Below are 56,537 nucleotides of genomic sequence, written 5' to 3'. Positions count from 1 at the left end.
CCACCCGCAGGCTGGGCGCGTTCTCCGGACGAATGCAGATCTCGATGCGATGCAGCCGCATCACCTGCCAGCAATAGTCACAGGCCAACGCCACCGCCGCCGGCATCAGTCCCTGACCGGCATGACCGCGATCGATCCAGTATCCGATGACTCCCGATCTGGCCGACCCGGTGAGAATATTCGAAACCGTGACCTGACCGATCACCTCGGTGTGCTCGGTGCGCTTCGGGCAACTGGGCCAATCTCGATCGATCGCCAACGCCCACGGCAGCATCCCACCGCTCTTCGCCTGCTTGTTCGTCTTCCGTAGCCACGCCTGATACGGCAGCGGATGGCCCGTTCCATCGGGAGGCAGCGTCGCATCCCACTCGTGCGTCCACGAATAATTGGACGACCGCAGCTGATCCCACGCGGCTTCATCGCGCTTGCCGAGCGGACGCAAGACCACTGCGCCCGCCCGGACGGCGACCGGCCACCGGTGACTCGCCGGCAGCACGACACCCGTCGGCCAGCCCGCGAGCGGCCGTTCAGGCGAATCGGCTTCAGTCATCAAGCAGCCAGCATCCCACCCGCTCACCGAGGGAGATCACCGGCCCCGTCTCATCGAGCACCACAAGCGCATCCGCACTGACCAGGTCGGTCAATCGCGGATAATCCGGGCTGCCGAGCGGTACCACGACCTTCTCGCCCTCCTGGGTGCGCACCGTGCCCAGCCTGACCGACACGGTTCCCTCGCGTCCACGCAGCTCGCCGCCCGCAATGCATCTGGTGACCGGCTGGTTCACCACGGGGGCTCCCATCAGTTTGCGGATCAGCGGGCGCACGAAGAACTGGTATTCGACATAGGACGCGACCGGATCGTCCGGTAGCAGAATCAACGGGATCTCGTCTTCGCCGACCAGCGCCAGGCCGATGCGTCCGCCCGGCTCGAGAGCCACATCGGCGACGTCCATCAAACCCATGGCCGCCACCACCCGGGTCAGCTGGCCGGCATCATCCAGATCGCCTGAGACCAGCACGATATCGGCGCGAATCAGTTGGTCACTGATCAGATCTTGCAGCTCACGATCGGTGCCACTGGCATTGCTGACCCGCCACACCTGCACGCCATCGGATTTCAGGGCGGACGCAAGCAGCGGCGACTCCACGTCGGTGTGGCCTTCTTCCTCGGCCACGCTCAGCACCACGACCCTCGGACGCGGACGCGCCAGCACCCGGTCGACGCCGGCGAGTGCGAGCAACGCGCTATTCCGGGCGTCCAGCCGTTCGCCCGAACGCATGATCGGCACCCCGGCGCGAGCCTCGGAGCCGCTCCACCGCACATGCTCCCCCAACTTCACCGGATGCGTGACGGTCAACGCCTGATCATCGAGCTCGGCGTCCCGGTCGGCGATCACGGCGTCCATGCCCTCGGGTAGCGGCTGGCCTTGGCGTACCCGCACTGCCGATCCGGGCTTGCGGGCCTTGTCGCCGGCGCGTACCTGCAGCCGGACCTCACCGGCGCCGGCACCCGCGAGATCGTCGGCGCGCACCGCATATCCGGCAACCGCCACGAGGTCATCGTCCGGCAGATTGTTGTCGGTGATGATGTCCTCACACACGGCGGTGCCCCACGCATCCAGCAGGTACATGCCGAAGGCGGGCAGCGGCGTCACCAACGAAAGCAGATACTCTTTCTCGTCGGCGACACTGCGGCGACCATCCGCATCAGCGGCAGGAGGTTCGGGCAAAGTCGGTTCTGGAGCAGTCTCCTCGGGTTCGGTGACGACCTCGACAGGTTCGCTGCGACGTTTGAACAAGCGCATGGCCCTACGATAGGTGAATGATTCAGCAACCACGCGCAGCCGTGCCCACGCGTGGACTGATCCGTGCCGAGATTCGTGCCCGCCGAACCTCACGATCGCTTGCCGAGCAGCATGCGGACGATCAGTTGCGCGACGCTCGGGTCTTGGCGTTGGTGTCCGAACTGTTGGATGGCCACGCCTCTTCGGGCGCGGCGACGTTGGCCTGTTACCTCTCCAGGCCCGGCGAGCCCGGGACGCTGGATCTGGTCGGCGAACTGGCCGAACACTACCGGCTCCTCGTCCCCAAATTGAGCGTCGACAAGAACGGACGTAGACGCCCCGCGCCCGACTGGGCACTCTTCGAGGGAACCGATCAATTGGTTCCCGGAGTCTTCGGGATTCCCGACCCGGCGGGACTTGGGCTGGGCGGTGCCGCACTCCGGCAGGCCGACGTGGTGATCGCAGCGGCGCTTTGTGCGGGTGTTGACGGCAGCCGACTGGGCACCGGAGGCGGATGGTTCGACCGTGCCTTGCTGCACCGGCGTGCCGACGCTCCGGTGATCGTGCTTCTCAACGAGGACGAGGTTCGCCAGGCTCCCCAGGAGCCACACGATCAACCGGTCCACTGGCTCGTCACTCCCCATCGGACGATCAAGACCACCTGCGCCGATCAGCCTGGGCAACTGACCGCAACGACCGGCTCCTGATAACGCGGCGGCCGGCAGAAGCGTTATGATTGGCAGTCGGAAGGCCCGAGTGCTACTCACCGGCAGCGGGTGCTTCCCCAAAGACAACGTCGAAAGCTGAGCCAGATGCCCACTTACCAGTACCGCTGCCAGGCCTGTCACAACGACCTCGAGGCCTTTCAGAAGTTCACTGACGACCCGCTGACCATCTGCCCCGAGTGCGGCGGATCACTGCGCAAGGTCTTCAATGCGGTCGGTATCGTGTTCAAGGGCTCCGGATTCTACGCAACCGATTCCCGCAAGGCCTCGAGCGCTGCTGCCCCGGCATCCGGTCACTCGGTCGTCACCGACACCAGCGATTCGAAGGGCACGGCCTCGTCGTCCGATTCCTCCGGCAGCGCTGCTTCGGCCGGCTCGTCGGACTCGAGCAGCTCGCCGGCCAAAGAATCCGCCGCCGCCTGACCGGGTTACAGCAAGAGCGCCGGGCGCCGACAACACAACAGCCCGCCGGCACATTCACTCTCGATTGCAAGACGAGGGCAGGCTGCCCGAGCGCACGTTCGCGCCCGCAATACCTGCAGACTCTGCCAGGTTGCGATCTACTGTGAGCGAGACCGTTCAGCAGGCGTGTCCTACCTGTCCAAGTCGTTCGCACCCTGAACGATTGAAGGCAGGAGCACCCCCCAAATCTCGACCCGTCATCTCGGGAACCGCGGGTTATCCACAACGCGCAGGAAATTTGAACGATTTGCTGCCCGTTTAACAATCATGGGTGCGTGAATCCAGCATCAGCCTTCAACCGACTGGCCCGGTTCTTGAGATGGCATCGGCGTGGTCTCGGCATCGCGGCGGCCATGGTCTGTCTCTTCGCGATCTTGTCGGTGCTCACACCGGCCAAACCCGAATCGACGCCGGTGCTGGTGGCCTCTCATGCCTTGACCGCCGGCAGCACCCTGACCGCCGCCGACATCACCACGATCGAGATGCCCATCGAGTTGATGCCTGCCGAAGCGCTGAGCGACCCGGACGAAGTGGTCGGACGCGTGCTTACCGCAACGCTCACGCAGGGAAGCGTGCTGACCGGTGCCGCCGTTCTCAGTAGCCGCGATATGACCGAGGCGGACGAGCGGTTGGTGCCGTTCCGGGTCCCGGACGCAGCCACGGTCGCACTGCTGCACGTCGGCGACCGTATCTCGGTTGTCGGTTCCAGTTCTGACGGTGGCGTCATCGATATTGCGACCGATGTGCGGATCGCGGCACTGCCTACCACCGAGAGCGGAAGCCTGGGCGGCGAGTCCGGCGCCTTGGTGGTCGTCGCCGCGGACGCCGAGACTGCGGCACAACTGGCTGCGGCGTCCAACCAGATGAGAATGGGGATCGTCATGCAATGACAGGGCAGTGTCAATGACAGGACACCATCTCGATCCGCTGTAGGCGAAGTGCAAACCGCTGAGATATCCGCTGGAGCCCAACGGCGTTTGCCTATAGTCAGTCGGGTCGGCGACCACTAGGGACGCCGTTGCCGGTGTTATCTGCCCCCGATCCGAGAGGTACCCATGCGAGGCTTCAAAGACTTCATCATGCGCGGCAATCTCATTGAACTCGCGGTCGCCTTCATCATGGGCGCGGCGTTCAACAGCGTTGTCGAAGCGTTCACCAATATCGTGTTGAGCCTCATCTCCATGGTGCTCGGCGGCCCGCCGAACTTCGACGACTGGATGCCGGGAGGCGTGCCGGTCGGGCCGTTCTTGACCCAGTTGGTCGGTTTCGTCCTGGTGGCGGCCGTCGTGTACTTCGCCCTGGTGCTGCCGGTCAACAAGCTGCGTGAGCGCATGGACGCCGACAAGGAACCCGAAGCCGACGCGGCCACGGAGACCGAATTGCTCGTGGAGATCCGCGACCTGCTGGCCGAAAAGAAGAACTGAGCTATCTCGAAAGAAGCGCTGCTCGACGCGCCAGTTCTTCAGCGCGACTAAATCGCGCATGGACTGTGGACTGCCGGTAACTGATCGTCTGCCACATCAACACGCTTGTTCGAGCAGTTTCGGCATGACGTCAGTGTGGACGCTGCACTTCGGCCCAAAATTGCCGCGCGCTCAGAGAGCGACCTGGTAATAGTCCTCGGGCCCGACGGCAAGAAGCACCAGGCCGGTCGTGAGCATTTCCTCGATCGCGTAGTACGAGACCGTTTGCGGGTCGTAGCCGCTCTCGTCCAACGCTTGTTGGATGGCTGCGGCGAGATCTGCCCCACGGATCTCGGTCGGGTCGAACGCCTCCTGGGTTTGGCCGTCGACGGTTTGCTGACCATGACCATCACATACGTAGTTACGGAGGCCGTCGCCTGCTGCGGGCTGCATCGCCCGGATATAACCGGGCAGGCATGAGGTGCCGTCCGCCAATACCCATGGATTGCCGTCGGCACGCAAGGTCTGCCCTCGCGGAGATGCGGGGCCGGGCAGGCTGAGCTGATAGACAATGCCGTTCGGCAGGATGGCCGCCACCTCGGCCAGCGCCCGGTCGAGGTCCTCGCCATCGGTCAGGTCGAGATCTACGGGTTGCGGTTCGGATCCGTTGATCGACGACGCAGCGATAGTGCCATCGCACACCGAATCGGCGATCACATCTCCGGTCACGGAGACGAATGCCTCGACCTGTGCGTTCGTGTTGCAGGTCGTCTGCAGCGAATTCAGCTGATCCGCCAGAGCCTCGAAATCGATCGCATCGGCACGGCTGGCTCCGGTGATCGACGGCTGATCGACCTGTTCACCGGCGCCGTCATGCGTCCACCAGACTTCGGTGCCATCCGTACGTAACCCGACCTTGACCGATTCCGCCTCAGGGGTGATGACCAGCCGGGTGAGCACCTGCTGCCCCGCCTGGTCGAGGATGTCCTCGACATCGGCCTGCAGCGAATCAGTTCCCTGAGCTCCACTCGTGCACCCGGCGAGCAACGTCAGCGCCGCTCCAACGCCCACCACCTTCATGACTGTGCAGCGATGCCTTTGCCACAACGAGTTGTCGCTTCGTAGCTGCAGGTATCTCACCTGGTCACCCCACATTTCCGTGGTGCGGAGGACGCTCATTGAGCAGTGCCCGATCATGCGGGCTGAGCGGCATGGACGCGTCTCGCAGCCGTACCTCAGCCCCCACCCCGAGGTGTTCGGCCACCAGCCTGCTCGCGGCCAGCAATTGTGCGGCCCCGATACCGCCTCGTTCGGCCGCAGAAACCATGAACGGCCACGGGCGGTCAGCTGCCAGCGCGTCTCGGCGCACAGCCGCGACCTTCTCGCGTCCCCATCCGGCGGCCATCAGAGCGACAGTAATCTCGGCCGGATCATCGAGTTCAGCCCCGGCCTCACCAAAGGCGAAGACATCGTGGTCGGTCAATGATCGAGCGACCATTCGCCCCAACTGTGCCCCGCTCATAGCTGCAATTTACCCTGGTCCTGCTCGCCTCCGGCTAGCGAGCAGCCCTCCTGGCCGCGTCAAGCAGCTGATCGAGCAGTGCCTTCAGGTCGATTTCACGCTGTGGACGCGGCGTCGGCGTCCCGTCGTCCGCGAACTCGGTGAAATTCGACAGCGAGACCTGTGCCCGCACGTCGACCATGGAGAAGTTCACGACGACCTGGCGCCACTGTTCGGCGGCACGGATGCCCTCCACCGAACCGTAAGAGACGAACCCTACGGGCTTGCCCGTCCACTCGGGACCGAGCGTGTCGACGGCGTTTTTGAATGCGCCCGGCAGCCCATGGTTGTACTCGGGCGTCACAAAGATATAGGCATCGCAGGCATCGATCGCCGCGCTCCAACGCCGCACGTTCTCCGAGCCGTACTGCTTGTTCGCGACCGACGGCAGCGTGCGCGAAGTCAGCAGCGGCACATCGAACTCCTTCAGATCGATGAGTTCGAATTCGGCTTCGCGGCGCTCGGATGCCCGCTCCAGCACCCACTTGCCAACCCCGAGACCTCTGCGCCCCTCGCGGATTGATCCAACGATGATTCCGACCTTCATAAACAACCTCCTGTTGCTGTCAACATCTCCATTCAACCGCGGGCCACCGACAACCCGCATAGATAATGGACAGTTGACCAGATCGGCACCCGCTTCGCGGCTTACGATGCCGCATCAGATAGCGACGGTCCGCACGACGGAGCAGTTACGCCTTTTGGCGCGAATAGATCACACGATGGCGGCCCCAGCAGGATTCGAACCTGCGACACATGGTTTAGGAAACCACTGCTCTATCCCCTGAGCTATGAGGCCAAGCTGAGCCAATCCCGCTCAGATCTGCCGCCCGATCCACGGGCCCACGACTATCGCGTGGTCCATCAATGGATCCTGGGTAAGCCTAGACCCACCCGCCGCACCGGACCAAGCTTCCGGCCTTCGTGCCCATCCTCAGATCAGGCATCTCGGCTTCGCTCGTAAGCACCGCATGGCTTGATCCGCAGCGCACCCGTGGCACCGAGAACAACAAGATCAACTAATCTCCGGCAACTTTTCCCCAGACCTTGCATTCGGGCCGCGATCGTCTATTGTTACTTTACGAAAGCGGTTGTCGCCGATGATTTGTCTCCTGGGGGTGGGTAGACGGCTTCGGCCTCTCGAGCGACAGCCGCTTTCCCTATGCCCTCATTCAACTCTTGCCGGCCGACTTGGCGTCCACCCACATGCCACCGGTGATGGAACGGTCGACTCGCACGCGGCCCTCGGTGCCGCGGATCTCCACTCCCGACCCAACTTCTACGGCAGATATCGTCACCCCGGGCACGACTCCCACGTCATTCAGGCCGGTGAGAGCGTCCTCGTCGGCCTGCACGAACTCGCTCAATCTGACCAGCTCGAAGCTCTGAACCTCACCGGTGACCACATCGGCCAGCGCGACCACTCCATTTCGGAAGGACTCAGGATGAAGCTCGCCGGTGAGCGACGGAATCGGGCATCCATAAGGTGACTCCTGCGGAGAGTTCAGCAGCTCCGTCAGACGCTCTTCGATGGCATCTCCGATGACGTGCTCCAGCTTGCAGGCTTCTTCGTGGACGATCGTGTAATCGAGGCCGATGATGTCCGACAGCATCCGCTCGGCGAGACGGTGCTTGCGCATCACCTTGCGGGCCCGCTCCCAGCCGACCTCGCTCAGTTCGAGACGGCGGTTGTCCTGTACGGTGAGTAATCCGTCGCGCTCCAGCCGGGCCACGGTCTGGCTCACGGTCGGACCCGACTGATGCAGCCGCTCGACAATCCGCGCACGTAGCGGCTCGATCCCCTCCTCGTGCAACTCAAGAATGGTGCGCAAATACATCTCGGGGGTATCGATCAGATCGTTCATTGGGCCCTCCTGGTTAGCTGAAAGCCTAACCGACTGACACGCTTAGCGTGACCTAACTTTGTCTATCCGCCGGGCCAGGCACGGGCGCGCTGAACACTCGACACGGAACGCTCAGGTCAACCATTTAGAGCAGAACTATATTCCTGCTTCCAGCCGATTCCGTCTACCCGCATCGGCACGCCAACGCCCAGAAAATGCCGGCGGTTCGGTGGCCGCCCCGGCGATCCAGCAAAACTGCCGGGCTCCGATGGCTGAAATAATCCGGCAAACGCAAACATCCCAATTGCGAGCGACCTACGGCGAACGTCGGCCCGCCGGCACCTCGGCAGCCGGCCTCAGTGCCGCTTGCGGTATTTCTTCGATTGGGTCTTGCTCGTCAGGTACGCGATGGCCCCCGCAGCAACCGAGACCAGCGCGGCAATGCCAACCGCCGTCATGGTACCCCGGCTTCTGGTCGGCTTGGGTAACTCGCTTTCCTCGCCGCTGGGTTCGGCGGATGCCTCGGTGGACTCGCTCTCAGCAGGTGACGAGGACTCCTCGGGGGCGCTGGTCGTCGGTTCTGCGGCCCCTGGCGGCGCCGAGGGAGCCTGGCCGACATCGCTCATCGTGCTGGGCACGGCAGCCTCGACCAGCTGGTCGGACCCGCGGCTGCCCAGCAGCACGCTGCTGGCGTTCAATGACATGGCGATGGACTCACCCTGCGGCTGCTCGGGAGCCGCCTCGGCGGCCGTCACTGCGTAGTTCAACATGTCAAAGCTGAGGACGCTGTTGTAGGTGCGCAAAACGGCGGTCTCGGCGTCCAGGAACACACCGTCGGTCACCCACTCCGGCGCCTCTGCCATGTATTCCATGGTGATCTCGCCGACGGCGCCCGGAGCCTCGGCATAGTAGAGACCGCCGGGCGAGCCTTTCGTGACGATCCAGATATTGCCCTTCGGCGAGACCATCATGGTCATCGCATCATGGGCACCATCCGGATAGTGCAGCGTCCAATGACTGAGCGGTGCTGCCGTACCGTAATCCAGCGCTTCCAGGCGATAGATCTCGACCGAGGACCGGCTACCACCGATATCCCCGACATAGAGCAGGCCGTCGAAATATGCGAGAGCCTGGACGCCGGCGGCATCAGCCGCGTAGGTCACCTCGCCGGCGGTCGAGCCGTCGACATTGATGGCCTGTACCGCTCCCGAACCGCTCGCCGTCCAGTAGACGCCGCGAGCCGGATCGGCCGCCAACGCGCCTGAATCGCTCAAGGCCTGGTCTGCGAGGGTGATGGCGTCGCCCGGAGCAGCCGCAGCGGGTGCTGCCATTCCGAAAATCAAAATGGACGCTGCCGCGCAGGCCAGCGGTCGCTGATACCTCGCCCGCTTATCCATCGGCGCTCCCGTCACTCGAATACCCGCGACAGTCTAGCCAACGCCCGCCGGTGCCGCCGAGCCGACCGCGCCGAGCGTCCTCGTGGGGACAGCCAGGATCGATGATGGGCCCAACCGTATTCACCACACCGCCGATGGTTGTGCGACTACTCTCATGTCATGGGACGGTTGTCAGAATATGCAATCGGCATTACCGAGCTCCGCGACATCTTCAGGGCCGAGCCCGGATTCGCGGCGCAGCTGCGCGAACTCGCGGCCCGGCGGTTTCCCGCACCGGCGAATGAGTCCACCAAACGCACCCGCCTACTCGGACGCATCGGGCCCGCGATGAAGAAATCGATCGAACGACCCGAGGTACCTGAGCGTCCGGCGCCACCGGATGTCGAAGCATTGCTGAAGGCTCGCGCCATCGCGCCGGAACGTCAGGTCTACGCGTGGCAGATCGTCTTGGCCTGGCTGGACGAGTTGAGTTGGGGCTGCATTGATGTCGAGGTCGATGGACGCGACATGTCGGACCTCGATTTCGCCCTGGCAGCAGCCGGCCTGCCCAGCCAGTTCGGCCTGGAGAAGCTCCTGCAGGACGAGCCGCAGATACCGCTGCGTCCGATGCCCGGCCAACGCTGGGGATACGCCAAGCACGCCCATCTGCTGGCCACTCGGCAGGCGCTCGACGAGATCGCTCCCAATTTGGACGACAAGACTGCTGCGTCCGTGAAACCGTTCCGCGATTTCTTGGCCGGCTTCGACGATTGGACGCAGCAGGCCGCCGAACAGGCGCGCCCGGCCCCAGACCTCGTGGTGAGCTGGATGCCGTGACGCCCTCGCGTTACACGATCAACCGTCAGGCGACGGCCCCCGAGATCAGCCCCTGCATGAAATAGATCAGGAACAGTGCGGCCACCACCCACATCAGCACGTGTACCTTGGCCGCCTTGCCGTTGAAGACCTTCAGCACGACGTACATGATGAAGCCCGCGCCGATGCCGACGGTGATCGAATACGAGAACGGCATGAACGCGATCGTGACGAACGCGGGGATAGCGATCTCCATGTCGTTCCACGGGATCTCGGTGACCTGCGTCATCATCAAGAAGCCGACCACGACGAGCACCGGAGCGACTGCTTCGGATGGCACCATGTTGACCACCGGCGTGATGAACAACGCCACCAGGAATCCCACTCCGGTAATGACCGACGCGAAACCGGTTCGTGCGCCCTCCGCGACGCCGGCGGTGGATTCGACGAAGCTGGTGTTGCTGGAGACCGAGGAGGCGCCACCGGCCAGCGCGGCGATGGAGTCGATGAGCAGGATCTCGCGCAGATGCGGAGGCTCGCCGTCCTTATTGAGGATGCCGCCTTCGGCGCCGACCGCAACGACCGTGCCCATCGTGTCGAAGAAGTCCGCGAGCAGCAGGCTGAAGACCAGCAGCGCAGCGGTCAACACGCTCGCCAGCGTGGCATTGCCGTCAGGGGCGAAGCCGCCGATGATGTCGACCTTGCCGATCAGCGACAGGTCGGGGCTGGCGAATGCCTGCCAGCCGGGGAAGGCCGGCACGTTCAGCGCCCAACCGGTGGCGTGCTCTTCGCCCACCGCTCCGATCTTCGCGATGGTTTCCAAGATCACCGCCAGCACTGTGCCGCCGAAGATGGCCCACAGCATGGCGCCGCGGACTCTGCGCATCTGCAAGATCGCGAGCAGCACGAAGGTGACGACGAAAACGAAGATCGGCCAGCCGACCAGCGAACCGCCCACGCCGAGTTCCACCAGCGGGCTGCCCGGGCGGATGATGCCGGCGTCCGCCAACCCGACCAGGGTGATGAACAAGCCGATGCCCACGCTGATGGCGGTGCGCAGGCTCGGCGGCACAGCGCGAAACACGGCCTCGCGGAATCCGGTCAGCACCAGCAGCGTGACCACGGCACCTTCGCAGACCACCAGGCCCATCGCCTGCGGCCAGGTCATTTGCGGGGCCACCACGTAGGCGAGCATCGCGTTCAGGCCGAGACCGGTGGCGATACCGATCGGGAAGCGTCCGACCACTCCCATCAAGATGGTCATCACGCCTGCGACCAAGGCGGTGGCCGCCGCCACCATGCCGATCGACTGGCCCACAGCGGCCGCATCAACCACGGTCTGGGCAGCGTCGGTGAATTTCGGCGCACCCGAGACGAGATTGCCGTTCTTATCGGTTGCGGTGCCGATGATGAGGGGGTTGAGAGCGAGAATGTAGGCCATCGCGAAAAACGTCACCAGGCCGCCACGGACTTCGCGCGGGAGCGACGAACCCCGCTTGGTGATCTCGAACCAACGATCCAATCCCGACTGTTGTTGATCGCCACCCGCGATCGCAGCACCCTGTGCCGAAGAGGAGGTCATGGTAGTAATGCTAGGCACCCGCTATGACTCTCTAATATTGAGTCCATGAGCGATAACCCGTCCGTAACAAGCCCGAAGTCTGCTATCCGCTCACCCGAGCGGCTGCTGAAGCAGGCTCCCGTGGAGCCGATCCACGATGACGGCGTGCGGGTCTTCTCGATCGGCACCTTGGTTTTTGTGCTCGGCCTGGTCGTCCTCTATGCCGGACGAAGCACCTGGGCGGTGCCGGACTGGTGGTTCGCGGTCGGCTTGTGTGGTGTCGGGATCGGGGTCGTCGCCGCCGGCTATTGCGCCTGGCGACGCAACAAACGAACCAAGGACGCCGCCCGCGGCATCGCCGCACCTACTGCTTGAGCCTCAGTCGAACAGGGAATCATCGACACTGATCGTGTCGTACACCGGCTCCGGCAACCGGGCAACCCGTTCGTCCGCGACGATATCGGAGTGACCGCCGCAGCCGTGGTCGACCGAAACCACCCGGGCGTCGTAGGGCGAGTACTCGTTGGCGCAGGCGCCGAAGATGCCGCCCAGCGCACCGCCCAACCGGACGAAGTACCCACAAGTCACGCATTCGCCGGGCGCCTGCTTGGCCGACGAGCTGTCCGGTCCGGAATCGGAGGCCAGCCACCGTTCGGCGGCCTCTTGGCGCCCCAATGGCGACAGCACGCGTTCGCGTCCGAGTCCCAGTTCGGTCACGACGGCGCGGGTCTGCGCCCACTCGGCGGGATCGGTGTCGGCAGCCAACTCACCGCCGCCGTATCCGGGCTCCAGCCGGGGATCGTTGTCGGGAGTGGGCAGCAAGGTGCCCGGCTTCACGTCACCGGGCATCAGCCGCTGCGACCACGGAACCCACGCAGGCGCCAGCAACGACTCGTCGCTCGGCAGCAGCACCACCTCATTGACCGTGGCATAGCGGGCGCGCGAGGCACGGGTCATCGTGACCGCCCAGTGCCATCCGTGGTAGGCCGGATGCGGGCAGTCGAACAGGTGGGTCGCCTGCCTGGCGCCATCCTCGACCTTGCTGCCGAGGTAGCCGCCCACCCCGAAGTCACCGGCCGTCTCGACGGCCGCCTGACGTGCGAGTTCGACGGAATCCGCAATTATCTGATCGACTTCGCTCATAACTCCAGCTCGTCCGCGACGGCCCGCAGCATACCTGCAACCTTGGCCGACTGTTGTGCATTGGGGTAGCGGCCACGGCGGTAACCGTTGCCGAGGGTATCGAGCACCTTGATCAGGTCTTCGAACATCACCGCGAGTTGCTCGGGCTTCTTGCGGGCAGCCTTCGACAGCGATGGCGGCAACTCGACGGGCTGCACCGACAGCGCCTGCTCACCCTTGCGTCCCTGAATGATGCCGAACTCGACTTTCTGCCCGGCTTTCAGTGCAGCAACTCCCTGGGGCAGGGCGTCGGCGCGCACGTACACATCGCCACCGCCGTCTTTGGCGATGAAGCCGAAACCCTTATCTGCGTCGTAAAAACGCACTTTGCCGCTGGGCACCGCAACCTCTCTCTTCGTTCGTATTTACCGGTACCAGTGAACACGAACGTCGTCTCGTAGTAAATGGAACGGGTGGGGATACCCGTACGCCTCAAAGGATACCCGGACGCACCTACTTCCGCCGACTCGGCCGCCGCCTACACTGGACGCCATGACACAGGCGAGCGCGAGTTACTTGGCGAGCACCGAGGATGCTCCGGCCACCCGGCCGTTCGGATTCGCCAGTCCTGTTGCTCCCCCGCTCTCGGGTTCCGAGCCTGTTCATGATGCGACGCCGGGCCCGGCCGCTCCCCCTCAAGACTTCGCTCCTCCGGACGGGCAGGCGCGTCCGCTCGATCAGATCGCGCCCGCCCCGTCCGAACGACGTGATCCCCATCAGCCCCTCCTCGAAGCCCCGCCCGACGAGTCGGTGAACACCTGGGACCCGACCCAGCCGGTGCCGGCCAGCACGACCTCCAGTGCGTTGGCCGAATCCTGGGACGAAGACAGCGGCGGCGAGTTGGACTCGCAAGAGTTGAGCGCGTTGCCGCCGCCGAACGGCGCTCCCGCGGGCGGAACCCAGTCGTGGCCTGCACCTGGTCAGCCGACGGGACAGCCCGGCTTCCCGCCTGCCCCGGGCATGCCTCAGCCCGGGCGAGCGATGCCCGCGGCACAGTATCCGACCGGTCCGTCACCTTATCCGGCCAATCCCTATGCGGCAGGCCCCTCGCCTTATCCGGCAAACCCCTATGCAACCGGTTCATATTCGTCCTATTACCAGGGCGGATACAACGGCCGGCAGCAATCGCGACCCAATTCCCAAGCGCTGAGTTGGGTCATCGGATTGCTCATCACAGGCATGCTGTGGGGCTGGCTCGCGCCGTTCGCGATCATCTGTTCCGGCGTCATCGCAGCGATCAAGAAAGTGCCCGGACGCATACTGGTCACCATCTGCGGTTCGCTGACCTTGGTCGTCAGCCTTTTCTGGTATCTCGGCTATTTCTATGAGGATCAGCTGCAGAACATTGCCCGATTGTTGTGCCTGATTTGCCTGGCAGGCATAGCGATCATGTCGCGCAACCAGAGATCTCGGCGCCCCCGGTACTGACGATGAGTTCGGACGCATCAGCAATGCCGTTTCGGGACGCCGATCCGCGGCTCGACCCGTTTCCCGGCGGGCTGGCTCCGGCAAGTGCCGAGCCGCTCAGCGATGCCGAGATCACCCGCGCCCTGGAGGCGATCGGCTCCGACGAGCTGACCGTGTTGGGCAGGTTGGTCTGGGGTCCGCCGATCGGATCGGTATCGGATGCCCGCCGCGATGTGACGCTGCGCGACGCATCGTCACCGATCGATCGGCTGCTTGCACTGGGACTCTTGCGTCCGGTCAACAACGACATCGTGATCCTGCCCCGCGAGGTCGCACTGGTATTGAGAGGCGATCGCTTCTTCGGATCCGGCAGCCGCCAGGACGCCGACTCGGGCTCCGGCTCCCCGGGTGCGGTCGGCATACAACCTGGAACCGCAGGCAACGATTGGCGTCCGGTCTTGGCCGAGGCAAGCCGGGACGACCTGTGGGTGCGGTTGGCGTTCGCCGAAGAAGACGGGACGCTGACCCGGGCGGTCGTCCGGGTGCTCTATGTGGCGCACGGATCGGCCTATCTGGTGCGGCGAGCCGGGGCCCGGCTGAATATCCCGACCCACCGGATCGTGGCAGCCGAGAAGCTGGCACCGGTCGTCATCAACGATCCTCCGTTGGAGGGCGAGCATTAGCGCTCAGCGATGCCCGAGACTCACGGGAACCGTCGACTCCTCGACATCGCCAAAGTCGATGAGCTCGTCACCGGGTTCGGCCCGCATGAGGCGGGCGATCTCGACCGGCCAGACGGTCTTGCCAGTCAACTCGTCGAGGGTGAACCAGCCGAATCCCGCTGCCATCGTCACCTTCTCGTCCTCGGTGAACCCGGCCGTATCGGGCTCGAAACGGGCCGGTAGGTCGAGGACGAAGAAGTCCTCTCGCTGCTGCAAGATGTGGTCCGAATAGCCGTGATGAACCACCCGGCGGGCGATCGGGCCGGTCAGATCGCCCGGGTCGACGACCAGGCCGGTCTCCTCGGCCAGCTCGCGGGCCGCGCCTTCGGCGAAGGTCTCTCCGGCGTCCAGACCACCGCCGGGCGTCACCCACCACTGAGTGCCGGGCATCCCCGGATCGGTATCGGAGCCGAGCAGCACGCGTCCCTCGGCACGCACCACCACCCTGGCGGCCTGGCGGGTGCGCACCCGTCGCTCACGCGGCGGGACGGCAACCATCGGCCTGCGATCTGGATCGTTCATGGTGCCAAGGTTAGATCGCTCAGCTGGCGCAGCCGCACATATCGAGTTCACTTTGGCCTCGTACAGGTGCCGAAGTGAACTCGATAACTGGCTGGCCTCTCGGATTTCGGTGGTCGACAGGTCTGCGCGTTACGTCTCCTGTTCAGTACGGTTGTGCGCCAGGAGATCAGCCCGCCCGGCGCATGCCTTCGGCATCCAACAGGATCCGCCAGCCGCGCACCAGCGAGGTGTCGACGTCGGCCGCGAACGATCCACCCGGACGCACCTGTGAGCCGACCTGGAAAGCCACGATTCCGGCCCTGGACAGCCAGGCGACGTGTTCGGGCACCAGTCCTCCGCCCGCCATGATCAGCTCGGCGATCTTTGGGTCGGATCTCGCTCGCGCGATCAGATCGTCCAGGCCCTGCTCCAGGCCGCGGCCGGAGCCCGCGGTCAGCACCTGATCGAGTCCGCGCATCGTCTCCAGCTGCGTCCACGCGTCGTCCATGTCGAGGCAGCGGTCGATGGCGTGATCGAAGGTCCACGGCCAGTAGCCGTCGTCGGTGAGCGTCCGGACGATTTCGATGTCGACCTGCGAATAGCCGTCCAAGAAGCCGAGGACGAAACCCTCCGCGCCATCGGTGAGATATGTCTCGATCAGGCCGCGCAGTCTGGTGATCTCACCACCGTCCGAGCGGTAGCCGTCGCGCAGCCGCAACAACGGGCGGATCGGAATCGTGCACGCTTCGCGCGCCCGTCTGAATGCTGCCGGCTCGGGAGAGCGTCCCTGCCCGGTGAGCTCGCCGACCATCATCAATCTGTCGGCGCCGCCTTCTTCGGCGCGCCGCGCATCCTCAGCAGTCACCACGACCACCTCAAGAAGCCCCGACATGACACCATGATGCTGGGTCAGCCCACATTTGGACGCGCGACACCCCAGACGCAAAAAGAATGGGACGGCTCGTTCGAGTCGTCCCATTCTTTATCAGGCAGTCGGGTGAGACCGCCCAGGCTGGTTACCGAACCGGGTGGATCAGTACATTCCGCCCATCTCGTCGCCTGCGCCGGCGGGCATCGCCGGAGCCTTCTCGGGCTTGTCGGCGATAACGGCCTCGGTGGTCAGGAAGAGACCGGCGATCGACGCGGCATTGGCCAGAGCCGAGCGGGTGACCTTGGTCGGATCCAGGATGCCGGCCTTGACCATGTGCACGTACTCGCCGTTCGCGGCGTCCAGGCCCTCGCCCGCCGGAAGGTTCCTGACCTTCTCAGCGATAACGCCACCCTCCAGGCCGGCGTTGACGGCGATCTGCTTCAGCGGCGCCTCCGCGGCGCTCACCACGATCTGCGCACCAATCTGCTCGTCGGCCGACAGACCCTCGAGCGCGGCGTTCTTGGCAGCCTGAATCAGGGCAACGCCACCACCGGGCAGCACGCCTTCTTCAACAGCAGCCTTCGCGTTGCGGACGGCGTCCTCGATGCGGTGCTTGCGCTCCTTCATCTCGACCTCGGTGGCAGCGCCGACCTTGATCACGGCAACGCCGCCGACCAGCTTGGCCAGCCGCTCCTGCAGCTTCTCGCGGTCGTAGTCGGAATCGGAGTTCTCGATCTCGGTGCGGATCTGCTTGATCCGGCCCTGAATCTGATCCTTGTCGCCGGCACCTTCGACGATCGTGGTGTCGTCCTTGGTGATGGTGACTAGGCGGGCGCGGCCGAGCATGTCGAGTTCGGCATGGTCGAGCGACAGGCCAACGGTCTCGGAAATGACCTGGCCACCGGTCAGCACCGCGATGTCGGCGAGGATGGCCTTGCGGCGATCGCCGAATCCGGGAGCCTTGACGGCGACCGACTTGAAGGTGCCGCGCAGCTTGTTGACGATCAGGCCGGCCAGGGCCTCGCCGTCGACGTCCTCAGCGATGACCAGCAGCGGACGACCGGACTGCTGCACCTTCTCCAGCACCGGCAGCAGATCCTTCAGCGAAGAGACCTTGCCGTCGACGATCAGGATGTAGGGATCCTCGAGGGATGCCTCCATGCGCTCGGTGTCGGTGACGAAGTAGCCCGAAATGTAGCCCTTGTCGAAGTTCATGCCCTCGGTGAGCTCAAGCTCCATGCCGAAGGTGTTGGACTCGTCGACGGTGATGACGCCTTCCTTGCCGACCTTGTCCATCGCCTCGGCGATGATCTCGCCGACGGTGGAGTCACCGGCCGAGATGGAGGCAGTCTGAGCGATCTGCTCCTTGGTCTCGACCTCGGTCGACATGGCGGCCAGCTGCTCGGTGACTGCGGCAACGGCCTTGTCGATGCCGCGCTTCAGCTCGATCGGGTTGGCGCCGGCGGTCACATTGCGCAGGCCTTCGTGCACCATCGCCTGGGCGAGCACGGTAGCGGTCGTGGTGCCGTCGCCGGCAACGTCGTCCGTCTTCTTGGCGACCTCTTTGACCAGCTCAGCGCCGATCTTCTCGAAGGGATCGGACAGTTCGATCTCCTTGGCGATGGATACGCCATCGTTGGTGATCGTCGGGGCGCCCCACGACTTCTCCAGGACGACGTTGCGTCCCTTCGGGCCCAGGGTCACCTTGACGGCATCGGCCAGGGTGTTCATACCCTTCTCGAGACCCTTGCGGGCCTCCGAGTCGAATTCAATGAGTTTTGCCATGGTTCTGTGGAAAATCCTTTGGCATCAGGGGCCATGCCCCGTTTGGTTGTCTTGTGGTCGCAACGATTCGTGGCTGCCGATGCCCGCGACGGACGACCTTGCCTTGGATCAAGGCTTCGGTCTCACCCGCACCACTACTCGAAGCAGTGGCACTCTCTTGGTTCGAGTGCCAGTTTCATTTTTAGCACTCGGCACCTGCGAGTGCAAACAGTTCAGGGGGCAATCTAATCTGGGCCCATGACGACCCTCACGCCTGCCCAGCGATTGCGGGCGGTTCTCAATTGGGTGAATCTGTCGACTCCGCTGGGTTTTGCCGTGGCGCACACCGGGGGCGCTCGTCCGCATCGCGGGCCGGGCGGGCTGTGGATAGCCGAGGGCTATCGGCTCGGGTTTCCCAAGGCCGGCGCGTTCACCATCGGAAATGTCATCACCATTCCGCGCGCTACCCTGCGGTCGTTGACAACGCGAAATCCTCGGATCCTTGAGCACGAGGCGGCCCATTCCACCCAGTGGACGCTATGCCTGGGACTCCCATTCCTGCCGCTTTACGGGCTCGCCGTCACTTGGTCGAAATGGCGGACCGGGACCACGTACGCGTCCAATATCTTCGAAGTGAGCGCCGGTCTGGCCAGGGGTGGGTACCGGCGGATTCAGGTTTAACGGCTATTCAACCGGGACGCCGAACGATTGCGCTGCCGCTGCTCACGAAGCCTGCGAAGCCGTTTGACCAACAGCGGGTCGTATTCGAGGGCGGCCGGACGATCGATCAGCGAATTGATGATCTGGTAGTAACGGGCGGCCGACAAATTGAACCGCTCCCGGATCTCGGTCTCCTTCGGAGCCTTCGCCTGCCACCAGCTTTTTTCGAAGTCGAGAATCGCGGCCTCACGCTCAGTCAACGGCTGAGCGTCCGATTGGAGGTTACGCAGTGCTTCAGCCATGGGGCGATTCTAGCCCGCGAATCACAGCTGTGTAATTCTCACAGCCGTCGTTGATACAAACGATACCGATCAGGTCGCGCCGACATAGCGGTGCGACGCCGGGCCCGCGGCACAGCAGGTAGTATTTCTGCTTGCTTGGTCAGGCACGCGCGATCGCCGGGATATTCCTCATCTCGCCGGCCGCAGCCTGAGGCGGAAAGTGTCTACACGAGGAGGTCGGATGCATCCGCTGACCGGAAGCATCAAGCGCTACGACTGGGGATCGCACGATGCGATACCTGCGATCTTGGGGATCGAGGACGATGGGCGCCCACTTGCCGAATACTGGCTGGGTGCGCACCCGTCCGGTCCGGCACGGATCGATGACGGCGTGCCGCTCGATGATGCCATCAGCCAGAACCCGGCCATGGCAGGCGACTCGACGCGCCTCGAGTTCGAGGGCCGGCTGCCCTATTTGATGAAGCTGTTGTCGGCCGGACGCCCGCTGAGTTTGCAGGCGCACCCCAACCGGATCGACGCCCAGGCAGGATTCGCCCGGGAGAACGCCGAAGAGATTCCGTTGGACGCTCCGGAGCGCACTTTCAAAGACCCCTGGGACAAACCGGAACTGTTGATCGCGCTGACCGAATTTGACGCGCTCGCCGGATTCCGCGCGCCGGAGGCCAGCGCCGAACTCTTCGCCGGCCTGGGTATTTGCAACGACTCCCAGAAGGTATTCACGCCGCTGCTCAGCAGAGGCGGACGCGCAGGCCTGGCCGAAGTGTTCATGAACTGTCTGGTGACCGACGATGAACGAACCGCCGCCGTGACCGATGTCGTAGCGGCAGCCATCAACCATGTGGACGACGAGGGCGAGTTGGGCGACTTCGCCCGTACTGCGGTCACCTTGGATGAGCATTTCCCCGGCGATCCGAGTCTGCTGGCGGCGCTGCTGTTGACCCGGCACCATCTCAAACCAGGCGAGGCGCTCTACCTGCAACCAGGTCGGCTGCATTCCTATCTGCACGGCACCGGCGTCGAGGTGATGGGCAACTCCGACAATGTGCTGCGGGGCGGCCTCACCTCCAAGCACATCGATCCGTCGGCACTGGCCCAGGTGGTGAACTTCACCACCATCCCGATCGTCCCGATGCTTGCCGAGCAGGAACTTCCCGGTTTGTGGCGTTACCCGACCGATGAACGGTCCTTCGCCTGCTGGCGCCTGGAGCTCATCCCCGGCCGGATGATCGAACTGCCGGGTGAGCTTTCGGGCCGGATCCTGCTGGCCACTCGCGGCGAGATCGGGGTCTCCCAAGGGCAGGACGACCTCGTCCTCGTCCAGGGGCAGGCCGCCTTCCTGGAGGCCGGCCGCCAGGTGCAGATCAGCGGAGACGGCCAAGGCTTCCTGACCGCGACCGGAATGGACGCCTAGCTTGATGGCCGTGGCACCGACCAGGAAGGCAAGCAGACCTGGGTCAGCGGGGCGGCGACTACCGGCTGAGCACCGTCTTCACGCGATAACGACTCGAAAGGCGAGGCACGACTGTGAGTAGCAGGCTCCGTGTGCTGTGTTTTGGCGACTCCAACACCTGGGGGTACATCCCGATCACGGGCGGCCGCTATCCCGATCAGATCAGATGGACGGGACGCCTGGCAGGCAATCCGGATTTCGACATCATCGAAGAGGGATTGAATGGCCGGACGACCGCCTTCGTGGACCATCTGGAACCATTTCGGTGCGGTCTGGATTATGTCGTGCCGTGCCTCCTGTCGCATTTTCCGCTGGATGTCGTCATCGTCATGCTGGGAACCAACGACACCAAACGCAGATACAACGTCTCCGCACCCGAGATCGCCAGGGGCCTCGAAGAAGTCATCATCCGCGTGCAGGAGTTCTGCAGGAGAAAAGACCAGTATCCGGAGTTTGTCATCATCTCGCCCGCCCGCATCGCGATCACCGAAGACGTGGACTTCGACCAGGCCTCGGTTGCCAAGGTTCTCGGCCTGGAGGCCGAATATCGGGCGCTCGCTGAACAATACGGCTGCCGCTACCTCAAAGCGTCCGATTACGTAACGGATATCGGCCAAGACGGGGTTCATCTCACCGAGACGGGCCACAAGAACTTGGCCGACGCAATCGAGCAGCTGCTGCTCGACCTGAAATCCCAAGCCAACAAGTGATTCGATAAGCGGAGCCCCCAGAGGGAGTCGAACCCTCGACCTTCCGCTTACAAGGCGGGCGCTCTGGCCACTGAGCTATGGAGGCATGCACCAGATGAAAAGAAAATAGTGCTTGACCATTCTGCCCGCTCGGGCGTCCAAGGCGAAATCCTGGCACGTGCTTTGGCTCGCGACGAAGATGCCGACTCGAAGCCCACGAGATCGCGCGCGGGAGGTCGACCTTCCGCTTACAAGGCGAGCGTTCTAGTTGTGTCCGAGACCCTGACCACGATCGGACGAAATCAAATGTCCGTTACGGGTGAAGAGAAGCGACAGGCCGACTCCGAGGACTACTGTCGCCGCGCAGGCGAGCCAGCCACCGGCGCTGGTCGTTGCTTGCGCTGCAAGCGTGGCGAATACGAGCGGAAGACCAACAACGAGGGCGATGAGTCTGAGCACGTTCGTCACCGGACGCCGCCTCAGCGTCCGGGAGCGCGCGCTCTGCGGGGTTCTCATAAAGAGAACTCTAAGCTATTTCTCAGCTCACTTTGCGCTACTGACCTGGCGTTTCGGGGAAGTTGCGGGAAAACCCTGAGAGAAATTCAGGCCAGCTCAGCCGCGCTGCTCTTGCTTCTTGGAGCTGCGCCAGAAGCTCAACCCGACGACGACCACCACCAGCGCCACTGCCACGTAGTTCGCGAACTTCGCGTAGAACTCGAGCAGCTTGACCGCGGGCTCCCCCACGAAGAACCCGAAGAAGAAATAGCCCACCAGCCACGTCAGACAGGACGCGAAGTCGAGCGCCAGAAACTTCTTCAGACTCATCCCCTGCGCCCCGGCGAGGACGAAAATCACCGCGGTCAGCGGCAGCGGAATAGGCACGTAGGCCACGAACATGCCGACCCAGCCGAGCTTGTTCGCCCAACGCTCCGCCCTGGCATAGTTTCGGGCGGCACGCTTCGACTGCCCCGCCCAGATCTCGATCATGCCGCGGCCCCACAGCTTGCCGGCCCACCAATACGTCCAATCGAGCTTGATCGACATCAACGTGCCAAGCAGGATCGGCCAGACATACGGCAGGTCATCGCCGACTCGGATCACCGAGCCGAGCAGCGTCGTTCCCGAGCGTGAGCCCATCAGCCCGACCAGCCACGGCAACCGCTCGGGAGCGCCGAGCAGCCATGCCCTGACCGGCAGCATCGCGAGACTGAAGACGCCCAAGAATCCGATCCACGCCAGACACGCGATATCGCTGCGAGTTGGCTTGCGCTTCCAGGGCATGCCGGGGTCGTCCCACCACTCGCGTTCTTGGTCACCCTTGTCGGAGTCTCGATCGCCGGCCTGCTGATCATCAGGGTCAGCCTCGACATCGGGATGGCTCGCTTCGGCCCGACGGGGTGCTGAGTTCAGGTCATCGGCAACCGAGTCGCTCTGACCCGGACGCGAGTCGTCTGGCCCGTCAACGGGTTCACCACGGGTGCCATCTTCCGGACGATCATCAGCCACCCAGTGAGCCTACCTTCAGCCGAATCAAGCCAGCGTGCTCAACCGGCTGGGCCCGAAACTGACCGACCCGTCGACCACCTGAACGGCCAGCGCCTTACCGGTCGGGCTGCACGCCCGGGAGTTGAGCGCCACGTCGTCGACGTAGATGGTGACCAGGTCGTCGTCCAGCACCAGTTGCAGGTTATGTTCGGTGCCCGGCGAGAAGTCGAACGGACGCTCCAAACCCCGGTTGTCATTGCGGTGCCAGGGATAGTTGGGGCGCCTGGCGAAAACGATCCGCCGCTCGCCGGCCAACAGCTGGAACTCGTATCCATCGCCGGTGGCGGGATCGTCCAAGAACCGCAACGCCACCGAACGAGTGCCCTCGCCAACCGTGAACGTCGTGCTGAACAGTGCTTGAGCAGGAAGTTCTTCGGCCAGGTAGCGTTCGGCCAAGCCGTCGCCACGCGCCAGCTCGAAGCCCGGCGTCTCGATCACCGTGGAGGCAGAGAGCGCCTCACGGACGCCACCCGGAATCCGCACCCCGAGCGATCCGTCGGCGCGCTGGAAGACCTCGTGCACGACCAGGGTGCCGCCCCACTGCCACGGCTGCTGATCGTCATTGAAGTTGGCGGACGACCAGCTGAGCGCCGCGGGCCACATGCCCACGCGTCCGGCTTGCACCATGGACGCGAAGTCGTCATTGAGAGAATCGGCCGACGAGTGGTAACCCGCATTGATCATGTCTTGCCACAACTGCAGCATTTCGCGCGGCTCGTCGTCCAAGAAGGATGCCTCGTTGGCGCAGACCTTGTCGTACCACTCCGACGAGAAGGCAGCGGACAGCATGGAGAACCAGTTCGCGGTCGGCCACATATTCTGCTGCGTGGTGCCGATCGGCGCGAGGCCGGCGGCCTTCAACTCCTCGCATACCGAGATGAAGTCATCCCAGGTCTCGGGCTTGCTGAGCCCCAGATCGTCCCAGACCGAGACGTTAAAGGTCAGCACGTAATAGCCCTGAATCAGCGGCAGCCCGTAGATGTGATCGCCGTAGGTGAAGTCGGCGGTCATGGCGTCGCTGAGCCACCCCTTGGACACCGAGGATGTCCACTCGTCATCGAGGGCGGCGAGCGCACCGGTGCGGGCCAGATCCCGCATCCGGTAGCCGCTGCCCCATTTCACCAGGTCGGGGGGCTCCTTGGTCTGCAGTAGGGAGCGGACGACCTGCTCGTAGGAGAAGGCGTTGGGGATGGTGCGCGGTGAAATGCCCCAGCCGCACACCGATTCCAGTCCGTCGCTTGCCGCCTGGTAGCCGGGATCCCATGATCCGGCGTCGTTGAAGAAGTTCAAGGCGGTTCCTCCGCCCTGGGTCGCGGGATCAGGTGAACATCCGCCGAGTGCTGCGGCCGCGCCCACAGCACCCATGGCGGCCAAAAAGCTTCCTCGCTTCATATCTCGCACTGCTCCTGACAGTAGCGACCGGCGAAATACCGGTACCGATGAAAAGACGGTGCGGATAGGCTGTCGCTTTCTTGCGTCCGAGCCGGTCCGCACACCCTTCAAGCGACAACCTAGATATCGGCCAGGGGTGCGGCAATGCCGTTTTGCCTCCCGGCCGCGGATGACACCGCCACGAATAGGCGTCTTCGCTAGTCAATCCCGGTGATAACGGTGTCAAGCTTGGACAGGCGATCAGCTTGCGAAGTCACGGGGCTCCGCGACGATTCGGCCGCCACCGGTGCCGGAAGGCACGCCGTCGTCAACGGCATCCGAACCGCGGCGAATTCAGCGCGCCGCAATCCGGTTCGTCCATCGCACCTGATCGGGGGAAGCGATACTGCGCTCGATCAACTTGGTGGGTACCCGCACGACCCTCGCCTCGGACCTATCACCGGTCATCCTGCGGAAGAGCAACCCGGCGGCGGCCTCGCCGATGGCCCGGGCGTCCTGCACGACACAGGTGATTCCGCCCAGCACCACATCGGCGAGCGGAAAGTCATCGAATGCCACGAAACCACCGCTGTCAACGGGCAATCCTGCATGGATCAGATCCAGTGTGGTGAGCGAATTGGCCGAGACGACTGCAGCCGGCGGTTCTGGCAACTTCGCCAGATAGGCAAGCTGGCGGCGCACTCGCTCAACGTCGGGCGAATGCTGATAGACGAGCGTGTGATCAGCCCTCAGACCGTTCGCGTCGAGCACGGCGAGATAGCCGGCGAGGCGCTCTCGCTGAGTGACAAGCCGCGCGGAGTCCCCAAAATAGGCGATCCGGCGATGGCCCCGGCCGACCAGCAGTTCGGTCGCCCGGGCCATGCCCGCCTCGTTGTCAGACATCGCAAGGTCGGCGGTAAAACCCGCAGCCGGACGATCGACGCAGACGATGGCAGTGTGTCCGTGCCGATGTTTCAGGTAGCCGAGGTCGCCGCGAGATGGTGCCAGCACGATGCCGTTGACGTTGCGCGCGATCAACGATTCGAGCAGTTCTCGCTCCCGGGCAGAGTCGCCGCGGGTCGAGGCGGTGACGAAAGCCGAGCGCTGCCCGGCGGCCGACTCGATGGACGACGCCACCGCCTGCGAGAAGGCCTCACTGGTGTCTTCACAGACGAACGCGATGGTTCCGGCGACGGCTCGTCGCAGCCCCTGGCCCGCAGCATTGGGACGATAATCCAACTCGTCGATGGCCGACAGCACCCGCTGCCGGGTGGCTGCGGCCACGTGCGGCTCGTTGTTGATCACTCGCGAGACGGTCTTGACCCCGACCCCGGCCCGCGCGGCGACATCGCGGATCGTCGCGACCTTGTCGTTCACGATGCCTCCCTTCGCCGGCCCACGTCAGTTGTGCCTGCCATCGTCGGTTCCTGGCGGGCGATGCCAAGACAACTTCCGGAACCGGGTTGGCCTACCAGCCCTCGTCCGGTGGCGAGCTCAGCCGTTATTCCGGTGACTTCATCGTAGAGGTACCGGACGAGCCTCGTGGCCCCACCGGCCCTCGCCCTTGTCGTCCCGGCCCTGGAGTACCAGGCCCAGTTGGGCTTGGCGGCTCGGGCGCCAAGCCTCTCTCCTACACTGGCGTCATGAGTGACGAGACCTCGGCCTTCACCGACCTGCTGGAGATCAATGAGCTGATCGGGCAGAAAGAGTCCGCTACCGACAAGGACTGGTTCGAGAGTGTGCTGCACGAACGGTTCACCATGCGCCGTCCGAACGGCCAGCTTTCGACCAAGTCGGACTTCATTTCCGGGATGAACACCGGCGCCAAGCGGCAGACCACCATTGAGGATCTCGAGGTGCACGGCCGTTATCGCGCCATCTGCCGGTGCCGGGTCGAGAAGTGGACGCTGGCCGACCCCGAGGCCGTTCAGGTGCTCGACAACCTCCGGGTATTCGTCCGGGAGAATGGACGCTGGCAGTTGGTCACCTGGCTCGCCGAACCCATCTAGCAGACCCGCACCACGCACTCGCGCCCACAACCTGCACCGGCCATAGGACCCCGCAACGCACTTATTGGGTTCGGTTTTACACGCTATAGCTGCAGAATTGAACCCAATAATGCAGGAGTGGACGATTCCCCGCCCACTTGACAGGCATGGCAGGCTTGTGAGCCAGACGAGGTAGTCATCTTCGTCCTTCTACTACGGATCGTTGGGCACGTTCCTGCCCATAGAAAGGATGGTGGCTTCGCATGGCCACAGTTAGTTTCCGGGAAGCAGTACGCACGTATCCGGGATCGGATCACCCCGCAGTCAATCACCTCAACCTCGAAATCGGTGACGGTGAATTCATGGTGCTCGTCGGGCCTTCGGGCTGCGGCAAGTCGACCTCGCTGCGGATGCTCGCCGGACTCGAAGAGGTCAACTCGGGTGCAGTCTGGATCGGCGACCGCGATGTCACCGACCTGCCTCCGAAGGATCGCGATATCGCGATGGTCTTCCAGAACTACGCGCTCTACCCGCACATGACGGTCGCCGACAATATGGGTTTCGCACTCAAGATGCAGGGCGTCGCCAAGGACGAGCGCGACAAGCGCGTCCAGGACGCCGCCAATCTGCTCGGCCTGACCGATCTGCTCGCCCGCAAGCCGAAGAACCTTTCGGGCGGCCAGCGTCAGCGCGTCGCGATGGGGCGCGCGATCGTCCGTAACCCACAGGTCTTCTTGATGGACGAGCCGCTGTCGAACCTGGACGCCAAGTTGCGCGTCCAGACCCGTACCCAGATCGCCGCCTTGCAGACCAGGCTCGGCGTCACCACGGTGTATGTGACCCACGACCAGGTCGAGGCCATGACGATGGGCGACCGGGTGGCTGTGATGAAGGAAGGCGTTCTGCAGCAGGTCGACAGCCCGCTGGTGCTTTACGATCGTCCGGCCAATCTCTTCGTCGCAGGCTTTATCGGATCGCCCGCGATGAACCTGATCAAGGCCGGCATCGTCGATGGCGGTGTCTCGGTGACCGGTCACGTGGTGCCGATTCCGCGTGAGGTTCTGGACAAGGCCACCGGCAACACCGTGACGATCGGCATTCGTCCCGAGTCGTTCGAGCTGTCGGAGGGCCAAGGCATCGACATGCAGATCTCGGTCGTCGAAGAGACCGGTGCCGACTCGTACCTCTACGGCACGCTCACTGAGGACGCCGAGGACGCTGCCCTGGCCGGTGCCGCGCCTGAAATCGTCGCCAGGGTCACGACTCGCAGGCCTCCGGCGCGCGGTGAGGTCGTCCAGTTGCATGTCGATCCGGAAACGGTGCACGTCTTCGACTCGGAAACCGGCAACCGCATCTCCTGATTCAGACTCATTCAAAAGCACATCGTTGGGTGTTATCGCGCCCAACGATGTGCTTTTTTCGTGCACACGCCTATCACCGCCCAGTGCCCCGGACGCAAAGGGCCCATCATCTGATGCGTTCGCTCGACGAGATCGCGAGCGGTCGGCCGACGCAGACACACAGTAGAACCGAACCAGTGAGGCTCGGCGAACCGGCTATCTTGGCAGGCATGGATCCGATCTCCCAGCTTGGACGAGGCCTGCGCGCGGGCCTTGACTCCGACACCGCGTTCTCGTCGATCGTTCCCCCGATCTACCTCGGCACCAATTACGCCTTTCCGAGCCTGGAGAATGAGCCCGACTACGGTTACAGCAGGTCCGAGAACCCGACCCGTGATCTGCTGGGTGAGGCCATCGCCACCCTCGAAGGCGGTAGCCAGGGCGTCATCACCTCATCGGGGCTGTCTGCTTTGAATCTCTGTTTCACCGCGCTGGTGCCGGCGGGCGGACGCATCATCGCGCCGCACGACTGTTACGGCGGCACCTGGCGGTTGCTCAACCATCTGGCCGAGCGCGGCAATTTCACCGTCGACTACGTCAACGAAACCGACCCCGGCGCCTTGGACGAAGCTCTGGCGCGCCCCACCGATCTGGTCCTGATCGAGACGCCGTCCAATCCCCTGCTGCGGATCGTCGACCTGCAGCCGACCGTCGAGAAGGTGCACGCGGCCGGAGCCTTGGCGCTGGCCGACAACACCTTCTGCTCGCCGATGCGGCAGCGTCCGATCGAATTCGGCGCCGATATCGTGGCGCATTCGACGACGAAATTCATCAACGGGCATTCCGACGTGGTCGGCGGCGCAGTGGTGGCCAACAACGCCGAGCTCGGCGAGAAGCTGGCCTTCTGGGCGAATGTGCTCGGCCTCACCGCCGGCGCCTTCGATTCCTGGCTGGTCTTGCGCGGGCTTCGCACCCTGGACGCCAGAGTGCGCGTCCATGATGCGAATGCGGCCGAGATAGTTGACGTTTTGACAAGACATTCCGCAGTACAAGCCGTCTACTACCCCGGCCTGCCCGACCACCCCGGACATGAGATCGCACGGAGGCAGCAACACGGCTTTGGTTCGATGATCACTTTCGAGGTGGCCGGCGGGTTCGAGGGGGCGTCGGCATTCTGCCGAGGACTGCAGGTCTTCGACATCGCCGAATCGCTAGGGGGCATCGAATCGCTGGTCGCACATCCCGCGACCATGACGCACGCCTCGATGACCCCTGAGGCCCAGCTGGCTGCGGGAATCACTCCGGCCATGTTGCGGCTTTCGGTCGGGATCGAGCCGGCGGGTGACCTGGTGGCAGACATCCGCGCGGGCCTCGACCGCGTGCTGGAGGTCGTCCAGCACGGCTGACACAGCTGAATCCGCAGATGGTCATATCCGAGTACAGCTCGTGATCTGTCAGGCGATTACGTCGGCGAAAAGCTGTCCACTCCGATAAACGGCCTTCCTCCGACCGTGCCCGGCGATGCCGTTGCAACCAGGCGAAGCGCGAAAATTACCACTGCGGTATTTCCGCCACGTTACGAGTTCGCCCCGGGCGAAAGCCGGTCCGGCTATGTCACTAACATGAGCGAACATGACGAGCCAATACGACTACTTCCGGGAGCCATCCGAGTTCTATCTACGCCAGATGCAGGACGAAGCTGCTGCCCGCTTGGCCATGATCGGCACTGACGCCGACAAAACGGCCGCGGCAAAGCAGCCGAGCGGACGCTCCTATTCAGGCGCATCCGAGTCGCTTCAACGAGACCTCGAGCAGATCGTCGAATCGCATTCCGGCGAACTGCTGAGCCTGCTGCACTCCATCCACGACGAACCGGAGATCGCCTTCCAAGAACGCCGCTCGGCAGCGAAGATCGCGGATCTGCTGGCCGGCAACGGGTTCACGCCGAAGATCGGCGTCCATAGCCTGGACACGGCGATCCGCGCCGAATACACGACCGCGAACTTCGACCCCGCGAAGCATCGCACTATCGGCATTCTCGCCGAATACGATGCCCTGATCGGTTTGGGGCATGGCTGCGGCCATAATGTCATCGCCACCGCAGGAACTGGTGCGGCCATTGCGCTGCGCCAACTCCTGGCCACCGCAAAGGACGCTCCCGAGGGACGCCTCGTCTTCCTCGGCACCCCGGCGGAGGAAGGCCGCTCCGGCAAGGAGTACATGGCGCGTGCGGGCGCATTCGACGATCTGGACGCGGCCATCATGCTGCACCCCTCCGGCAATGACGTCGCCTCCCAGGTGTGGCTGGGTCGTAGACTGCTCTCGGTCACCTTCACCGGACGCAGCGCGCACGCCTCCGCGCAGCCCTATCAGGGACGCAACGCGTTGGACGCCGCATCCCTGGCCTACCAAGCCATCGGTCTGATGCGCCAGCAAATGATCCCGGTCGACCGGGTGCATGCGGTCATCGTCGAAGGCGGCAAGCGTGCCTCGATCATCCCGGACGAGGCCAGGCTCGATCTGTACGCGCGCTCCGAATTCCCCGAGACGCTCCTCGACCTGTCCGAGCGGTTGGAGCACATCTTCCGGGGCGCGGCGATGATGACCGAAACCACGGTCACCCTGAATTGGGACGATGATCCGCCGAGCCTGCCCGTCCGCGCAAATTCGGTGCTCACCGAACGCTGGGTGCTGGGTGAGCGGCGACGCGGACGCAACCCGCTGCCCGCCGGTACCCTTCCCGATACCCAACCGGCCTCCACCGACTTCGGAAACGTCAGCTATCGGGTGCCCGGTATTCATCCCATGCTCAAGGTTGCCCCGGCAGATGTCGCGCTGCACACCGAGGCATTCGTGCAGGCCGCGGAATCTCCGCTGGCCGAGGCCGGAGGAATCGATGGCGCCTACGGGCTCGCTGCCACGGCCCTCGACTTCTTGGCCGACGATGAGCTGGCAGCAGCCGTGAAAGCCGAATTCGAGGCGGCCGGAGGACGCGTCGACGTCGAAAACTTCTTCACCAAATAAACACCCACGGGTTGCGCGAAGATATTCGTTCGCCACGACGGCATCTCACGATTCCGATCGATGAAATGGACGACGGATTATGCACGACCTCCTACCCCATCAAAGGATGGTGATGTCAATGTCTGTTGATGTCGAAAGCAAACAGCGCAAGGGGATGGATCGGTTCCTCAATGGAGTCGAACGCCTGGGAAATAAGCTTCCCGAGCCATTCACGTTGTTCACGGCTCTGTTTCTTATCACCGCCGTGGCCTGCACCATCATGGCATGGTTCAATGTGGTGGTCGATGTTCCCGGAACCGATGAGCCCACGCCTATCAAAGGGTTCTTCACCGGCGAAGGACTGGCCTGGTTTACCTCGAATATCGGTGAAAACTATATCGGTTTCCCACCATTGAAAACCGTCGTCCCGATTCTGTTGGCCATCGCAATTGCCGAGCAAACCGGATTCTTATCCGCGATGATCCGCAAGGTCGTCGGTTCGGCTCCCGGGTGGCTGCTGCCTTATGCGGTCGGGTTCATCGGTGTTGCGGGTTCGATCATGGCCGATTCTGCCTTCGTGGTGATTCCGCCGCTAGCGATGATCGCTTTCAAGGCCGCCGGACGCCATCCCGTCGCGGGCCTGATCGGCGGTTTCGCCGCGGCCGGCGCCGGATATTCGACGAACTTCGTCCCGACGTCGTTGGACGCGTTGTTCGCCGGAATCACGAATTCGGTGATCACCACCGTGCCGATGATCGAGCAGAATGCCGACCCAATCAATCCGGTCTCGAATTACTTCTTCAACCTGGCTTCGGCGTTCGTGCTCGCAATTCTGGCGGGTTTCATCATCGACAAGGTCGTGGAGCCCCAGGTCAACCGGCTGGGCATCTCCCGCGACGAGATCAAGGAGCCGACCGGGCTCACCGAAGAACTCGACGCGATCGTCGATGAGGGCGAAGATACCGGCATCTACGCACAGCGCGGGACCGGCGTGGAGCAGTCCCGCGAGGTGGAAGACCACAAGCTGACCGATATCGAGAAGAAGGGTCTGCGGCGGGCGTTCCTCGTCCTGGGCATCTTGGCCGTGGTGGTGATTGCCGCAATTCTCGTTCCGGCTTCACCGTGGCGCAACGAGGACGGTGGCTTCTTGCCGAAGTCGCCGCTGCTGGATTCGATTGTCTTCCTGGTATTCACCGTTTTCGCGGTCGGCGGCTATGTCTATGGCAAGAAGACCGGTGCGATCACCGGGTATCGCGATGTGCCGAAACTCATGGGTGGCGGCATAGTCGGCATGACATCTTTCCTCGTCCTGGCGTTTGTATTGGGCAATTTCATCGCATTGTTCAATTGGTCGGGTATCGGCAGTTGGATCGCCGTTGAAGGAGCCGAACTGCTCGAGCGCATGCATTTGAGCGGATTCGGTGCGATCGTGCTGTTCATTGTCTTGTGCAGCATCTTGAATCTTTTCATCATTTCCGGTTCGGGGATGTGGGCAATCATGGCGGCGGTCTTCGTCCCGATGTTCGGATTGCTGGGTTACGAACCGTCCTTTATTCAGGGCGCGTTCCGCGTCGGCGATTCGGCTACCCAGATCATCACTCCGATGAATCCTTACATGATCGTTTTCCTCGGATTCTTGCGTCGCTATGAGCCGAAGGCCGGCATGGGCACGATCATCTCCCGGATGCTGCCCTTCGTCATTCCGTTCTGGATTGCTTGGACGGTCATCTTGTTCATCTTCTTCCAGTTCGATCTTCCGATGGGGCCGGGCAACGGAATCATGATGGACATTCCCTGATCTGGCAGACTTGAGGCGTGCCCAGGTTCTTGTCGGTGACCCCGAATTCGCAGCTTCTGCCACTGCCCTGGAGCACGCCTCTCGCCGATTGGCCGGAGAACTATCTGGTTGCCTTGCCGCGAGGTATTTCGCGGCACGTCGTCCGGTTCATCGCCGTTGGTGACGACGTGCTGGCGGCCAAGGAAGTCAATGAGGATCTGGCGCTTCACGAATATCGCCTGTTGCACGATCTGAACAGGCTGCACACTCCGGCCGTGGAGCCGGTGGGCGTGATCAGCGCCCGCCAGGACGGTCGTGGCGAGTCACTCGACCCGATCCTGCTGACCAAGCATCTCGAGTTCGCGTTGCCCTATCGCTCACTGTTCACTCCCGGTGTGCGCAACGAGACCGTTTCCCGGCTGCTGGACGCGATGGTCGTCCTGCTGGCCAGGCTGCATCTGATCGGGCTGATGTGGGGCGATGTCTCGCTCTCGAACATTCTTTTCCGGCGCGATGCCGGCGAGTTCGCTGCCTACCTGGTGGACGCGGAGACCGGCGAGCTGCACGATAAGTTGACCGACGGCCAGCGCAGGCACGATCTCGACATTGCGAGGGTGAACATCTTCGGTGACTTCAGCGACCTGGAGGCAGGCGGCTTGCTGGACGAATCGTTGGATCCCCTGACCATGGTCGACACCATCGAATCCAGATATACCGAGCTGTGGGATGAGCTCACCGGCGTCGAAGAGTTCAGCGGATCGGAGCCGAGCCGGATCGAGGGCCGCGTCCGTAGGCTGAATGCGCTCGGTTTTGATGTGGCGGAGCTAGACATCGACACATCGGTCAACGGCGATACCATCCGGATTCAGCCGAAAGTCGTGGACGCCGGACATCATTCCCGCAGGCTCTTGCGGCTGACCGGGCTCGACACCGAAGAGAATCAGGCCCGCCGGCTGCTCAACGATCTCGACACCTATCGGCTGCGTGAGGGATTGCAGGGGTTGGACGAAGCAGTGGTCGCGCACCGGTGGCTGACCGATTGCTTCGAGCCGGTCGTCAATTCGATTCCGCCCGAGCTGATGGGCAAACGCGATCCGGCGCAGATCTACCACGAATTGCTCGACTATCGCTGGTATCAGTCGCAGCATGAGCGCCGTGAGGTGCCGCTGCTGGAGGCCTCCCGTGGCTATATCCGTGATGTGCTCGCGAATCTTCCGGACGAAGCGCGTATCGCGATGGGCCCCGGCGTGCGGACGCTGGCGAATCCTTACGACCCCTCATTGGGCTACCAGGACGACCCGACGACTGAGACGCTCCCGGCAGTCGTCGACCCGTGGGAGGCCGAGTTGGACGCCATCGACCTGGCCGACGCCTCCCGCCTCGACATCAGCGCCCTGCGGCGCGCAAAAGGAAAGCCCTGACCTGACTACTCGTCGTCGGCGTCCTCATCCGGCTCCTGGTCCTCGGGGTCGGCGGCGTCCGGGGCCGCACCAGAACCGGCGAGCATGGCCTGCATGGCGTCCGAATCGAAACTGAACCAATCCGCGGTGCCCACGGCCGCGGCCGCAGAACTGATGAACTCGATCTCGGGCTGATTGCCGGCGGGCTCGTCGTCCGGTTCTTCGAAGAAGGGATCGAACTCGGGCTCGTCCAACTCGCCGGGTTCGACCGGCCGGGGCCCTGCGTCCACATTCGCGCGCACCTGGTCGCCGATCGAACTGGTACGTGGACGATGCTTACGGATCTCGGCCATTCTTCCTCCACTGAAATCGCGCGGAATGCAGCGTGACAGAGTTTATCCCGCTTCGATTAGCGGCCGGCCCTGGTGCTGATGATGCCGAACGCGTGCGACGCCACAGCCGCCCGACAAGTAAACTCCATCGTGTGAGCTTTCATCTGTTCGACGAACGTGCCGGCACCCTGACCGAATTTGTCCCATTGGTCCCGGGCAAGGTGTCGATCTACCACTGCGGACTGACGGTGCAGTCGGCCCCACATCTGGGGCATATCCGCAAAGAGGTCGTCTTCGACGTGCTGCGGCGCTGGCTCACCGCCGAAGGCTACGAGGTGAAGGTCGTCGCCAACATCACCGACATCGACGACAAGATTCTCGCCAAGTCCAAGGCTCAGGGCATCGAATGGTACGAGCTTGCCTACGCCGTCGAGCTCGAATTGCACAAGGCCTACGAGGCGCTCGGCTGCCTGCCGCCCGACTATGAGCCGCGCGCCACCGGGCACATCCCCGAGATGATCGAGCTGATCAAGGTGCTCATCGAACGCGGTCACGCCTACGCCGCCGAGGACGGCTCCGGCGATGTCTACTTCGACGTACGTTCCTGGCCCGACTACGGCGAACTGTCGAATCAGCGGATCGACGACATGGCTCCGGCCGCAGACGCCGACCCGCGCGGCAAGCGCGATCCAAGAGACTTTGCGCTGTGGAAGGGCACCAAGCCCGGCGAGCCCGCCACCGCGTCCTGGCCAACCCCGTGGGGCAACGGACGCCCCGGCTGGCACCTCGAATGCTCCGCGATGAGCCTCAAGTATCTGGGCAGTGAGTTCGACATCCACGGCGGCGGACTCGACCTGCGCTTCCCGCATCACGAGAATGAGCTGGCACAATCACGCGCCGCAGGCCACGGCTTCGCGAAGTACTGGATGCACAATGCCTTCGTCACGATGGCCGGCGAGAAAATGAGCAAGTCGCTGGGCAACGGCACCGTGGTGACCGAGGTCACCCGCGAGTATCCGGCCCGCGCGGTGCGGCTCTACCTGGCCCAGCCGCACTACCGTTCGGCCGTCGAATTCAGCCCGACCTCGCTGGCCGAGGCGACATCGCAGCTGGAACGCATCGACTCCTTCCTGACCAGGGCAGGCGCGACCGGGGAATTCACCTTCACCTTCTCGCAGCTGCCGCAGGCCTTCGTCGAGGCCATGGACGACGATCTGGGCACCCCGGCCGCCGTCGCCGTGATCTTCGACACCGTGCGGCAGGGCAACCGCCATCTGGACGCCGGGGATTCCGAGGCCGCTCAGCAGGCGCTGACGCAGGTGCGCGCGATGCTGTCGGTGCTCGGCCTGGATCCCTTCGATCCTGCCTGGGCCGGGAGTTCGGGCGGCGACGATCTGAGCGGTGTCGTGGACGGCCTCGTCCAGTTGATCTTGGATCAGCGTGCTCAGGCTCGCTCCCGCAAGGACTGGGCGGCTGCTGACGCGATCCGCGATCAGCTGACCGCGCTCGGCCTGACCATTGAGGACACTCCCGACGGCGCCCGCTGGAGCCGTTGACCGACGTCCACTACGCGTAGAACAACTACTGACTAAGGAGAATCCGTGGCGACTGGGCGCAAAGTAGGATCCGGCGGGCACCGCAAGCGCGGGCTGGCCGGACGCGGTCCGACCCCCAAGGCCGAGGATCGTCCTTATCACAAGGCATATAGGGGCAAGCAGGGCTCCGACCAGCGGCACGCCGGTGGCGGGCAGGGCTCACATGGTGGCCAGAACAAGGGCCGCAGCCAGGGCAAGGGCGCGGGCGCCGATTGGGTGGTCGGACGCAACCCCGTGCTGGAGGCCATGATGGCCGGCCTGCCGATCAAGACCGCCTATGTCGCCGAGGGCGCCGAGCGGGACGACCGGCTGAACGAGATCTTCCGGTACGCCGCCGAACATTCGATCTCGCTGCTGCAAACCAGGCGCATCGAACTCGACCGGCTGACCGGCGGCGCGGTGCACCAGGGAGTTGCCTTGCAGCTGCCCGGCTATGACTACGCCTTCCCGCCCGATCTCATCGCGGACGCGGTGAACGACGAATCCAAGACGGGGCTGCTGGTGGCCCTCGACGGCATCACCGACCCCCACAATCTCGGCGCGATCGTCCGCTCGGCCGCTGCTTTCGGCGCTCACGGCGTGATCATCCCCGAGCGCCGCAGCGCCTCGGTGACCGCGGTGGCGTGGAAGTCGTCCGCCGGAGCGCTGGCCCGGGTGCCGGTCGCCAAGGCCACCAATCTGAACCGGGTGCTGCAGGACGCCGCGAAAGCCGGGTTCACGGTTGTCGGGCTGGCGGGCGAGGGCGATACGGACATCTCCGGTGTGCCGGGGGCCGACGGCCCGGTGCTGCTGGTCGTCGGCTCGGAGGGCGCCGGGCTGGCCCGGCTCACCAGAGAGCGTTGCGATGTGCTGGCGCGCATCCCGATTGCGAGCGATGTCGAAAGCCTGAACGCGTCGGTGGCTGCGTCCGTGGCGCTCTATGAGATCGCTCGCTGCCGCGGGAGCCTCGCGGAGTGAGGAGCACCCTCGTTCGGGCCAAAACCCAATATTTGATATGATTTTCCCTATCAAAAGAGGTAACTGGACCAAGGCACAGCTGCCTGCCGGTCACAACCATGGAGGCTGATGTCAATGGCATCCGACGACGCAGTTCTGGTGCTCAATCCCGCCGATGACGTTGCGGTGGCGCGCCGGAAGCTTCTCCCCAGCGAGACGATCATCGTCGGCGAGAATCAGCTCACGATCCAGGACGTCATCCCTCTCGGCCACAAGGTCGCCTTGCATGACATCGCCGAGACCGATCCGGTGACCAAGTATGGCTACCAGATCGGCGTTGCCCTGCAGCCCATCACGGCCGGCCAGCACGTTCACGTGCACAACTTGGTGTTCTCCAACCACCACAAGCCCAAGGCCTCCGAGCTCGACCATGACGCCTGGGCGGCCCCGGAGCTGCCCGAGCGCCGCACCTTCATGGGCGTCCGGCGCAACGATGGCACCACCGCCACTCGCAATTACATCGCCGTGCTGTCGACGGTGAACTGCTCGGCGAATGTCTGCGAGATCGTGGCCAACGAGGCCGGCAAGCGCGGGCTACTCGACGACTATCCCAATGTCGACGGCGTGATCCCGCTCGTCCATGGGTTGGGCTGCGGCATGGCGACCAGCGGGCTCGACCTGCTGCAGCGCACCCTCGCCGGTTTCGCCACCCACCCGAACGTCTCGGGCGTGATCGTGATCGGGCTCGGCTGCGAGGTCAATCAGGTCGATCTGATGATCAAGCAGATCCACGCCCGCCGCGGCGTCGCCCAGGAGCGGATGACCATTCAGCAGTCCGGCGGCACTCGCGCGACCGTCGAAGCCGCCCTCGAAGGCATTAAGAAGATGCTGCCGAGCGTCAACGAATCCTTCGTGCGCACCGAGCGTCCGGTCAGCGAACTGGTGCTCGGGCTCAACTGCGGCGGTTCGGACGGTCTGTCCGGGCTGACCGCCAATCCCGCGCTCGGCTACGCGTCCGATTTGATCGTCGCCCAGGGTGGACGATCGGTGCTCGCCGAAACACCCGAGATCTACGGCGCCGAATCACTGCTCGTCCACCGCTCGACCAGCGAGGAGACCTCGCAGCGCCTGATGGACAAGATCGCCTGGTGGGAGGACTACACCTCGAAACTGGGCGCCTCGATGGACGCGAACCCCTCCCCCGGCAACAAGGCCGGCGGCATCACCACCATCTTGGAGAAGTCGCTCGGCGCGGTCGCCAAGTCGGGCCACGCCCCCTTGCAGGCCGTGTACGACTACGCGGCTCACATCGACCAGCCCGGACTCGGCTTCATGGACACTCCCGGATACGATCCGGTCTCGGTGACCGGTCTGCTCGCCGGTGGCGCCAACCTGATCTGCTTCACCACCGGACGCGGCTCCGCGCTGGGCACCGCCCCCGCCCCGACCCTCAAACTGGCCACCAACAATGCCCTGGCCGCCCGGATGCCCGAGGACATGGACATCAACTGCGGGCCGATCTTCTCCGATGGTGTGCCGGTCGCCGAGAAGGGTCTCGAAATCTACAACGCCCTGCTCGATCTGGCCAGCGGCAACCCGTCGAACAGCGAGTCGCTGGGGTACGGACGCAACGAATTCCAGCCTTGGCATATCGGCGTCGTAATGTAATGCGTGAACCCACCGATTGGTGCCGTGATACACGGCAACGACGCACAGTACACGGAAATCGGTGGACCCAGGTATGGTGCGGACGCCCCGAACGAAAGGCAGAATGCAATGGCGCAGCCCAAGGTACGGACCCTGCAGCGAAAGGTGTTACGCGACACGGTCTATGAGTCGCTGGTCAGCATGCTCATGTCGGGCTCGCTGGCCCCGGAGACTCCACTCAGCATCGATGGGTTGGCCGCGGAACTCGGAGTATCCCCGACGCCGGTGCGTGAAGCGCTCGTTCACATGGAGCGCACCGGCCTGGTCACCCGCGCACCCCTGCGTGGCTACCGTGTCGCACCGCCGTTGACTCCCGATCAGATCGGCCAGCTGTGCGACACCAGGCTGATCCTTGAGCCCGGCGCGTTGATCCTGGCCTTCAAGCGGGTGGACGAATTAGGTCCCGCGCTGGCCAAGGCACACACGAAACATGAGAAGAGCGCCAAGGCGGTGGCAGGTATCGTCCCCGACAAGACCACGATGAACGCGTACCGCGACTATATGGACGCCGACTGGGCCTTTCACAACACGATCTTCAGGTTCACCGACAACGTCTACCTGCAGAACACCGCAGATCAGCTACCGGCCCACCTGCACAGGCTGCGCCAATCCGTCCGGCGGGGCATCAACGATTCCGAACTCGCGGTATCCGAGCATGCGGCGGTATTGGCCGCGGTCGAGGCCCATGACCTGGAGACGGCACGGCAGGCACTGTACGACCACATCAGCAACGTGAAAGACCGCTCGCTGCGCGACGAGTCGGATCCCGCCGCCTGATCACCGGCTGTGCCCGGACAAGCCACAAGGTGCATCCGGGATACACTGAGACCGCGATTGATCCCTTCGTCCAGGAGTATCCGTGACCGACCCTGATGCCCTCGCCACCACCGCCTATCAGGCCATGCTGACCCTCGTCGGGCAGACCGAACCACGCATCGCCGAAGCGATCAAGGCGGAGCTGCACGACCAACGGCATTCGCTGAAACTGATCGCGTCCGAAAACTACGCGTCGCTGACGACCCTGCTGGGGCTCGGCACCTGGCTTTCGGACAAGTACGCCGAGGGCACCATCGGGCACCGCTTCTATGCCGGCTGCCAGAACATCGACACCGTCGAGCAGGTGGCCGCCGAGCACGCCGAAGCGCTCTTCGGCGCCGATCACGCCTATGTGCAGCCGCACTCGGGCATCGACGCCAACCTGGTCGCCTACTGGGCCATACTCGCGCACCTGATCGAGACCCCTGCGCTTGAGAAGTATCAGGCCAACACCGTCAACGACCTCAATCAATCCGATTGGGACGAGCTGCGTCACGCGCTCGGCAACCAGCGCCTGATGGGCATGAGCCTGGACGCGGGCGGCCACCTCACCCACGGTTTCCGCCACAACATCTCCGGCAAGATGTTCGACCAGCGCAGCTACGGCACCGACCCGGCGACCGGTCTGCTGGACTACGAGGCCGTGCGCAAGCAGGCCAAGGAATTCAAGCCGGCGATCCTGGTTGCGGGCTATTCGGCTTATCCGCGCCGCATCAACTTCGCCATCATGCGCGAGATCGCCGACGAGGTCGGCGCCGTGCTGATGGTCGACATGGCCCACTTCGCCGGACTCGTGGCGGGTAAGGCATTCACCGGGGACGAGAATCCGGTGCCCTTCGCGCACATCACCACGACCACCACCCACAAGTCGCTGCGCGGCCCCCGCGGTGGCATGGTGCTGGCCACCAAGGAGTTTGCCGCCGATGTCGACCGCGGCTGCCCGATGGTGCTCGGTGGTCCGCTCGGCAACATGATGGCAGGCAAGGCCGTGGCGCTTGCCGAGGCCCGCCAGCCCAGCTTCCAGACCTACGCCCAGCAGATCCTGGACAACTCGAAGGCCCTTGCCGAAGGCCTGTTGAGGCGCGGTGCCACGCTGGTCACCGGCGGCACCGACAACCACATCGTGCTGCTCGACGTGGCCACCTCGTTCGGTGTGACCGGACGCCAGGCCGAGAACGCTCTGATCGATTCGGGAGTGGTCACCAACCGCAACTCGATCCCGCACGACCCGAACGGCGCCTGGTATTCGTCCGGTATCAGGCTGGGCACCCCGGCCCTGACCAGCCGGGGCTTCACCCCGGCCGATATGGACCAGGTCGCCGGGTTCATCGTGGACGCATTGAGTGCGACCACCCCGACCACCACGTCGGCCGGTACTCCGAGCAAGGCCAAATACACCATCGCCGACGGTGTGGCCGAGCGCACCAAGGCCGCCGCGGACGAGCTGCTGGGCAACCACCCGCTGTACCCGGGCCTGGAGCTCTGAGCTTTATGCTTTTGTCGGATCGTGACATCTGTGGCCAGGTCGAAGCGGGACGAGTCAGCCTCGACCCGTGGGACGCGGACATGGTGCAGCCCGCAAGTATCGATGTGCGGCTCGACCGCTACTTTCGCATCTTCGAGAACCACCGCTACGACGCGATCGACCCCGCCGCCGACCAATCCGAGCTGACCCGCATGGTCTCCCCCGACGGGGACGAGCCGTTCGTGCTGCATCCCGGCGAGTTCGTGCTGGGCGCGACCTACGAGTATGTGACCTTGCCGGACGATATCGCCGCCAGACTCGAAGGAAAATCCTCGCTCGGACGCCTCGGCTTGCTGACCCACTCGACGGCGGGATTCATCGACCCCGGCTTCTCGGGCCATGTCACCCTCGAATTGAGCAACATGGCGACCCTGCCCATCAAGCTCTACCCGGGCATGAAGATCGGCCAGCTGTGCTTCTTCCAGCTCAGCTCACCGGCCGCACACCCCTACGGATCGGCGACGACCGGCTCGCACTATCAAGGCCAGCGCGGCCCCACCGCGAGCCGTTCGCACCTGCATTTCTCCAGGATCTCGGTGCCGCGCAACCCCGAGCTCGAGAGCTAAAGTTCCAGCAGCGAGATCGTCTGACCGTCTCCCAATTCGACCGCTCCACCCAGATCGACTTCGATGCTCTGTCCCGGTTCCAGACGGACGCTCTCGCCATCGGGGAAGACCACGACCGTGCCGTTCGTAGAGTTCATGTCCGTCACCTCGACGGCCGACCCGACCGGCTCAATACGCACGTGAGTACGGCTGATGTCGTGGTTCGGGCTGAGCACTCGAACGGTCTTCTCGCCGTTCTGGCCGTTGGGTGAGCGTCCGATCAGCACCGGCCCGTCCAAAGCGATCTGCTCGCCGGACGAGGTCATCAGAGCAGGCGTCGAGGCCGAGGCGTCGGCGTCCGGCTCGGGTGGAGCCGACGAGGTAGGCGATGCGCCGAAACCGGCGGCACCCCACGGCCCTGTGGTCCCCGATGCCCCGAGAGGCTGGTTCGCGGCACCCGTGGCTCCCGGCGACAAACTGCCCGGCTCCTGGCCAGGCGCGTAATCGGGACGCTGGCCCAAGACCTGGGTCGGCTCTCGCCGCACTGCAGGCGGAACATCGTCCGGTGCCGGAGCCAGCCTGTCATCGGCATCGTCGGCAGCGCCATGAGATGCCGAGGAATCCGATGCCTCCGGGGCAACTGCTTGAGGGATCTCGTCTTCGGGCGCCACGGTAGCCGATTCCGACGAGACATCGCTATCGTCGACGACCTGATCCGCGGCCTCGGGAGCGGACCAACGGGACGCCGGGGAAGGCTCAGCGTCCGCACCGGACCATCGGGGCTCGGCCTGTTGATCGGCTTCTGGCAACGGAACTTCGTCTTCAGCCGAAGCAGGGTCCCAATTTGCGGGCTGCGAAACGCCACCGGACACTCCGCCTCTGGACCACGGGGTGACGCCTGATTGCCGGGATTCCGAGAACTCAGCGTCCGACTCCCGCACAGCCTCAGCGACGTCCGCCGCACGCTCGGCAGCATGATCAGCCACCGCATCAGGGGCTTCCGACCGGTCGGCGGCACTCTCACCGTGTCTTGGTTCATCAGGTGCCGAGTCGTCGGAAGCCGGTTCATCGAAAGCTGGTTCATCAGATGACGAGCCGTCGGCTCCCCAGGCATCCGGGTTGGGCGGCACCGACATGGTCAACAGCGGCATCGAGGGCTCTGCCGCTCCGGCAGCCGCGCCAAAGCCCGCCCCCGCGGCCGAGCCGCCTGCTGTTCCCAGCGTGGCACCGAACGGCGAGTCGTAGAGGCTGACGGAATCCTCCACCTGGCCTCCGGCACCGGCATCATATCGGGCGAGGGCCGCCTGGCGTTCCGGAGTCGCGGCAGCATCTGCCACCACCCGTGCCTGCCCGGCGCTGGTGGTGAGCCCAGCGGACGGTTTTGCCGCAGCGGGGGCTACCGCGCCGGGGGCTGCGTCCAGGTAGATCGTGGCTGCCTGTACCGCGCCGACCACCAGGGGCAGTTCGATCTGTTCGCCGCCGTCCGGCAACTCGTCCAATGGCAGATGGATCGATGACGAAGCCAGCGTCGCTTCTCGCCACGTGAAGGCACCCTCACCCGAAGCGATCTCGGCGTCCGATTCGGCGTCAAAGACCTTCATCGAACCGCGCAGCAGGCAGTGCAGTTGCTCGTCGTCCCAGAAGAAGACAGCCAAGTTGGACATCGAATCGAGCCCGTGTGCCGCGAGCGTGCGAGAAATATCGGCGACGGACGCGCAGTCGAGCAGTTGCGTCCACAGTTTTGCGACGAATTCGGATCTGTCCGCCTGGGTCGGCTCGAGAACCACCATCGAGGTCGGGCCGCTCAATACCGTCCAACGTCCGTGAATATAGCTGGCACGCCACGCGCCGTAGGGGGTCTTCATCGCGTTCTCCTCCCGAGAAGCCAGTCAGGGCGCCACCCAGCGCTGCTGGGTTTCCACCTTCAAGACTGTCAGCATCCGGGCTTGTGGGCAATCATCCCCGCCGGTGAGCCATCCCCCGAACGATACCGTCGCCGATCGACTGCACCAGCTGGACGATGACGATCATCGCCACGATGGCCATCGCCAGCACCTCACCGTTGAACCGCTGATAGCCGTAGCGGATGGCGAAATCACCGATGCCGCCGCCGCCGATGGCGCCTGCCATCGTCGAGTAGCCGATCAGTGTGACCAGGGTCAAGGTGGCGCCCGAGACCAGGCCGGGCATCGATTCGGGCAGCAGCACCTTCCAAACGATCTGCCAGGTGTTGGCGCCCATCACCTGAGCCGCCTCGATCTTGCCCGATTCGACCTCGCGCAACGCGGATTCGACCACTCGCGCATAAAACGGGATCGCGCCGACCGATAGCGGCACGATGGCGGCGGTCGGTCCGTAGGCGGTGCCGACCAGCCAGCGGGTGAGGCTGAGTAACGCGATCATCAAGATCAGGAACGGCAGGGAGCGCGCGATGTTCACGATCGCGCCGACGATTTGGTAGACGACCTGTTGCGGACGCAGGCCATCGGGCGAGCTGAGTCGCAAAATCACGCCGACCGCCAGCCCCAGCACGGTGACGATCACGAACGAGACGCCGACCATCCACGCGGTGTCACCGAGAGTGCCCACCATTTCGGGGAAGGCTTCGGTCCAGGAGACCTTTCTCATGGTCGCGTGCTCGCTTCCCGGTCGGTTAATTGTTCTGGCGGCCTCGCCAATCGTTCACGCGACCGGGACGGGCGCAAATAGGCACTGTTCATAACCGCGCGCTCACTTCCCGGTCGGTCAAGTACTGGTGGACGGCCGCCCTGTCGTAGACGCCATCCGGGTGTGACAACGCGACACGCAGCCGGCCCACCTTCTGCCCCGCGATCCAGTCGACCGAGCCCCCGAGGATCGAGACATCGAGACCGAAATGCTTGGTCAGCCCCGAGATGACCGGCTCCGAGGTGTGGCCGCCGACAAATGTCAGCACCATCGACCGCTCGTCGGGGTCGAGTGCCGGGTCTCCGGTCGGCAGCAGGATGTCGGCGAGCCGAGAATTCGGGTTCGCGACCAGCTCGACCAGCGGCCCGTGCTCGGCCACGCGTCCGTTTGCCATCAGGGCTGCCGAGTCACAGATACGGCGCACCACTTCGGACTCGTGGGTGATCAAGACGACCGTGACACCGGTTTCCTCGTTGATCTTCTTCAGCAGATCGAGGATCTGCTCGGTGGTGGCGGGGTCCAAGGCGCTGGTGGCCTCGTCGCAGAACAGCACCTGGGGCCCGGCAGCGAGCGCGCGGGCGATGCCCACACGCTGTTTCTGGCCACCGGACAGTTGCGAGGGGTACGAGCCGGCCCGGTCATCGAGCCCGACCAGCTTCAGCAGTTCGTCCACCCTTGCCTTGCGCTGAGGCCCGGCCACGCCCTGAATCTCCAGCGGAAATGCGACATTCGCGGCCGCGGTTCGGCTCCCCAGCAGGTTGAAGTGCTGGAAGATCATGCCCATCGTATGCCGGATCTCACGCAGCTGAGCCCGGTTAAGTGAGGTGAGCTCAGTACCGGCCACTTCCACCGAACCCGACGTCGGACGCTCGAGTGCGGTCAGGCAACGCATCAGCGTCGTCTTGCCGGCCCCACTGCGTCCGAGGATGCCGAAGATGCCGCCGTCGGGCACGTGCAGGCTGACGTCCTGCACGGCCGCAACGGCTTTGCCACCTTTTCCGTAAACCTTCGTCAGGTTCTTGACGGTGATCATTCAATTAGCTCTCGGTGGCCGGCAGTACGCTGCCCTGGTAGTTATCGGTGATGAACTGCGCGAGTTCGGGAGATTCGAGAGCCTCCGCCAGCTTCTGGACGCGGGGGTCGTCCTTCAGGGTTTCCTTGGTGACCAGCACATTGGCGTAGGGGTTGTTCTCGGCAGTCTCCAGCGCGAGGGAATCGTCCGAGGGAATCAGGCCGGCCTCAAGTGCGTAGTTGCCGTTGACGATCGACAGCGTCACACCCGGGTCGTCGAGCGAGGCAGCGAGTTGCGGACGATCGATCTTGATGAAGGAAATGTTCTTCGGGTTCTCCGAGACATCCGCGTCGGTCACCTGCGAGTAGTCGAGATCCGGATCGTCACGGTTCACGTCGAGGGTCAGCAGACCGGCATCCTCCAGCAGGAACAGACCGCGTGCCTGATTGGTGGCGTCCGCCGGAATCGCGATCACCGCACCATCAGGAACGTCATCGAGTGAAGTGAGCTTCTTGGAGTAGAGGCCCAACGGCTCGACATGCACGGTGGCGACGGCAACCAGATCCGAGCCCTCATGATTGGCATTCCAGTCATCGAGGTAGGGCACGTGCTGGAAGAAGTTGGCGTCCATATCGCCGGCCTCGGTCAACTGGTTGACGTCAACGTCACCGGAGATCTCGGTGATATCGACCTTGACGTCACCCAGCAGGCCCAGGTCTTCGGCCTCGCGGATGAGTTCGGCGTGGGGAATGACGTCGGCCATCACCTTGAGAGGTTCGGAGATGTCGGCGGAGCCGTCGCCGCTCGACGAGCCACCGCAGGCGGCCATCGAAGTGAGCAGGGTGGCGGCAACCGTGGCGGTGAGCAGTTTTCGAAGTCGCATGGAACAAATCCTATTCATCGTGTTCGGCGGATGTTTGATCGTCCACAGCACGGCCCGCAGCGGTCTCTGCGTAGGTTCCAGGGCAGCGATCGCTGCGACTCACGTCTTGGAGGAGCGATCGGTCCGTGCTGTCAGAGCGGCATTCGCCGACAGCACACGGGCATTATCATCGAGCAAGCGCGGGTTGCGCTGCTGGTGCTGATGATCTGGCCCATGGCCATGACAGTACTTCATGGCCGGTGGGCGGGCCAAAACGGGGAAGCTGTGTCACGCCTGACTCATGCAAGACTGGTATATGGCTATCACCGTGCGGCCCGCGAAGGCGTTCGACGATGTTGCGACGCTCGTCGGGCCCAAGAAGCCGACCTCGAATGTGTGCTTCTGCCTGAGCTATCGGCTGGACAGCAAGGAGCATCTCGCCCTGCACGGGCCCGCCCGCGGCGAGCGGATGCGGGAGCTGTGCGCCGAGGATCCGCCGCCCGGCGTCATCGCCTACCTGGACGACGAACCCGTCGGCTGGGCAGCGGTGTATCCCCGGGCCGGGACGAGCTTCGCCACCAATCGGCGGATCCCGCAGGTGGACGACCTGGATGTCTGGTCACTGTGGTGTTTGCGGGTCCGCCCCGGCTACCGGAAACAGGGCATCACGCATTCGTTGATCGACGGTGCGGTCGAGTATGCCAAGAATTCCGGCGCGCCCGCCGTCGAGGCCTACCCCGTCGACAACAAGGGCGAGAAGGTCGATCTGACAATGGCATACGTCGGCACGCGGAAGCTGTTCGAGGATGCCGGATTCACCAAAGCAGCCGACACGAAGTCGGTCCTCAACGGCTTCCCGCGCGTCCTGATGCGGAAGATGCTCGACTGCCGGTGATGCAGATCCAGGCGCATGGCATCCGCTGAACATTGTGTTGATCCAGCGCCCATCGTGGCCGTCGGATCGACACGGCATGCACTCCCCCCGACTTCGTAAACGGGTCATCCACCCACCTGCGGGCGTTCCTGCCTCGGCCCAGGGATCTGGTGGGCCTTAAACTGAGCCCGTGCGCAATGTGGTGATTCTTGGTTCTACCGGCTCGATCGGGACGCAGGCCATCGACGTGATCCGGCAGCGGCCCGGACAGTTCAACGTGGTGGGGTTGTCGGCGGGCGGTTCGTCGCTGGATCTTTTGTGCGAGCAGGTTCAGGCCATGCGTCCGAATGTGGTTGCCGTCGCCGATGAACAAGCAGCCGACCAATTGCGCAGCCGGATATCCGACGATGTCGACGTGTGGGCAGGGACCGAGGCGTCCACCAAGCTCGCCCGCTACGAAGGCGCAGACGTGGTGCTGAACTCGATCACCGGAGCGGCCGGTCTCGAACCGACGCTGGCGACCCTCGATGCGGGAATCACGCTGGCCCTGGCCAACAAAGAGTCGCTGGTGATCGGCGGCCGACTCGTGACCGACGCCGCAGCGCCCGGACAGATCGTCGCCGTCGACTCCGAGCACTCGGCGTTCGCTCAGGCACTCCGAGCTGGCAAAAAGTCCGAGGTGCGCAAGCTGATTCTTACTGCGTCCGGCGGGCCGTTCCGCGGCCGCAGCCTGGCCGAACTCGCCGGCGTCACCCCCGAGCAGGCCATGGCACACCCCACCTGGGCGATGGGCAGAGTGATCACCATCAACTCGTCCACCCTCGTCAACAAGGGATTGGAGCTGCTCGAAGCGAGCCTGCTGTACGACGTGCCGCTGGACGCCATCCAGGTCGTCGTCCATCCGCAATCGATGGTGCACTCGATGGTCGAATACGTCGACGGCTCCACCATCGCCCAGTGCTCGCCGCCCGACATGCGGCTGCCGATCGCGTTGGGGCTGACCTGGCCCGACCGGGTTCCGGACGCAGCACCCGCCTTCGATTGGACGCAGGCGACTGCCTGGACCTTCGAACCGCTCGACAACGAGGCCTTCCCGGCCGTCGAACTGGCCCGCCGCGTCGGCAAGGTCGGCGGAGTCGCACCCGCGGTCTTTAACGGCGCGAACGAGGTCTGCGTCGATGCCTTCTGCAACGGCAGGCTGTCGTTCACCGGCATCGTGGACACCATCACGGCTTGTGTCGATGCCCTGCTCGGCGCCGATAGACCCGACTTCGGCGAGTACTCGGTCCGCGCGGTGCTCGCTGCGGACGCCTGGGCCCGGCAAGCCGCCGCCCGGTTGATCGAGGCGTGAGCATTGAGGACGCGGCTGCCGCCTGATCTGTTCACCGGTTCAATTCCCGGTCTCTCACCGACGAGGCGATCGTCGCCGCCCAGCCCGACTATGTGCTGGTGACCAGCATGATCGGCAGCAACGACGAGGCGAAGGCCAAACTCGACGAACAGTTCGCGTCCAACCAGGCCTGGCAGGCGGTCAATGCTGTGCGCAATGGCAAGGTCATTTACCTGCCTCAACAGTATTTCTTGTACAACGCGGGCCCCTACTACGCTGATGTCGTGGAATATCTCGCTGCCTGTCTGCACCCCGACGTATACGGTGAGCCCGTCGAGCCGGCATGAGTCAACCCGTTGTGACCTCGACCGGGTGGGACAAGACGCAGTCTCGCCCGGGGTTTCGTCCGATCGTCTTCGTTGTTCTACTGGTGCTACTCGTCGCGGCGTTCGTCTACGGAGTGGGCACCGGGAGCATCGAACTGGCCCCGGGACAGGTGCTGCGGGGCATCTTCGGGCCCGACGACTACGAATGGCACCGGGTTGTCTGGGACATCCGGCTGCCCCGGGTGCTGCTGGCGGCCATGGTCGGCGCCAACCTCGCCACCTCGGGCGTGATCTTGCAGGCCATCATGGGCAATCCGCTGGCTGACCCTGGGATCATCGGTGTCTCATCGGGTGCCGGATTGTTCGGCATCGTCATCTTGCTGGCCTTCCCCGCCCTCTACATGATGGTGCCGGTTTTCGCCTTCATCGGTGCCCTGGGTGCCTGCATCATCATCTATATGCTCGCCTGGAAGGGCGGCATTCAGCCGATGCGGATCATCTTGGCCGGCGTCGCCGTTTCGACGTTGTGCAGCGCGGGTATCTCGGCTGTCATGGTGCTGTACTCCGACCGCGTGCAGAACGCCCTGCTTTTCATGAACGGCTCGCTGTCGATGCGCAGTTGGGGTGAGGTGCAGCAGCTGTGGCCCTACAGTCTGCTCGCGCTGGCTGCCGCACTGGTCTGCACCCGAAGGCTCGACGTGATCGTGCTCGGGGACGACATCGCCCGCTCGATGGGCATGAATGTGCAAGCCAACCGGATCTTGCTGACCGCAGTGGCTGCGCTGCTAGCAGCCAGCGCGGTCAGCGCCGTCGGACTGCTCGGCTTCGTCGGCCTGATCGTGCCGCACATCATGCGGCTGATTCTCGGCACCAACCACACCTTCCTGGTTCCCGGTTCGATTCTGTTCGGTGCCGCGTTGGTGATGTTCAGCGACACGGTTGCCCGCACCCTGTTCAGCCCGGTCGAGATTCCGGTCGGCATCGCGATGGCCGTGCTGGGCGTGCCATTCTTCCTCTTCTTGCTAAGGAGGGCGATGTGAATATCCCGATACTCAGCACTCGTGATCTGCGGCTGAATCTCGGCGGCCACGAGATCCTGCACGGCATCAACCTCGACTTCTCGGCACACAAGATCCACGCCATTCTCGGGCCGAACGGTTGCGGCAAGACCACCCTGGTCAAGGGCATGTGCGGGGCGGCGAAACTCAGTCAGGGCGAGGTCTTTCTGGACGGACGGCCGATCAGCGGACTCAGCGCGGCAAAGATGGCCCGCAAGATGGCGCTCGTGTGGCAGGGCGGTCATATCACCGGCGATCTGACCGTGCAGCGGCTGGTGAGTTATGGACGCTACGCGCATCTGCCCTGGTGGCAGCTGCGTCCGCCCACCCATGACCATGCGGTGGAACATGCCATGGCGCGCACCGGGGTGCTGCCGATGGCATCTCGCCGCGTCGAAACCCTGTCGGGCGGCGAACGGCAACGGGTCTGGCTGGCTGCGGCACTGGCTCAGGAGCCGGAACTGCTGCTGCTCGATGAGCCCACCACCTATCTCGACATCGCCCATCAGATCGACATCTTGGAGCTGGTCCGCAAGCTCAACCAGACCAGCGGACTCACCGTGGTCATGGTGCTGCACGATCTCACCCAGGCCGCCCGCTACTGCGACGACTGCGTGGTGATGGGCGATGGCAGAGTGCTGCGTCAAGGCCGGCCGGACGAAGCCCTCTCCTGGGCGGCGATCGCCCAGGATTTCTCAGTCGATTCGTGGGTGACCAACGATCCGCAGGGCGGGCGTCCGGTGGTCGCACCGCGCGCCCGGGTGCGACGGTCGAATAACTTCGGGCCCGACCGGCAATCAACAAATTAGGGAGAAGACAAAATGAAACGAATCTTCGCGTCCATCGCGACCGCAGTCCTGATCGGCGCTGCGGTGGTCGGCTGTGGCTCATCGTCCGATGACACCAGTTCGCCGGCCGAAACACCGAGCGCGCCCGCAACCAGCGCAAGCGCCCCCGCGTCCTCGGCAACACCGACCGGCGAGGCGACACTGACCGAAGAAAATGGCCTACTGGTCGACACCGACAAAGATGCCAACGTCATCGAGGGCGCCGGCTTCGACATCACCATCGATCCGGAGGCGAAAACGGCCACCTTCCAGCAGATCGATCCGGCAAGCGGCGAGGAGTTCCAGAACGTGGATGTCTTCGGCTATGAGAACGGTGTCTTCAGGCGAACCATCTACGTCTCTGCGATGGGCGTCACTTACGTCTATTACGCCGATCTCGCCACGGGCGAGTTGCAGTCCATCCAGAACGCCGCGGGCGAGGACGTCAGCGAAGCTGCGCGAGAACAGGGCCACTGGGACAGTGCAGCGTCGGGCACCCAAACCGAACGTGAGAATATCGAGTCGTACTTTGAGGCCCGTTACGGAATGACCATCGCGGAAGCAGTGGGGGCCTGATCACGGTTTGATTCCGGGCTCGGTGGCTCGCCGGTCCCGTTATGCCGAACTCTTGACCAGCTGGCTGACGCGCTGGGGCGACATCCCCAGGGCCTCGGCTACGTCCCGTTGGCTTATTCCCATCGCCCGTAGGTCGCGGATCGCCGCGCGGCGCTTCTGGGCTGCCGAGGCCAATTCGGCCCGGCCGAGTTCCTCGTCCTTCTCCGCATCCACAAGCTGAGCGGATACAGCCTCCGGCACGTGGACCTTGACGTCGACCTTCACATCGTCTTCGGGAATATCAAGGTACGCAGCAACGATTCCTCTGCCGATATCCGCGGCATCCCGCAACGCTCGAGTCTGACCGGCGATATCGAGATTTCGCACATCAAGCACCCACCGGCGCCCTTCCCGGCTCACATCAATGGTGTAAGTGGTCATTTGCTTGTCCTCTCCGGCTACTTCCAACTGTCCGGAACCTCGTCCAGCTTCGCGGCGATCTTTCGCAGCACGCCCGCGGTTACTTCTCGATGGTGCGGAACAACCAGCTTCGTCTTGCCATCGGGTGATCCCCAGATCTCATGGGAACCAGCGGCATTCCGCAGCCATACCCACCCCTGCCCAGTAAGTACCGCCGTTACATCTCGATACTTCTGGGGCTTCATGATCGAAGTCTAGTGGGGCTTTATTGCTGACTCAAGAGGCCATGGACTCGCTTGTCGCCTGATATTCCTTAGCGATAGCAGCAACTATGTAGTCTCGGACCGTCCAAACAGATCGCCAGCACCCAGAGTTAACGCGTTCCGTTATTGACGACGTCCGTTAACCATGTCATGCTGGTCAAATGATCAGGTCGTTCGGGAGCAAAGACACCGAGCAGATCTGGCACGAGCAGTATGTCAAGGGCGTTGACCGCGTATTACAACGGGCGACCCTGCGAAAACTGGAGATGATCCATGCGGCCAAGAACGTCGAGGACCTCCGTATCCCACCGGGAAATCGTTTGGAACGGCTGACCGGCGATCGTCGCGGCCAGTACAGCATCCGCGTCAACACGCAGTGGCGGATTTGTTTTGTTTGGACTGAAGGAGGTGCAGAAGATGTCGAGCTCATCGACTACCACTGAGACCGATTTGATGGAGCCGATCCATCCAGGCGAGATCCTGCTGGAAGATTTCATCGAGGGATTCGGAATCACACAGAACAAGCTTGCGTTGTCGATCGAAGTGCCGCCCCGGCGGATCAACGAAATCGTTCACGGCAAGCGGGGGATCACTGCCGACACCGCAATTCGTCTGGCACGATACTTCGGGACCTCCGAAGAGTTCTGGATGAACCTGCAGTCGAACTACGAGTTGCGCCTTGAGCGTCGCGCATTGCGTGAGGTTGTGGCCTCGATCAAGCCTTTGAAGGCCGCATAAGAACGAACCACCTTGCTGTGGACGAGCGGAGAACCCATGAAGATCAGCCGTATCGAGACGTTCATCCTCAAGGTGCCGCTGGGCGGCGACCGCTTCTTCTCGTCCCAGGCGGCCTTCCCCGAACGCAACAGCTTCTTGGTGAAACTGACCACCGATGACGGCTTGACCGGGTGGGGCGAAGGTGGCCAATATGGCCCGGCCGAACCCGTCAAGGCATGTGTCGAGCACGTGCTCGGCCCGACTTTGCTCGCCATGCCGGACGCCTCCCCCGGCTTGGTTTGGGACACGCTCTATACCCAAACCCGGGATTTCGGTCAGAAGGGCGCTTACATCGAGGCCATCAGCGCGATCGACATCGCGCTGTGGGATCTCGCCGGAAAGGCGCTCGGGGTTCCGGTCTCCACGCTGATGGGCGGACGCTTCCGCGACAGCGTCCAGGCTTATGGCACCGGCGGCTACTACCGCGAGACGACCTTCGATCCGGCACGCGACCTTAGCGCGCTGCAATCCGAGATGGAACGTTACGCCGCCACCGGGTTCGCGATGCTCAAGATCAAGATAGGCCTGCTGCCGGTGCGCCAGGACGCAGCCCGGATCGCCAGAGTGCGGCAAGCCCTCGGCGACGACTTCCACCTGCTGACCGACGCCAACCATGCGTATAACTCGAGCACTGCCGTGCTGATGGGCCGTCATCTTGAGGACGCGGGCGTCGAGATGTTCGAAGAGCCGGTACCGCCCGAGGACCGCGAAGGATATGCCCGGGTGCGCACCGCGCTGAGCGTCCCGATCGCCGGTGGCGAGGCCGAGTACACCCGCTATGGGTTCCGTGATTTCATTGCCGGGGGCTGCGTCGATATCGTCCAGCCGGACATCTGCGTGTGCGGCGGTATCTCGGAGGCGATGAAGATTCAGGCGCTGGCGTCCGCTCATAATCTGCGCGTGGTGCCGCATGTCTGGGGGTCGGGCATCGCTCTTGCTGCGGGCTTACAGGTCTGCAGCGCCCTGCCGCTGACGCCGTTTGGATACGTGCCGGTGCCGCTGCAGAACGAGCCGGTGATCGAATTCGACAGGACCCGAAATCCGTTGCGCGATGACCTGCTAACTACGCCTTTCACGCTGCATGACGGTCGAGTCGCCGTTCCCGATCGCCCGGGTCTGGGTGTCGATGTCGATCCCGAGGTGCTGAACCGCTACCGCGTCGCCTGAGCCCCCGGCTCTAGACTGAGCCCGTGCCCGGATGGCCCCGATTACGGCGAACTCTCGGTTGACAGCGTGCTCGCCGCAGACGCCTGGGCCGCGAGTTCACAGCAGGTCTCATCGGGTAGCGCCATGTCGGGTAGTACGCACGCGACCATTTGGACGTAACGGCGGTCGCGTCCCCTAGATAAGGCGTGCTCCGATTAATGCGCCACATGCACTAGCGGCACTGGGACCGCTGTCCGGGCGTGTTCGGCAGCATCGACTCACTCGTGTGCCTCCTTGTACGCACAGCGCCCGTTGCAGCATGATGTCAGCTCGGCAATGGGGACGCGTCACCCTGGAAGATTTCTCGAATCTTTTTTCGATTTAGTGGTAGATTCGTCTGTTTTTGTCGGTATGTTCGAGTAGAGTTCTTTTATGGAAGACCACACGACGCGCAAAGCGGACGATGGAGAGAAGGCAACCCCTGCTCCCGGTTCGGTGCTCAGTGCGGTTGGCGTACCGGTCGATTCCGCGGACATGCCAGCCTCTCGGCCAACACATCCTTCCCGGCCGGCCGCGGGCTCTGCTCCCGGCTCGACCGATGGTCAGGTGGCAGAGCCGATTTGTGGCACCGAGGCGCTGGTCAGGCCGTCCGACGCTGCGAATGCTGTGGCTGCCTTGGATTTTGCGCATCAGCAGATCAAAGCATTTGAGGTCGCCGAACTGATCGCTATCCTGCATGCTGCCGATTTGTGGCAGATCGATCAGGAGGCCGTGTTCGAAGGCATGGAACGATTCATGACCCCGGGTCATGACGGCACCCCGAAAATCGGTGAGTTCTTGGCGTTGGAGATCGGCCCCCTGCTCGGCATCCCCGCATCACTGGCGCTCGCTCAGATCGGGTTCGCTCTCGACCTGCGGCATCGGCATCCCCGCATGTTCCAGAAGGTCATCTGTGGCCAGGTGCGGGTCTGGCGGGCCAAGAAAGTCTGCCAACGCTGCGCCTGCCTCCCCCTGAAAGCGTGCCTTGAGGTGGACGAGAAGATGGCCGACATTCTCGCCTATCAGCCGTTGTCGAAAGCGATGAAAGACCTGGAAGAACACGTCATCGCCGCCGACCACGAGCTGGCCCGCAAACGCGCCGAGGCGAAACGGTTGTCCCGATTCATCCACATCTCGCCGATCGACGACGGACACGTCTCCATCTACGGTGTGGTGAATCCCGAAGACGGGTTGATGTTCGACTTCGTCCTGAGAAAGATCGCAGGCACCCTGCCCACCTCCCCGGATCCGTTGATCGGACGCGACCTTGATATCCGCCGCGCGAAAGCCCTGGGTATCCTCTGTCGGCACTTCCAAAACCAGCCCTGCCAACAAGGTGCCCTGCCCGTCACGACGTCAGCTCCGCCCGACACCAGGCCGGTCAGTCAGCGGTCCGCGACGTCGAATGCTGAACACCTGGCAGACTCCTGGTTCTGGGAAGAATCCTCGCGGGCGGGCAGCGGCGACCCGGCTATCGATCTTGGCGACGAGTCGTTCTTCCCGCAACCAGCGGACGAGTCGCCAGCACCTGGATCGTCAAGCCGCTCCGACCTCACCTCCCAGCAACCCATCACCTCCTTCGCTCCAGCATCAGACGCCCCGCGAGCGGGCAGTGGATCAGCCGAAATTCAGCGGCCGGTTCCGGACTGGCGCCACACGTTGGATGCCATCTTCGGCACCGAAGCCGACGAAGTCTCCGACACCGGGATCTCAGGTCGCAGCATGGTGGGGACAGCGGAAACCGGGAGTCAAGTCGGCCACGATTCCCGTAGACCGGCCGACACACCGCCATCAACGCGGACCTCTAGCGGATCCGGCAGCTGCTCCTTCTCACTTCCGGGCCGATCATTCGGGACGAATGAGCCTCGGGTATTCGACGTTGATGAGCCACCACCCGAGGATGCCGAGGACTCCTGTCCGCCGGACGGTCACGGCAGTCTGGACAGGAATGCGGATCTGCCGGTATGCCCGCGCTCTGCCGAGGGCGCCACCATGCCCGTCCACACGCTGGTCGTGCATATCAACGCCGACGACTTGGTGCCGGGCCACACCTCCGGAACGGGCGAGGGCGATCCGGAGCAGTCGGGGCCCTGGAATAGGGCTGGTCATGGCCGCCGCAACGCTGACCCCAGTGCAACCGATTGCGAGTCAGATGATCATCCAGGCCACGGCCCACATCTGCCGCCGCTTGGGGTCGCCCGTGTCGACGGTTGGGGACCCCTGCTCACCAGCCAACTGCCCGAGTTCTTGAAAGACTCGACAGTCATCGTCCGACCCATCATTGATCCGGGCACCATTCAGCCGTCGGACGCCTATCAGACGCCCGATCGGATGCGGTTCGTCATCGAGCAACGCAACCCCGTCGACGTATTCCCCTACGGGACGATCGCCGCCCAGCACTGCGACATGGATCACACCATTCCATTCGTGAACGGGGACAAAGGCCAAACCCATCCCGGCAACCTCGGGCCGCTATCCCGCAAAGCCCACCGGGCGAAAACTCACGGCGACTGCCAGTTAGAGCAGCCCAGCCCCGGCCTCTACATCTGGACCACGAAACTCGGCTACCACTACGCCATCACCGCCGCAGGCACCACCAGAATCCAAATACCCGGCTCCATCGAAAATATGGCGAAAATGCCGTCGATCGCCGCGGCGGAATCCCGACCATCACATCGATCGGAATCAGATACACCAACGGCAGGCCCGAAGTCGAAGGACTGAGGTAACCCTTACCGAATCGTCGTTCATCGGCGGTGTTAGCGTGACGATGTCGTGGTCGATAAGGATCGCGACTGCCCATTGGAATCAGCGAAGTCCGGTGTGGCCAAAGATTCTTTGACCACGAATTCCGGCACTGGCCCGCAACGGTAAAGCCTCTCTCAAAGAGGACAAGTCCGGTCGACTGCAGTGGGTTCAAGCACCGTCCTCGATGGATAAGGGACGGAGCAGATCCGTCTGGCTCCGTTCCGGAAGGAATTGTGTTGAGTCAGAAACGCAGGTTCGGAAAACTCCTTGCCCAATCAGGAATCGCGGCTCTGCTCGCCTTCGGGCTGGCCGCTTGCGGATCAGGTCCCACGGATTCGTCCACCAACGCGGGCGCGCCCGATTCGTCGGCCGCGAACGCCTCCTTTGATGCCAACAGTGTCCGGATCTCGGGCGACAGCTATCCGATGACGATCACCGATTTCGTCGGCAACACCATCACCCTGGAGCAGAAACCCGAGCGGGTGTGCGTCGTCTCCGGCACCCCGTTGAACATCTACTACGACGCGGGCGGCACCGCGGTTTGCGGCCCGAACATCACCGAGAACCTCCGGCTGGTCACCGAGCATGCAGACGAGATGAAGGCGCTGCCCCAGGTCGGCAGCTCGTACGCCATCAATATGGAGCAGTTGTCGGCGCAGAACCCCGATCTGGT

General features: G+C 63.8%; 58 protein-coding genes, 2 tRNA genes and 1 pseudogene (2 of these 61 cut by a window edge). 34 read left to right on the top strand and 27 right to left on the bottom strand.

The genetic code is table 11. The features are described from left to right. Together QQ658_RS00550 and QQ658_RS00545 are read right to left on the bottom strand one after the other, a co-directional pair. On the bottom strand, positions 1–550 hold the 5' portion of the coding sequence (locus QQ658_RS00550) for a GNAT family N-acetyltransferase (protein ID WP_286025744.1). It extends 164 nt beyond the left edge of the window; 550 of the gene's 714 nt are visible here — the first part of the coding sequence; its start codon is at positions 548–550; the stop codon falls past the left edge of the window. Beyond that, a complete protein-coding gene (locus tag QQ658_RS00545; protein WP_286025743.1) occupies positions 543–1,805 on the bottom strand; it encodes a molybdopterin molybdotransferase MoeA in 1,263 nt (420 codons plus the stop codon). The genes QQ658_RS00550 and QQ658_RS00545 overlap by 8 nt, the downstream gene beginning before the upstream one ends. Positions 1,806–1,822: 17 nt before the next feature. Between QQ658_RS00545 and QQ658_RS00540 the strand changes: the two genes are divergently transcribed. The 4 genes from QQ658_RS00540 (at position 1,823) to mscL (ending at position 4,395) form a co-directional block, all read left to right on the top strand. Next, positions 1,823–2,491, top strand: a complete 669-nt coding sequence (locus tag QQ658_RS00540; RefSeq protein WP_286025742.1) for a 5-formyltetrahydrofolate cyclo-ligase — start codon at positions 1,823–1,825, stop codon at positions 2,489–2,491. Positions 2,492–2,596: 105 nt separating this feature from the next. Further along, positions 2,597–2,932: an FmdB family zinc ribbon protein gene (locus QQ658_RS00535; RefSeq protein ID WP_286025741.1), complete on the top strand. Its 336-nt coding sequence runs from the start codon at positions 2,597–2,599 to the stop codon at positions 2,930–2,932. 314 nt (positions 2,933–3,246) lie between these two features. Then, entirely contained in the window at positions 3,247–3,861 is a 615-nt protein-coding gene (locus tag QQ658_RS00530; RefSeq protein WP_286025740.1) for an SAF domain-containing protein, read from the top strand. Between the two features lie 165 nt (positions 3,862–4,026). Continuing rightward, positions 4,027–4,395, top strand: coding sequence for a large conductance mechanosensitive channel protein MscL (mscL, locus tag QQ658_RS00525; protein ID WP_286025739.1), 369 nt, complete (start codon positions 4,027–4,029; stop codon positions 4,393–4,395). Positions 4,396–4,566: 171 nt separating this feature from the next. On the opposite strand, the gene QQ658_RS00520 is transcribed toward mscL, so the two are convergent. The 6 genes from QQ658_RS00520 to QQ658_RS00495 all read right to left on the bottom strand — a co-directional run bounded on the left by QQ658_RS00520 (position 4,567) and on the right by QQ658_RS00495 (position 9,110). Continuing rightward, positions 4,567–5,448, bottom strand: coding sequence for a hypothetical protein (locus QQ658_RS00520; RefSeq protein WP_286025738.1), 882 nt, complete (start codon positions 5,446–5,448; stop codon positions 4,567–4,569). Positions 5,449–5,518: 70 nt separating this feature from the next. Next, entirely contained in the window at positions 5,519–5,896 is a 378-nt protein-coding gene (locus QQ658_RS00515; protein ID WP_286025737.1) for a hypothetical protein, read from the bottom strand. A 34-nt stretch (positions 5,897–5,930) separates the two neighbouring features. After that, a complete protein-coding gene (locus QQ658_RS00510) occupies positions 5,931–6,482 on the bottom strand; it encodes an NADPH-dependent FMN reductase (RefSeq protein WP_286025736.1) in 552 nt (183 codons plus the stop codon). A gap of 176 nt (positions 6,483–6,658) precedes the next feature. Further along, positions 6,659–6,734: transfer RNA gene (locus QQ658_RS00505), tRNA-Arg, on the bottom strand. A 373-nt stretch (positions 6,735–7,107) separates the two neighbouring features. Further along, positions 7,108–7,800 (bottom strand): metal-dependent transcriptional regulator, encoded by a 693-nt coding sequence (locus tag QQ658_RS00500; RefSeq protein WP_286025735.1) that lies wholly within the window; start codon positions 7,798–7,800, stop codon positions 7,108–7,110. Positions 7,801–8,135: 335 nt separating this feature from the next. Next, positions 8,136–9,110 carry an NHL repeat-containing protein gene (locus QQ658_RS00495; RefSeq protein WP_286025734.1) on the bottom strand — a complete coding sequence of 325 codons (975 nt, stop codon included), beginning with the start codon at positions 9,108–9,110 and terminating at the stop codon, positions 8,136–8,138. A 225-nt stretch (positions 9,111–9,335) separates the two neighbouring features. Between QQ658_RS00495 and QQ658_RS00490 the strand changes: the two genes are divergently transcribed. Continuing rightward, positions 9,336–9,992, top strand: coding sequence for a DUF7691 family protein (locus QQ658_RS00490; protein WP_286025733.1), 657 nt, complete (start codon positions 9,336–9,338; stop codon positions 9,990–9,992). A gap of 25 nt (positions 9,993–10,017) precedes the next feature. On the opposite strand, the gene QQ658_RS00485 is transcribed toward QQ658_RS00490, so the two are convergent. After that, positions 10,018–11,553: an NCS2 family permease gene (locus tag QQ658_RS00485; RefSeq protein WP_286025732.1), complete on the bottom strand. Its 1,536-nt coding sequence runs from the start codon at positions 11,551–11,553 to the stop codon at positions 10,018–10,020. Positions 11,554–11,598: 45 nt separating this feature from the next. Here QQ658_RS00485 and QQ658_RS00480 point away from each other — a divergent pair, with 45 nt between their 5' ends. Next, positions 11,599–11,907, top strand: a complete 309-nt coding sequence (locus QQ658_RS00480; protein ID WP_286025731.1) for a DUF2530 domain-containing protein — start codon at positions 11,599–11,601, stop codon at positions 11,905–11,907. A gap of 3 nt (positions 11,908–11,910) precedes the next feature. Here QQ658_RS00480 and QQ658_RS00475 read toward each other — a convergent pair whose 3' ends face one another. Beyond that, positions 11,911–12,675 carry a DUF3027 domain-containing protein gene (locus tag QQ658_RS00475; RefSeq protein ID WP_286025730.1) on the bottom strand — a complete coding sequence of 255 codons (765 nt, stop codon included), beginning with the start codon at positions 12,673–12,675 and terminating at the stop codon, positions 11,911–11,913. Further along, entirely contained in the window at positions 12,672–13,055 is a 384-nt protein-coding gene (locus QQ658_RS00470; RefSeq protein WP_286025729.1) for a cold-shock protein, read from the bottom strand. Before QQ658_RS00470 ends, QQ658_RS00475 begins: the two co-directional genes overlap by 4 nt. 151 nt (positions 13,056–13,206) lie before the next feature. On the opposite strand from QQ658_RS00470, the gene QQ658_RS00465 reads away from it, so the two are divergent. Then, positions 13,207–14,142, top strand: coding sequence for a hypothetical protein (locus QQ658_RS00465; RefSeq protein WP_286025728.1), 936 nt, complete (start codon positions 13,207–13,209; stop codon positions 14,140–14,142). Between the two features lie 23 nt (positions 14,143–14,165). Further along, positions 14,166–14,804 carry a hypothetical protein gene (locus tag QQ658_RS00460; RefSeq protein ID WP_286025727.1) on the top strand — a complete coding sequence of 213 codons (639 nt, stop codon included), beginning with the start codon at positions 14,166–14,168 and terminating at the stop codon, positions 14,802–14,804. A gap of 3 nt (positions 14,805–14,807) precedes the next feature. On the opposite strand, the gene QQ658_RS00455 is transcribed toward QQ658_RS00460, so the two are convergent. The 3 genes from QQ658_RS00455 to groL form a co-directional block, all read right to left on the bottom strand. Further along, a complete protein-coding gene (locus QQ658_RS00455; RefSeq protein WP_286025726.1) occupies positions 14,808–15,365 on the bottom strand; it encodes an NUDIX hydrolase in 558 nt (185 codons plus the stop codon). A gap of 166 nt (positions 15,366–15,531) precedes the next feature. After that, positions 15,532–16,236, bottom strand: coding sequence for a copper homeostasis protein CutC (locus tag QQ658_RS00450; protein WP_286025725.1), 705 nt, complete (start codon positions 16,234–16,236; stop codon positions 15,532–15,534). Between the two features lie 141 nt (positions 16,237–16,377). After that, a complete protein-coding gene (gene groL, locus QQ658_RS00445) occupies positions 16,378–18,000 on the bottom strand; it encodes a chaperonin GroEL (RefSeq protein WP_286025724.1) in 1,623 nt (540 codons plus the stop codon). 237 nt (positions 18,001–18,237) lie between these two features. Here groL and QQ658_RS00440 point away from each other — a divergent pair, with 237 nt between their 5' ends. Further along, complete coding sequence (locus QQ658_RS00440) at positions 18,238–18,660, top strand: hypothetical protein (RefSeq protein WP_286025723.1); 423 nt, start codon at positions 18,238–18,240, stop codon at positions 18,658–18,660. Here QQ658_RS00440 and QQ658_RS00435 read toward each other — a convergent pair. Further along, the gene (locus QQ658_RS00435) at positions 18,657–18,941 is read right to left on the bottom strand and encodes a DUF3263 domain-containing protein (protein WP_286025722.1); all 285 of its coding nucleotides are present in this window, start codon (positions 18,939–18,941) and stop codon (positions 18,657–18,659) included. The genes QQ658_RS00440 and QQ658_RS00435 overlap by 4 nt on opposite strands. 220 nt (positions 18,942–19,161) lie before the next feature. Between QQ658_RS00435 and manA the strand changes: the two genes are divergently transcribed. Together manA and QQ658_RS00425 are read left to right on the top strand one after the other, a co-directional pair. Further along, positions 19,162–20,352, top strand: a complete 1,191-nt coding sequence (manA, locus tag QQ658_RS00430) for a mannose-6-phosphate isomerase, class I (protein WP_286025721.1) — start codon at positions 19,162–19,164, stop codon at positions 20,350–20,352. Between the two features lie 113 nt (positions 20,353–20,465). Next, entirely contained in the window at positions 20,466–21,101 is a 636-nt protein-coding gene (locus QQ658_RS00425; RefSeq protein WP_286025720.1) for a GDSL-type esterase/lipase family protein, read from the top strand. A gap of 12 nt (positions 21,102–21,113) precedes the next feature. Here QQ658_RS00425 and QQ658_RS00420 read toward each other — a convergent pair. The 5 genes from QQ658_RS00420 to QQ658_RS00400 form a co-directional block, all read right to left on the bottom strand. Next, positions 21,114–21,186: transfer RNA gene (locus QQ658_RS00420), tRNA-Thr, on the bottom strand. 158 nt (positions 21,187–21,344) lie between these two features. Then, a complete protein-coding gene (locus QQ658_RS00415; RefSeq protein WP_286025719.1) occupies positions 21,345–21,596 on the bottom strand; it encodes a hypothetical protein in 252 nt (83 codons plus the stop codon). A 96-nt stretch (positions 21,597–21,692) separates the two neighbouring features. Further along, entirely contained in the window at positions 21,693–22,586 is an 894-nt protein-coding gene (locus tag QQ658_RS00410) for a DedA family protein (protein ID WP_286025718.1), read from the bottom strand. Positions 22,587–22,610: 24 nt separating this feature from the next. Further along, positions 22,611–24,017, bottom strand: coding sequence for an ABC transporter substrate-binding protein (locus QQ658_RS00405; protein WP_286025717.1), 1,407 nt, complete (start codon positions 24,015–24,017; stop codon positions 22,611–22,613). A 333-nt stretch (positions 24,018–24,350) separates the two neighbouring features. Then, on the bottom strand, positions 24,351–25,373 hold the full coding sequence (locus QQ658_RS00400) for a LacI family DNA-binding transcriptional regulator (protein WP_286025716.1): 1,023 nt from the start codon (positions 25,371–25,373) through the stop codon (positions 24,351–24,353). 266 nt (positions 25,374–25,639) lie between these two features. Between QQ658_RS00400 and QQ658_RS00395 the strand changes: the two genes are divergently transcribed. The 6 genes from QQ658_RS00395 to QQ658_RS00370 all read left to right on the top strand — a co-directional run bounded on the left by QQ658_RS00395 (position 25,640) and on the right by QQ658_RS00370 (position 33,525). Then, the gene (locus tag QQ658_RS00395; protein ID WP_286025715.1) at positions 25,640–26,005 is read left to right on the top strand and encodes a nuclear transport factor 2 family protein; all 366 of its coding nucleotides are present in this window, start codon (positions 25,640–25,642) and stop codon (positions 26,003–26,005) included. 242 nt (positions 26,006–26,247) lie between these two features. Further along, positions 26,248–27,345, top strand: coding sequence for an ABC transporter ATP-binding protein (locus tag QQ658_RS00390; protein WP_286025714.1), 1,098 nt, complete (start codon positions 26,248–26,250; stop codon positions 27,343–27,345). Between the two features lie 209 nt (positions 27,346–27,554). After that, entirely contained in the window at positions 27,555–28,730 is a 1,176-nt protein-coding gene (metB, locus tag QQ658_RS00385) for a cystathionine gamma-synthase (protein ID WP_286025713.1), read from the top strand. A gap of 226 nt (positions 28,731–28,956) precedes the next feature. Continuing rightward, the gene (locus QQ658_RS00380; protein WP_286025712.1) at positions 28,957–30,348 is read left to right on the top strand and encodes an amidohydrolase; all 1,392 of its coding nucleotides are present in this window, start codon (positions 28,957–28,959) and stop codon (positions 30,346–30,348) included. A 118-nt stretch (positions 30,349–30,466) separates the two neighbouring features. Continuing rightward, positions 30,467–32,125, top strand: coding sequence for an AbgT family transporter (locus tag QQ658_RS00375; protein ID WP_286025711.1), 1,659 nt, complete (start codon positions 30,467–30,469; stop codon positions 32,123–32,125). A 17-nt stretch (positions 32,126–32,142) separates the two neighbouring features. Further along, the gene (locus tag QQ658_RS00370; protein WP_286025710.1) at positions 32,143–33,525 is read left to right on the top strand and encodes a DUF4032 domain-containing protein; all 1,383 of its coding nucleotides are present in this window, start codon (positions 32,143–32,145) and stop codon (positions 33,523–33,525) included. A 5-nt stretch (positions 33,526–33,530) separates the two neighbouring features. On the opposite strand, the gene QQ658_RS00365 is transcribed toward QQ658_RS00370, so the two are convergent. Then, positions 33,531–33,857: a hypothetical protein gene (locus QQ658_RS00365; RefSeq protein ID WP_286025709.1), complete on the bottom strand. Its 327-nt coding sequence runs from the start codon at positions 33,855–33,857 to the stop codon at positions 33,531–33,533. Between the two features lie 131 nt (positions 33,858–33,988). Between QQ658_RS00365 and cysS the strand changes: the two genes are divergently transcribed. The 6 genes from cysS (at position 33,989) to dcd (ending at position 40,981) form a co-directional block, all read left to right on the top strand. Beyond that, positions 33,989–35,392, top strand: a complete 1,404-nt coding sequence (cysS, locus tag QQ658_RS00360; RefSeq protein ID WP_502928924.1) for a cysteine--tRNA ligase — start codon at positions 33,989–33,991, stop codon at positions 35,390–35,392. A gap of 45 nt (positions 35,393–35,437) precedes the next feature. After that, positions 35,438–36,388, top strand: a complete 951-nt coding sequence (rlmB, locus tag QQ658_RS00355; protein ID WP_286025708.1) for a 23S rRNA (guanosine(2251)-2'-O)-methyltransferase RlmB — start codon at positions 35,438–35,440, stop codon at positions 36,386–36,388. 114 nt (positions 36,389–36,502) lie between these two features. Then, positions 36,503–38,035, top strand: a complete 1,533-nt coding sequence (locus QQ658_RS00350; RefSeq protein ID WP_286025707.1) for a UxaA family hydrolase — start codon at positions 36,503–36,505, stop codon at positions 38,033–38,035. A gap of 108 nt (positions 38,036–38,143) precedes the next feature. Next, positions 38,144–38,851: a GntR family transcriptional regulator gene (locus QQ658_RS00345; RefSeq protein ID WP_286025706.1), complete on the top strand. Its 708-nt coding sequence runs from the start codon at positions 38,144–38,146 to the stop codon at positions 38,849–38,851. Between the two features lie 82 nt (positions 38,852–38,933). Continuing rightward, the gene (locus QQ658_RS00340) at positions 38,934–40,376 is read left to right on the top strand and encodes a glycine hydroxymethyltransferase (protein ID WP_286025705.1); all 1,443 of its coding nucleotides are present in this window, start codon (positions 38,934–38,936) and stop codon (positions 40,374–40,376) included. A gap of 5 nt (positions 40,377–40,381) precedes the next feature. Continuing rightward, positions 40,382–40,981 carry a dCTP deaminase gene (gene dcd, locus QQ658_RS00335; protein ID WP_286025704.1) on the top strand — a complete coding sequence of 200 codons (600 nt, stop codon included), beginning with the start codon at positions 40,382–40,384 and terminating at the stop codon, positions 40,979–40,981. Here dcd and QQ658_RS00330 read toward each other — a convergent pair. The 4 genes from QQ658_RS00330 to QQ658_RS00315 all read right to left on the bottom strand — a co-directional run bounded on the left by QQ658_RS00330 (position 40,978) and on the right by QQ658_RS00315 (position 45,522). After that, the gene (locus tag QQ658_RS00330) at positions 40,978–42,825 is read right to left on the bottom strand and encodes an FHA domain-containing protein (protein WP_286025703.1); all 1,848 of its coding nucleotides are present in this window, start codon (positions 42,823–42,825) and stop codon (positions 40,978–40,980) included. The two genes, dcd and QQ658_RS00330, sit on opposite strands and share 4 nt — an antisense overlap. Positions 42,826–42,916: 91 nt before the next feature. Beyond that, entirely contained in the window at positions 42,917–43,588 is a 672-nt protein-coding gene (locus QQ658_RS00325) for a methionine ABC transporter permease (protein ID WP_286025702.1), read from the bottom strand. Between the two features lie 88 nt (positions 43,589–43,676). After that, complete coding sequence (locus QQ658_RS00320; RefSeq protein WP_286025701.1) at positions 43,677–44,660, bottom strand: methionine ABC transporter ATP-binding protein; 984 nt, start codon at positions 44,658–44,660, stop codon at positions 43,677–43,679. A gap of 4 nt (positions 44,661–44,664) precedes the next feature. Beyond that, entirely contained in the window at positions 44,665–45,522 is an 858-nt protein-coding gene (locus tag QQ658_RS00315) for a MetQ/NlpA family ABC transporter substrate-binding protein (protein ID WP_286025700.1), read from the bottom strand. Positions 45,523–45,817: 295 nt separating this feature from the next. On the opposite strand from QQ658_RS00315, the gene QQ658_RS00310 reads away from it, so the two are divergent. From QQ658_RS00310 to QQ658_RS00285, 6 genes and pseudogenes are all read left to right on the top strand, one after another. Continuing rightward, complete coding sequence (locus QQ658_RS00310; protein WP_286025699.1) at positions 45,818–46,396, top strand: GNAT family N-acetyltransferase; 579 nt, start codon at positions 45,818–45,820, stop codon at positions 46,394–46,396. Between the two features lie 169 nt (positions 46,397–46,565). Continuing rightward, positions 46,566–47,726 carry a 1-deoxy-D-xylulose-5-phosphate reductoisomerase gene (dxr, locus tag QQ658_RS00305; protein WP_286025698.1) on the top strand — a complete coding sequence of 387 codons (1,161 nt, stop codon included), beginning with the start codon at positions 46,566–46,568 and terminating at the stop codon, positions 47,724–47,726. 59 nt (positions 47,727–47,785) lie between these two features. Beyond that, a pseudogene (locus QQ658_RS00300) lies at positions 47,786–48,052 on the top strand (ABC transporter substrate-binding protein); the annotation flags it as partial. Continuing rightward, positions 48,049–49,071 (top strand): FecCD family ABC transporter permease, encoded by a 1,023-nt coding sequence (locus QQ658_RS00295; RefSeq protein ID WP_353057932.1) that lies wholly within the window; start codon positions 48,049–48,051, stop codon positions 49,069–49,071. The pseudogene QQ658_RS00300 and the gene QQ658_RS00295, both read left to right, overlap by 4 nt. Continuing rightward, positions 49,068–49,898: an ABC transporter ATP-binding protein gene (locus tag QQ658_RS00290; protein ID WP_286025697.1), complete on the top strand. Its 831-nt coding sequence runs from the start codon at positions 49,068–49,070 to the stop codon at positions 49,896–49,898. The genes QQ658_RS00295 and QQ658_RS00290 overlap by 4 nt, the downstream gene beginning before the upstream one ends. A gap of 12 nt (positions 49,899–49,910) precedes the next feature. Then, positions 49,911–50,492: a hypothetical protein gene (locus QQ658_RS00285; protein ID WP_286025696.1), complete on the top strand. Its 582-nt coding sequence runs from the start codon at positions 49,911–49,913 to the stop codon at positions 50,490–50,492. A 39-nt stretch (positions 50,493–50,531) separates the two neighbouring features. Here QQ658_RS00285 and QQ658_RS00280 read toward each other — a convergent pair whose 3' ends face one another. Beyond that, positions 50,532–50,912, bottom strand: coding sequence for a helix-turn-helix domain-containing protein (locus tag QQ658_RS00280; protein ID WP_286025695.1), 381 nt, complete (start codon positions 50,910–50,912; stop codon positions 50,532–50,534). Positions 50,913–50,929: 17 nt separating this feature from the next. Beyond that, entirely contained in the window at positions 50,930–51,136 is a 207-nt protein-coding gene (locus QQ658_RS00275) for a type II toxin-antitoxin system HicA family toxin (RefSeq protein ID WP_286025694.1), read from the bottom strand. Positions 51,137–51,315: 179 nt separating this feature from the next. Between QQ658_RS00275 and QQ658_RS00270 the strand changes: the two genes are divergently transcribed. The 5 genes from QQ658_RS00270 to QQ658_RS00250 all read left to right on the top strand — a co-directional run. Further along, on the top strand, positions 51,316–51,597 hold the full coding sequence (locus QQ658_RS00270; RefSeq protein ID WP_286025693.1) for a type II toxin-antitoxin system RelE/ParE family toxin: 282 nt from the start codon (positions 51,316–51,318) through the stop codon (positions 51,595–51,597). Beyond that, positions 51,572–51,892 (top strand): HigA family addiction module antitoxin, encoded by a 321-nt coding sequence (locus QQ658_RS00265; RefSeq protein WP_286025692.1) that lies wholly within the window; start codon positions 51,572–51,574, stop codon positions 51,890–51,892. The genes QQ658_RS00270 and QQ658_RS00265 overlap by 26 nt, the downstream gene beginning before the upstream one ends. Positions 51,893–51,928: 36 nt before the next feature. Further along, complete coding sequence (locus tag QQ658_RS00260; protein WP_286025691.1) at positions 51,929–53,098, top strand: mandelate racemase/muconate lactonizing enzyme family protein; 1,170 nt, start codon at positions 51,929–51,931, stop codon at positions 53,096–53,098. Positions 53,099–53,509: 411 nt separating this feature from the next. Next, a complete protein-coding gene (locus QQ658_RS00255; RefSeq protein ID WP_286025690.1) occupies positions 53,510–55,840 on the top strand; it encodes a DUF222 domain-containing protein in 2,331 nt (776 codons plus the stop codon). Between the two features lie 260 nt (positions 55,841–56,100). Continuing rightward, on the top strand, positions 56,101–56,537 hold the beginning of the coding sequence (locus QQ658_RS00250; RefSeq protein WP_286025689.1) for an ABC transporter substrate-binding protein. The gene runs 643 nt beyond the window's last position; the window shows 437 of its 1,080 coding nt (coding positions 1–437); it begins with the start codon at positions 56,101–56,103; the stop codon falls past the right edge of the window.

It is taken from the genome of Propionimicrobium sp. PCR01-08-3 (assembly GCF_030286045.1).
GTDB lineage: Bacteria > Actinomycetota > Actinomycetes > Propionibacteriales > Propionibacteriaceae > Brooklawnia.
Note: the sequence above shows the minus strand (reverse complement) of the source record. Positions and strands in the feature narration are given on the sequence as shown.

Coding starts and splice junctions, on each gene's coding strand:
- QQ658_RS00330 (WP_286025703.1), bottom strand. CDS start 42,825: ATGAAGACCCCCTACGGCGCGTGGCGTGCCAGCTATATTCACGGACGT.
- mscL (WP_286025739.1), top strand. CDS start 4,027: ATGCGAGGCTTCAAAGACTTCATCATGCGCGGCAATCTCATTGAACTC.
- QQ658_RS00510 (WP_286025736.1), bottom strand. CDS start 6,482: ATGAAGGTCGGAATCATCGTTGGATCAATCCGCGAGGGGCGCAGAGGT.
- QQ658_RS00475 (WP_286025730.1), bottom strand. CDS start 12,675: ATGAGCGAAGTCGATCAGATAATTGCGGATTCCGTCGAACTCGCACGT.
- QQ658_RS00310 (WP_286025699.1), top strand. CDS start 45,818: ATGGCTATCACCGTGCGGCCCGCGAAGGCGTTCGACGATGTTGCGACG.
- groL (WP_286025724.1), bottom strand. CDS start 18,000: ATGGCAAAACTCATTGAATTCGACTCGGAGGCCCGCAAGGGTCTCGAG.
- QQ658_RS00320 (WP_286025701.1), bottom strand. CDS start 44,660: ATGATCACCGTCAAGAACCTGACGAAGGTTTACGGAAAAGGTGGCAAA.
- QQ658_RS00440 (WP_286025723.1), top strand. CDS start 18,238: ATGACGACCCTCACGCCTGCCCAGCGATTGCGGGCGGTTCTCAATTGG.
- QQ658_RS00495 (WP_286025734.1), bottom strand. CDS start 9,110: ATGGCAGCACCCGCTGCGGCTGCTCCGGGCGACGCCATCACCCTCGCA.
- QQ658_RS00295 (WP_353057932.1), top strand. CDS start 48,049: ATGAGTCAACCCGTTGTGACCTCGACCGGGTGGGACAAGACGCAGTCT.
- QQ658_RS00450 (WP_286025725.1), bottom strand. CDS start 16,236: ATGTCGGGGCTTCTTGAGGTGGTCGTGGTGACTGCTGAGGATGCGCGG.
- QQ658_RS00255 (WP_286025690.1), top strand. CDS start 53,510: ATGGAAGACCACACGACGCGCAAAGCGGACGATGGAGAGAAGGCAACC.
- QQ658_RS00260 (WP_286025691.1), top strand. CDS start 51,929: ATGAAGATCAGCCGTATCGAGACGTTCATCCTCAAGGTGCCGCTGGGC.
- QQ658_RS00460 (WP_286025727.1), top strand. CDS start 14,166: ATGCCGTTTCGGGACGCCGATCCGCGGCTCGACCCGTTTCCCGGCGGG.
- QQ658_RS00375 (WP_286025711.1), top strand. CDS start 30,467: ATGTCTGTTGATGTCGAAAGCAAACAGCGCAAGGGGATGGATCGGTTC.
- QQ658_RS00490 (WP_286025733.1), top strand. CDS start 9,336: ATGGGACGGTTGTCAGAATATGCAATCGGCATTACCGAGCTCCGCGAC.
- QQ658_RS00280 (WP_286025695.1), bottom strand. CDS start 50,912: ATGACCACTTACACCATTGATGTGAGCCGGGAAGGGCGCCGGTGGGTG.
- QQ658_RS00540 (WP_286025742.1), top strand. CDS start 1,823: ATGATTCAGCAACCACGCGCAGCCGTGCCCACGCGTGGACTGATCCGT.
- QQ658_RS00500 (WP_286025735.1), bottom strand. CDS start 7,800: ATGAACGATCTGATCGATACCCCCGAGATGTATTTGCGCACCATTCTT.
- dcd (WP_286025704.1), top strand. CDS start 40,382: ATGCTTTTGTCGGATCGTGACATCTGTGGCCAGGTCGAAGCGGGACGA.
- QQ658_RS00405 (WP_286025717.1), bottom strand. CDS start 24,017: ATGAAGCGAGGAAGCTTTTTGGCCGCCATGGGTGCTGTGGGCGCGGCC.
- QQ658_RS00395 (WP_286025715.1), top strand. CDS start 25,640: ATGAGTGACGAGACCTCGGCCTTCACCGACCTGCTGGAGATCAATGAG.
- QQ658_RS00325 (WP_286025702.1), bottom strand. CDS start 43,588: ATGAGAAAGGTCTCCTGGACCGAAGCCTTCCCCGAAATGGTGGGCACT.
- QQ658_RS00535 (WP_286025741.1), top strand. CDS start 2,597: ATGCCCACTTACCAGTACCGCTGCCAGGCCTGTCACAACGACCTCGAG.
- QQ658_RS00435 (WP_286025722.1), bottom strand. CDS start 18,941: ATGGCTGAAGCACTGCGTAACCTCCAATCGGACGCTCAGCCGTTGACT.
- QQ658_RS00415 (WP_286025719.1), bottom strand. CDS start 21,596: ATGAGAACCCCGCAGAGCGCGCGCTCCCGGACGCTGAGGCGGCGTCCG.
- QQ658_RS00545 (WP_286025743.1), bottom strand. CDS start 1,805: ATGCGCTTGTTCAAACGTCGCAGCGAACCTGTCGAGGTCGTCACCGAA.
- QQ658_RS00275 (WP_286025694.1), bottom strand. CDS start 51,136: ATGAAGCCCCAGAAGTATCGAGATGTAACGGCGGTACTTACTGGGCAG.
- QQ658_RS00345 (WP_286025706.1), top strand. CDS start 38,144: ATGGCGCAGCCCAAGGTACGGACCCTGCAGCGAAAGGTGTTACGCGAC.
- QQ658_RS00480 (WP_286025731.1), top strand. CDS start 11,599: ATGAGCGATAACCCGTCCGTAACAAGCCCGAAGTCTGCTATCCGCTCA.
- QQ658_RS00365 (WP_286025709.1), bottom strand. CDS start 33,857: ATGGCCGAGATCCGTAAGCATCGTCCACGTACCAGTTCGATCGGCGAC.
- QQ658_RS00270 (WP_286025693.1), top strand. CDS start 51,316: ATGATCAGGTCGTTCGGGAGCAAAGACACCGAGCAGATCTGGCACGAG.
- metB (WP_286025713.1), top strand. CDS start 27,555: ATGGATCCGATCTCCCAGCTTGGACGAGGCCTGCGCGCGGGCCTTGAC.
- QQ658_RS00265 (WP_286025692.1), top strand. CDS start 51,572: ATGTCGAGCTCATCGACTACCACTGAGACCGATTTGATGGAGCCGATC.
- QQ658_RS00380 (WP_286025712.1), top strand. CDS start 28,957: ATGACGAGCCAATACGACTACTTCCGGGAGCCATCCGAGTTCTATCTA.
- QQ658_RS00390 (WP_286025714.1), top strand. CDS start 26,248: ATGGCCACAGTTAGTTTCCGGGAAGCAGTACGCACGTATCCGGGATCG.
- QQ658_RS00515 (WP_286025737.1), bottom strand. CDS start 5,896: ATGAGCGGGGCACAGTTGGGGCGAATGGTCGCTCGATCATTGACCGAC.
- QQ658_RS00350 (WP_286025707.1), top strand. CDS start 36,503: ATGGCATCCGACGACGCAGTTCTGGTGCTCAATCCCGCCGATGACGTT.
- QQ658_RS00455 (WP_286025726.1), bottom strand. CDS start 15,365: ATGAACGATCCAGATCGCAGGCCGATGGTTGCCGTCCCGCCGCGTGAG.
- QQ658_RS00315 (WP_286025700.1), bottom strand. CDS start 45,522: ATGCGACTTCGAAAACTGCTCACCGCCACGGTTGCCGCCACCCTGCTC.
- QQ658_RS00285 (WP_286025696.1), top strand. CDS start 49,911: ATGAAACGAATCTTCGCGTCCATCGCGACCGCAGTCCTGATCGGCGCT.
- QQ658_RS00465 (WP_286025728.1), top strand. CDS start 13,207: ATGACACAGGCGAGCGCGAGTTACTTGGCGAGCACCGAGGATGCTCCG.
- manA (WP_286025721.1), top strand. CDS start 19,162: ATGCATCCGCTGACCGGAAGCATCAAGCGCTACGACTGGGGATCGCAC.
- QQ658_RS00485 (WP_286025732.1), bottom strand. CDS start 11,553: ATGACCTCCTCTTCGGCACAGGGTGCTGCGATCGCGGGTGGCGATCAA.